This window comes from Pseudomonas halotolerans, from assembly GCF_039581215.1.
GTDB classification, from domain to species: Bacteria; Pseudomonadota; Gammaproteobacteria; order Pseudomonadales; family Pseudomonadaceae; genus Aquipseudomonas; species Aquipseudomonas tehranensis.
The window spans coordinates 111,094-151,952 of record NZ_JBCNTJ010000016.1 but is presented as its reverse complement, the minus strand read 5'-3'; the positions used below and the strand labels follow the sequence as shown (position 1 = coordinate 151,952).

The 40,859-nt window shown below is 61.4% G+C and carries 40 protein-coding genes and 1 tRNA gene (1 of these 41 running past the window's edge); 32 read left to right on the top strand and 9 right to left on the bottom strand.

Annotated features, from left to right (window positions below; translation table 11 throughout):
* Nucleotides 1–76, top strand: a tRNA-Gly gene (locus AAIS01_RS20790).
* A gap of 58 nt (nucleotides 77–134) precedes the next feature.
* On the opposite strand, the gene AAIS01_RS20785 is transcribed toward AAIS01_RS20790, so the two are convergent.
* The gene (locus AAIS01_RS20785; protein WP_343470507.1) at nucleotides 135–1,004 is read right to left on the bottom strand and encodes a response regulator transcription factor; all 870 of its coding nucleotides are present in this window, start codon (nucleotides 1,002–1,004) and stop codon (nucleotides 135–137) included.
* 289 nt (nucleotides 1,005–1,293) lie between these two features.
* On the opposite strand from AAIS01_RS20785, the gene AAIS01_RS20780 reads away from it, so the two are divergent.
* From AAIS01_RS20780 to AAIS01_RS20725, 12 genes are all read left to right on the top strand, one after another.
* Nucleotides 1,294–1,488 (top strand): Flp family type IVb pilin, encoded by a 195-nt coding sequence (locus AAIS01_RS20780; RefSeq protein WP_008070254.1) that lies wholly within the window; start codon nucleotides 1,294–1,296, stop codon nucleotides 1,486–1,488.
* A 157-nt stretch (nucleotides 1,489–1,645) separates the two neighbouring features.
* The gene (locus AAIS01_RS20775; RefSeq protein WP_047228300.1) at nucleotides 1,646–1,840 is read left to right on the top strand and encodes a Flp family type IVb pilin; all 195 of its coding nucleotides are present in this window, start codon (nucleotides 1,646–1,648) and stop codon (nucleotides 1,838–1,840) included.
* A gap of 26 nt (nucleotides 1,841–1,866) precedes the next feature.
* Nucleotides 1,867–2,397 (top strand): A24 family peptidase, encoded by a 531-nt coding sequence (locus tag AAIS01_RS20770; protein WP_047228159.1) that lies wholly within the window; start codon nucleotides 1,867–1,869, stop codon nucleotides 2,395–2,397.
* A 2-nt stretch (nucleotides 2,398–2,399) separates the two neighbouring features.
* Nucleotides 2,400–3,728 carry a DUF8689 domain-containing protein gene (locus tag AAIS01_RS20765; protein ID WP_214913387.1) on the top strand — a complete coding sequence of 443 codons (1,329 nt, stop codon included), beginning with the start codon at nucleotides 2,400–2,402 and terminating at the stop codon, nucleotides 3,726–3,728.
* Nucleotides 3,729–3,743: 15 nt separating this feature from the next.
* Nucleotides 3,744–4,556, top strand: a complete 813-nt coding sequence (cpaB, locus tag AAIS01_RS20760) for a Flp pilus assembly protein CpaB (protein WP_343470506.1) — start codon at nucleotides 3,744–3,746, stop codon at nucleotides 4,554–4,556.
* A 72-nt stretch (nucleotides 4,557–4,628) separates the two neighbouring features.
* Nucleotides 4,629–5,969, top strand: coding sequence for a TadE/TadG family type IV pilus assembly protein (locus AAIS01_RS20755; RefSeq protein WP_343470510.1), 1,341 nt, complete (start codon nucleotides 4,629–4,631; stop codon nucleotides 5,967–5,969).
* Between the two features lie 8 nt (nucleotides 5,970–5,977).
* The gene (locus AAIS01_RS20750; RefSeq protein WP_343470505.1) at nucleotides 5,978–6,457 is read left to right on the top strand and encodes a TadE/TadG family type IV pilus assembly protein; all 480 of its coding nucleotides are present in this window, start codon (nucleotides 5,978–5,980) and stop codon (nucleotides 6,455–6,457) included.
* Nucleotides 6,457–6,951, top strand: coding sequence for a TadE/TadG family type IV pilus assembly protein (locus AAIS01_RS20745; protein WP_343470504.1), 495 nt, complete (start codon nucleotides 6,457–6,459; stop codon nucleotides 6,949–6,951). The genes AAIS01_RS20750 and AAIS01_RS20745 overlap by 1 nt, the downstream gene beginning before the upstream one ends.
* Nucleotides 6,945–8,165, top strand: coding sequence for an AAA family ATPase (locus AAIS01_RS20740; RefSeq protein WP_343470503.1), 1,221 nt, complete (start codon nucleotides 6,945–6,947; stop codon nucleotides 8,163–8,165). Before AAIS01_RS20745 ends, AAIS01_RS20740 begins: the two co-directional genes overlap by 7 nt.
* Nucleotides 8,166–8,168: 3 nt before the next feature.
* Nucleotides 8,169–9,602: a TadA family conjugal transfer-associated ATPase gene (locus AAIS01_RS20735; protein WP_343470502.1), complete on the top strand. Its 1,434-nt coding sequence runs from the start codon at nucleotides 8,169–8,171 to the stop codon at nucleotides 9,600–9,602.
* Nucleotides 9,599–10,585 carry a type II secretion system F family protein gene (locus AAIS01_RS20730; protein ID WP_186657474.1) on the top strand — a complete coding sequence of 329 codons (987 nt, stop codon included), beginning with the start codon at nucleotides 9,599–9,601 and terminating at the stop codon, nucleotides 10,583–10,585. Before AAIS01_RS20735 ends, AAIS01_RS20730 begins: the two co-directional genes overlap by 4 nt.
* 27 nt (nucleotides 10,586–10,612) lie before the next feature.
* Entirely contained in the window at nucleotides 10,613–11,578 is a 966-nt protein-coding gene (locus tag AAIS01_RS20725; RefSeq protein ID WP_343470501.1) for a type II secretion system F family protein, read from the top strand.
* Nucleotides 11,579–12,095: 517 nt separating this feature from the next.
* Here the strand turns inward: AAIS01_RS20725 and AAIS01_RS20720 are convergent.
* The 4 genes from AAIS01_RS20720 to AAIS01_RS20705 form a co-directional block, all read right to left on the bottom strand.
* Complete coding sequence (locus AAIS01_RS20720; RefSeq protein WP_343470500.1) at nucleotides 12,096–12,365, bottom strand: DUF3613 domain-containing protein; 270 nt, start codon at nucleotides 12,363–12,365, stop codon at nucleotides 12,096–12,098.
* A gap of 22 nt (nucleotides 12,366–12,387) precedes the next feature.
* Nucleotides 12,388–13,098, bottom strand: a complete 711-nt coding sequence (locus AAIS01_RS20715; protein WP_343470499.1) for a tetratricopeptide repeat protein — start codon at nucleotides 13,096–13,098, stop codon at nucleotides 12,388–12,390.
* A gap of 56 nt (nucleotides 13,099–13,154) precedes the next feature.
* The gene (locus AAIS01_RS20710; RefSeq protein ID WP_092458696.1) at nucleotides 13,155–14,378 is read right to left on the bottom strand and encodes a type II and III secretion system protein family protein; all 1,224 of its coding nucleotides are present in this window, start codon (nucleotides 14,376–14,378) and stop codon (nucleotides 13,155–13,157) included.
* Nucleotides 14,379–14,787: 409 nt separating this feature from the next.
* Nucleotides 14,788–15,426, bottom strand: coding sequence for a LysE family translocator (locus AAIS01_RS20705; RefSeq protein ID WP_343470497.1), 639 nt, complete (start codon nucleotides 15,424–15,426; stop codon nucleotides 14,788–14,790).
* 162 nt (nucleotides 15,427–15,588) lie between these two features.
* Here AAIS01_RS20705 and AAIS01_RS20700 point away from each other — a divergent pair, with 162 nt between their 5' ends.
* Nucleotides 15,589–16,545, top strand: coding sequence for a LysR family transcriptional regulator (locus AAIS01_RS20700; protein WP_343470496.1), 957 nt, complete (start codon nucleotides 15,589–15,591; stop codon nucleotides 16,543–16,545).
* A 31-nt stretch (nucleotides 16,546–16,576) separates the two neighbouring features.
* Here the strand turns inward: AAIS01_RS20700 and AAIS01_RS20695 are convergent, their stop codons facing one another.
* Nucleotides 16,577–16,984 (bottom strand): PA2817 family protein, encoded by a 408-nt coding sequence (locus tag AAIS01_RS20695; RefSeq protein ID WP_047228173.1) that lies wholly within the window; start codon nucleotides 16,982–16,984, stop codon nucleotides 16,577–16,579.
* Between the two features lie 87 nt (nucleotides 16,985–17,071).
* The gene (locus AAIS01_RS20690) at nucleotides 17,072–19,519 is read right to left on the bottom strand and encodes an acyl-CoA dehydrogenase (protein WP_343470495.1); all 2,448 of its coding nucleotides are present in this window, start codon (nucleotides 19,517–19,519) and stop codon (nucleotides 17,072–17,074) included.
* Nucleotides 19,520–19,885: 366 nt separating this feature from the next.
* Between AAIS01_RS20690 and AAIS01_RS20685 the strand changes: the two genes are divergently transcribed.
* The 4 genes from AAIS01_RS20685 (at nucleotide 19,886) to AAIS01_RS20670 (ending at nucleotide 23,056) form a co-directional block, all read left to right on the top strand.
* Nucleotides 19,886–20,545 (top strand): transglutaminase-like domain-containing protein, encoded by a 660-nt coding sequence (locus AAIS01_RS20685; protein WP_343470494.1) that lies wholly within the window; start codon nucleotides 19,886–19,888, stop codon nucleotides 20,543–20,545.
* A 45-nt stretch (nucleotides 20,546–20,590) separates the two neighbouring features.
* On the top strand, nucleotides 20,591–21,214 hold the full coding sequence (locus AAIS01_RS20680) for a glutathione S-transferase family protein (RefSeq protein WP_343470493.1): 624 nt from the start codon (nucleotides 20,591–20,593) through the stop codon (nucleotides 21,212–21,214).
* A 133-nt stretch (nucleotides 21,215–21,347) separates the two neighbouring features.
* On the top strand, nucleotides 21,348–22,280 hold the full coding sequence (locus AAIS01_RS20675) for an ABC transporter ATP-binding protein (RefSeq protein WP_343470492.1): 933 nt from the start codon (nucleotides 21,348–21,350) through the stop codon (nucleotides 22,278–22,280).
* On the top strand, nucleotides 22,277–23,056 hold the full coding sequence (locus AAIS01_RS20670) for an ABC transporter permease (RefSeq protein ID WP_092400071.1): 780 nt from the start codon (nucleotides 22,277–22,279) through the stop codon (nucleotides 23,054–23,056). The genes AAIS01_RS20675 and AAIS01_RS20670 overlap by 4 nt, the downstream gene beginning before the upstream one ends.
* Before the next feature lie 166 nt (nucleotides 23,057–23,222).
* On the opposite strand, the gene AAIS01_RS20665 is transcribed toward AAIS01_RS20670, so the two are convergent.
* Nucleotides 23,223–23,738 carry a DUF2062 domain-containing protein gene (locus AAIS01_RS20665; RefSeq protein WP_092400069.1) on the bottom strand — a complete coding sequence of 172 codons (516 nt, stop codon included), beginning with the start codon at nucleotides 23,736–23,738 and terminating at the stop codon, nucleotides 23,223–23,225.
* A gap of 145 nt (nucleotides 23,739–23,883) precedes the next feature.
* On the opposite strand from AAIS01_RS20665, the gene AAIS01_RS20660 reads away from it, so the two are divergent.
* The 12 genes from AAIS01_RS20660 (at nucleotide 23,884) to AAIS01_RS20605 (ending at nucleotide 35,365) form a co-directional block, all read left to right on the top strand.
* Nucleotides 23,884–26,130, top strand: a complete 2,247-nt coding sequence (locus tag AAIS01_RS20660) for a DNA internalization-related competence protein ComEC/Rec2 (RefSeq protein ID WP_343470491.1) — start codon at nucleotides 23,884–23,886, stop codon at nucleotides 26,128–26,130.
* Between the two features lie 96 nt (nucleotides 26,131–26,226).
* Nucleotides 26,227–26,862, top strand: a complete 636-nt coding sequence (locus AAIS01_RS20655; RefSeq protein WP_177513903.1) for a MotA/TolQ/ExbB proton channel family protein — start codon at nucleotides 26,227–26,229, stop codon at nucleotides 26,860–26,862.
* Entirely contained in the window at nucleotides 26,859–27,287 is a 429-nt protein-coding gene (locus tag AAIS01_RS20650; RefSeq protein WP_343470490.1) for an ExbD/TolR family protein, read from the top strand. Before AAIS01_RS20655 ends, AAIS01_RS20650 begins: the two co-directional genes overlap by 4 nt.
* A complete protein-coding gene (lpxK, locus tag AAIS01_RS20645; RefSeq protein WP_343470489.1) occupies nucleotides 27,287–28,297 on the top strand; it encodes a tetraacyldisaccharide 4'-kinase in 1,011 nt (336 codons plus the stop codon). The genes AAIS01_RS20650 and lpxK overlap by 1 nt, the downstream gene beginning before the upstream one ends.
* A 22-nt stretch (nucleotides 28,298–28,319) precedes the next feature.
* Nucleotides 28,320–28,505, top strand: coding sequence for a Trm112 family protein (locus tag AAIS01_RS20640; RefSeq protein ID WP_003179363.1), 186 nt, complete (start codon nucleotides 28,320–28,322; stop codon nucleotides 28,503–28,505).
* Nucleotides 28,502–29,266: a 3-deoxy-manno-octulosonate cytidylyltransferase gene (gene kdsB / locus AAIS01_RS20635; protein WP_214913368.1), complete on the top strand. Its 765-nt coding sequence runs from the start codon at nucleotides 28,502–28,504 to the stop codon at nucleotides 29,264–29,266. Before AAIS01_RS20640 ends, kdsB begins: the two co-directional genes overlap by 4 nt.
* Nucleotides 29,266–29,730 (top strand): low molecular weight protein-tyrosine-phosphatase, encoded by a 465-nt coding sequence (locus AAIS01_RS20630; RefSeq protein ID WP_343470488.1) that lies wholly within the window; start codon nucleotides 29,266–29,268, stop codon nucleotides 29,728–29,730. Before kdsB ends, AAIS01_RS20630 begins: the two co-directional genes overlap by 1 nt.
* Nucleotides 29,727–30,746 (top strand): UDP-N-acetylmuramate dehydrogenase, encoded by a 1,020-nt coding sequence (gene murB / locus AAIS01_RS20625; protein ID WP_343470487.1) that lies wholly within the window; start codon nucleotides 29,727–29,729, stop codon nucleotides 30,744–30,746. Before AAIS01_RS20630 ends, murB begins: the two co-directional genes overlap by 4 nt.
* A gap of 254 nt (nucleotides 30,747–31,000) precedes the next feature.
* Nucleotides 31,001–31,471 carry a (2Fe-2S)-binding protein gene (locus AAIS01_RS20620; RefSeq protein WP_047228187.1) on the top strand — a complete coding sequence of 157 codons (471 nt, stop codon included), beginning with the start codon at nucleotides 31,001–31,003 and terminating at the stop codon, nucleotides 31,469–31,471.
* On the top strand, nucleotides 31,468–33,783 hold the full coding sequence (locus AAIS01_RS20615) for a xanthine dehydrogenase family protein molybdopterin-binding subunit (protein WP_343470485.1): 2,316 nt from the start codon (nucleotides 31,468–31,470) through the stop codon (nucleotides 33,781–33,783). The genes AAIS01_RS20620 and AAIS01_RS20615 overlap by 4 nt, the downstream gene beginning before the upstream one ends.
* Complete coding sequence (locus AAIS01_RS20610) at nucleotides 33,783–34,754, top strand: XdhC family protein (RefSeq protein WP_343470484.1); 972 nt, start codon at nucleotides 33,783–33,785, stop codon at nucleotides 34,752–34,754. The genes AAIS01_RS20615 and AAIS01_RS20610 overlap by 1 nt, the downstream gene beginning before the upstream one ends.
* Nucleotides 34,755–34,774: 20 nt before the next feature.
* On the top strand, nucleotides 34,775–35,365 hold the full coding sequence (locus AAIS01_RS20605) for a nucleotidyltransferase family protein (protein WP_343470483.1): 591 nt from the start codon (nucleotides 34,775–34,777) through the stop codon (nucleotides 35,363–35,365).
* 196 nt (nucleotides 35,366–35,561) lie between these two features.
* Here the strand turns inward: AAIS01_RS20605 and rne are convergent, their stop codons facing one another.
* Nucleotides 35,562–38,765 (bottom strand): ribonuclease E, encoded by a 3,204-nt coding sequence (gene rne / locus AAIS01_RS20600; protein WP_343470482.1) that lies wholly within the window; start codon nucleotides 38,763–38,765, stop codon nucleotides 35,562–35,564.
* Between the two features lie 699 nt (nucleotides 38,766–39,464).
* Between rne and rluC the strand changes: the two genes are divergently transcribed.
* Both rluC and AAIS01_RS20590 read left to right on the top strand, forming a co-directional pair.
* Entirely contained in the window at nucleotides 39,465–40,421 is a 957-nt protein-coding gene (gene rluC / locus AAIS01_RS20595; protein ID WP_047228192.1) for a 23S rRNA pseudouridine(955/2504/2580) synthase RluC, read from the top strand.
* Nucleotides 40,411–40,859, top strand: the 5' portion of a protein-coding gene (locus tag AAIS01_RS20590; RefSeq protein WP_343470481.1) for an HAD-IA family hydrolase. The gene runs 214 nt beyond the window's last position; 449 of the gene's 663 nt are visible here — the first part of the coding sequence; the start codon lies at nucleotides 40,411–40,413; the stop codon falls past the right edge of the window. The genes rluC and AAIS01_RS20590 overlap by 11 nt, the downstream gene beginning before the upstream one ends.

Sequence of the window (40,859 nt, the reverse complement as noted above, 5' to 3'; positions counted from 1 at the left end):
GCGGGAATAGCTCAGTTGGTAGAGCACGACCTTGCCAAGGTCGGGGTCGCGAGTTCGAGTCTCGTTTCCCGCTCCAAATTCAAAAAACGCCGCTCATTGAGCGGCGTTTTTTTTCGTCCGTGAAAAAGCGAGCTTCACCCTTCGAGGCTATCCACCAGGCTCTCAAGTGCCTCTGCGCTCTCGTTTTCCGGCGGCTGGGGAGCGGGCGTCATTGTTCGCATCTGCCGCGCCAGGCGGTATTCGCTGGGGGTGCAGTTGGCGTACTGCTTGAAGGCGCGGGCGAAGTAGGAGGGATCCTTGAAACCAGCCTCATAGCCGATGCTGGTAATAGGCATCTGGCTATTGTCGAGCAGTTCCTTGGCAAAACTCATGCGTTTATTCAGTACGTAATCGGTGAAGCCAAGCCCGTTGGCTTCCTTGAACACACGGCTGAAGCGAAACGTGGTCATGCCGCATCGCTTGGCCAGGTCCCGCTGATCGATGCTGTCGCGAAAATGCTGGTCGATGTACAGCATGATATGGCTCAGGGCCTGGTGTTTCTGGTGTCCTGAGGTCAGGCGGATGCTGTCCGGCAGGGTTGGCGCGTGGTCGATCAGCGAGGTCTTGCGCGGGCCACAGGTGTGGCGGCGTAATTCGCATAATTGCACCAGGGCCGTCAGGTAGCGCTTCCTCTCGGTGGCTGACAGGGGCAGTACCATGTATTCCCACACACTGGAGCGCATGGCCCAGACCGCCAGTTCTTCGGAGTGCTGCACGGTGAACATGGTGATGGGCGTGGCAGGGACGGTGCGCTTGATCTCCAGCAGGCGCCGCAGGCCCGGCGTATCCGGGCGATCGAAATGGATGCAGATCATGTCTGCCTGTTCCCCGCCGGGCAGCAGGGCATCTTTTGCCTGAGTGCAGTCGCAAGTGTCCTCGAACTGGCTGACAAGTTCCTGGGTGGACCGATCGTGAGTCAGATCGAACCACAACAGCTTTGGCTTTCTGGTCAGACTCGACATCATTTGCCTACCACTCAGCGTGACGACTGCCCTTAAGCTAGCAGTATTGCCAATGTGCCATCACTTCGCCGAATAATTTTTTATATAAGCCGTTTTTTTAAGCGCCACAGGCTCAGAACCGCAGAGCGCAAATCGTTGCGAGTTGCAATAACAACGCGTGCCTGGCCCCCCGCAAAATAATCCTAGCGATGTGCAAAATCCTCCTAACGGCTATCCCCACCCGCTGACTAGGGTTGCATCAGGCAGTTGCAAATGTACTGCCCCTGAAAACAACCCTGATGAGGTGCGCAAAATGACTCTTCAAACAATCAAGGCTTCGGTGCTGAAGTTCGCCAAAGATGAAGACGGCCTGACCATTGTGGAATACGCCGTGGCCGGTGGGTTGATTACGGTGTTGGTGGCCGCCGCCTTTGTGCTTCTGGGCGGTGCCGTGAATACCAAAATCCGCGCGCTGTGCCAGGCCGTCAACGGCAACGTCGCCTGCTGACAGCGACAACTGCGTGGGGGACACGGCGTCTTTCAAGGAAGCGTCGCTTGCGACTCTTTTGCTGTGAGTACAACGAATCACTCAAATGGACTTGGCGTTGTCCCCGACAACTTAGTTCATGGCGGTACAGCCTTTATTCAAAGGTGAGGTGAAAAAAATGACTCTGCACACAATAAGAACTTCGATCAGCCGGTTCGCCAAAGATGAAGATGGCTTGACCATTGTTGAATACGCCGTCGCTGGAGGTTTGATCACGGTGTTGGTGGCGGCAGCCTTCGTCCTTCTGGGCGGCGCGGTGGACACCAAGATCCGTGCGCTGTGCCAGGCCGTCAACGGCAACGTGGCCTGCTAACGATAACTGCAACAGGGAGACGCGCCATGTCCATGGAATTGCTGGTGTCGACGGTACTGCTGCTGGGACTGCTGGGCGTGGCGGTGGTGAGCGACTTGCTCCGCCACCGCATCCCCAACACGCTGGTCCTGTTGGGCCTGGCCTTGGGCTTGGCCGGTCAGACTTATACAGGCGGGATCAGCGGAACGGGCGATAGCCTGCTGGGCATGCTGGTCTGTTTCGCGCTGTTTTTGCCCATGTATGCGGTGGGTGGCATGGCGGCCGGTGACGTCAAGTTGATGGCCATGGTGGGCAGTTTCCTGCCGGTTCATTACGCATTGTGGGCTGCACTGTTCAGCCTGATTGCCGGTGGCGTATGCGGTTTTCTGATCGTGCTGGCCCGCGGCCAGTTGCTCCAGACCCTGCAGCGTTACTGGCTGATCGTGCGGGCCCAGGCTTACCTGGCGCCTACCGCGGATGAGGTGGCCGGCAAACCTTTTCCTTATTCGATCGCGATCCTGATCGGCACCTTGAACAGCGTCTACTGGCAGCTGATTGCCGATGGCTGGGGAGTCTAGTCATGCACGTCATCAACGATAGTGATGCCTACCCCAGTGAACGGGAAGCGGTGCAACGCCTGGCCCCTCAGCCATGCACGATTCAAGACACCGGCTTGACTGACAGTTTTCTCGGCGAGCTGGTCTGCAAGCATCTGCACGACGCTGGTGTACTGGACATGACGCGGCTGGTGGAGCGCCTGGCGCTGACCGGCGCGGTGCTGGAAGAAGTCCTGGCGTTCCTGCGCAAGGACGGTCGTGTCGAAGTGCTCGGCCAGCTCGGGCAAACGAGCGTACAGGCCTTGCGTTACGGCCTGACCGAACGCGGCCGCAGTGCCGCTCGCGACGCCCTGTCTCGCAGTGGCTATATCGGTGCGGCGCCTTTCCCGGTGAGTACCTATCGGTCCCTGATCAAGATCCAGACCATTCACCATGGGCGTATCACCGCCACCGACATGCAACGAGCCCTGGCCGGCATGGTGCTGTCGCAAGGCATGCTCGATCAGTTGGGGGTGGCACTGAATTCAGGGCGGGCGATCATGATTTACGGCCCCGCGGGCACCGGTAAGACCTATGTCAGCAGCCGTCTTATCCGTCTGTTCGCCGAGGCCATCTGGGTGCCCCATGCCATCGTCATCAATGAGTCGGTGATCGAGATCTACGACCCGCAGGTGCATCAGCGCCTGGATGACAAGAGCCAATCGAACAATCTGATGCTCAATGAAGGCATCGACCGTCGGCTGCTGTGCTGCAAACGCCCGATTGTCATCACGGGCGGCGAGTTGAACATGGAGCAACTGGATGTTCGCTACGACCCCTTTACCCGCCAGTACCAGGCCGCGTTGCAGCTCAAGGCCAGCAACGGCCTGTTCATCATCGATGACATGGGACGCCAGCGCATGGCCCCGGCCGAATTGCTCAATCGCTGGATCGTGCCGATGGAAGAGAAGCGCGACTTCATCAACCTGGGCGGTGGTCGCCATTGCGAGTTGCCGTTCGATCTGGTCCTGGTGTTTTCCACCAACCTCAACCCCCTGGAACTGGCCGACGAAGCCTTTCTGCGCCGCATTGGCTACAAGGTGCAATTCGGTTACCTCAAGCCCGAAGAATACGAGCGCATCTGGCGCCAGGAATGCGAACGCCTGGGCATCCCCCATGACCCGCTGCTGGTGCGCTATGTGCTGCAGCAGCTTTATGCGGGCGAGGGCATGCCGCTGGTGCCTTGCCATCCCCGCGACCTGTTGAACATGGCGCTCGACCGCCAGCGTTACCTGGGCGGTTCCGGGCCCCTGTTGCCGCAAGAGCTGGAATGGGCCTGGCACAACTACTTCGTTCAGCTCGACTTCCTTTGAATCGGAGATACCGACATGAGCTCTCGTACGTTTTCGCTGATTGGCGTTTCCCTGGTCATGGGCCTGGGTGCCGCATGGATGGCTGACTCCTGGCTGAGCGCACGACTTAACGCCAAACCCGATGACCATTTGCGCAGCGTGGTGGTTGCCACCGTGCCAATTGCCTTCGGGCAGATGGTCGAGGCCCAGCAGGTCACCACCGTGCGCATGCCGATGGATACGATCCCGGACGATGCCTTTGATTCCAGCGAACAGGCCGTAGGCAAGATCGCGACGTTCGACATTCTGCGCGGAGACATCGTGCGGGGCGCGCGTCTGAGTGAGCATTTGGGTGGCAGCACCCTGGCGTCGCTGATCGATCCTGACAAACGCGCCATCTCGGTGCGGGTCGATGATGTGGTCGGTGTGGGGGGCTTCCTGTTGCCGGGGAACCGGGTCGACGTGCTGGCGACCAAGACCACCAGCGCCGGCAGTAACAACGCCGTGTCCCGGACCATCCTTGAAAACCTGCGGGTGCTGGCGGTGGATCAGACGGCGGGCACCGACAAGACCCAGCCGGTGGTGGTGCGGGCCGTGACGCTGGAAATGTCGGCCACTGAAGCCGAGGCCCTGGTGACCGCGCAGACCGAGGGCAAGTTGCAGCTGGCCTTGCGTAACCCGCTGAACCTGGAGAAAAAAGCCGTGGTCGTGGCGCCCCCTCCGGCTCCAGTGATGGCGGCGGCGACCGCTGTGGTGCCAAGGCCCGTGGTGCAGCGCAGCGCCAAACCGCAGAGCAGCGGGATCACGGTGATCCGTGGCGTCGAAAGCAGCGTCGTCAACGTTCACTGACACGCGTAGAAAAATGCCTGGTCCTTTGGCCATGGCAATGCCGATCCTCACGCGTCGGCAAACGAGGGCTCGATCATGAATCCCAATATCCGGCAGCCTGTCACTGCGACGCCTCGGCGCCAGGAAGGAGCAGTGAGTGTGTTGATGGTGATCGCGTTAATGGCGATTTCCATGATGGCGGCATTGGCCCTGGATGGCGGACACATGTTGCTCAACAAGACCCGTCTGCAAAATGCCGTGGATGCCGCCGCCTTGAGCGGCGCCAAGACCCTGAGCCAGGTGGCGGGGGGGCTCAACATGGCCAGTACGACTCGGGCCGCCGCCCTGGACACGCTGACACGAAATGCCAACGCTGCGGGCAACGCTGAACTGGCAACCGCCGTCGCCGGCAACCCGGGCGCGTTCGCCGCAGTGGAACTGGCCAGCAGCGTTTATGGCCCGTTTTCCTATCCTGGGCCGACGGATGCCAAATACGTGCGAGTGTCGGTGTCCAGTTATCGGTTGAGCGGTTTCTTCTGGAGTTTCGTTCAAACGATGGGCAGTGCCGGCCTGGGCAATAAAGCCGTGGCGGCGATCGCCACCGCAGGCCCCAGCCCGACGGCTCCGTGTGATCTCGCGCCCTTGATGGTCTGCGGCGATACCAGTCAATACGATCCGGCAGCCGGAAATTTCTGGAGTTATCGCTTTGGCGACCTGACGGTGCTGAAGACGGCCGCGGGCAACACTTCGCCCATTGGGCCGGGCAATTTCCAACTGCTCGATTTCGGCTCCGGCGGCAGCGCGGTGCGCGAAGACCTGGCGGGCGGCGGTTCGATCTGCCGCAGTGTCGGGGACAACGTCCAGACCGCGCCGGGCAACAAAGCCGGGCCGACGTCCCAAGGCTTGAATACGCGATTCGGTATCTATAACGGTCCGGTCAGCGCTTCGGACTATCCACCGGACCTGGTTATCGCATCGAGCAACCCGGCGATGACCTATGACGACGCGCTCTCCCAGGCGCAATACAAAGGACAATCCATCACCTCGAGCAACGGCGATCTTAGCGCTGCTGGCGAGGCAATACTGGACTACAACGACTGGAAAACGGCGGTCGCTGCTTGCGTGGCCGGGGCCGGTAGCGGCTGTGAAAGCAACGGGGTCTTCGAGCGGCGGATGCTCAAGATCGTGATCGGTGACTGCACCGGCAAACTGAGCGGTTCGACCTCGATTCCCGTTTTGGGGTTTGGCTGTTATTTCGTCGTGCAGCCGGTTAATGGCGGTGGTTCGGATTCCATCATTTTTGGCCAGTTCGTCCAGGAATGCGAAGGCGATAACGTGCCCGGCCCCACGCCGGTCAGCGACACCGGCCCGCAGATCATTCAGCTCTACAAAACCTATCTCAACGGCAGCGGCACTCCGAGCACCGACTCGTAGGAGGCGTCATGCGACTTGCCCACTTCAAATCAGTGCAGGCCCAGCAAGGCGTGGCGCTGGTGGAATTCACCCTGGTACTGCCGTTGTTGCTGCTGCTGTTGCTGGCCTTTGGCGAGTTCGGCCGCATGCTCTTTCAATACAACGTGCTGCTACAGGCCAGCCGTGATGCCAATCGATTCGTCGCCAGCCAGGCCTGGAATAGCACCCTGGGCACCATCGCCCTGAACAACACGCTGCAGACCCAGACGAAAAACGTCGCGGTGTATGGCACTCCGAGTCAGGCCGGCGCCGCGGTGGTGGCCGGCTTGACCACGGCTAACGTGGAGGTCGCCGCGGTGGGTGTTGATCATGTGCGTGTGACCATCACCTACACCTTCTGCCCGGTGATTGGCGCAGGCAATTGCGGCGGAACAATTCCCGGTTTCTTCGGCAGTGCCATTGCCTTGGGCATCCCACTGGTGGCGACCACCGTCATGAGGGCGTTGTGATGAACAACAAGCACATGCAAGGCACCTACATCGTGGAATTCGCCTTCGTCGGGCTGCTGGTGTTCATCCTGCTGTTCGGCGTGGTGGAAATGGGCCGGCTGTACTTCACCGCCAATGCCTTGGATGAAGCCGCGCGACGCGGCGCGCGTCTGGCCGCGGTGTGCAATATCAACGATCCGGTGGTATTGCGCCGGGCCATTTTCAATGCCGCGACAGATTCAGGTACCAGTCAACTGATCAGCAGCCTCGCCACTTCGAACCTGGCGCTGACCTATCTGGATGTGAACGGCGCCGTGGTGGCGAACCCCGCCGACACGGTCAGCACCAATGGCTTTCGCGCGATCCGTTACGTGCAGTTGAGCGTGCAGAACTTCGTTTTCAATCTGTTCATTCCCGGGTTTGGCGTGCCCATTACCTTGCCCACGTTCAGGGCGACCTTGCCACGCGAAAGCCTTGGGCGTCATTCCGATTCCGGGGAGATCACACCATGCTGAATACCAGGGAAACGCCACTGTCGACCGTCACCGGCAAAGCCGGGCTGCGGTTACTGATCAGCAGTCGTGACGCTTCGTCCCTGCGCGACTTGCAGTGCGTCTGCCAGCGCATGCCTTGCCTGGAAGTGAGCACGCGCCTGGTGAGCAACGGCCATGTCGATCCGCTCTATGGCCTGGAGCGAATGCCCGATCTGCTGTTGTTGCGGGTCAGTCACTTGTGGCGCGAAGAGCTGGCGGCGTTGCTGCAGCGTCCGGCCCATGAGCGTCCACCGATGCTGGTGTGCGGTCTGATGGGCGAGCAGGAAGGCATGCGTCTGGCGATGCAGGCCGGTGCCCGGGACGTGCTGCCAGAGCCCTTCGCCGAGACGGAACTGGTGGCCGCCCTGAATCGTCTGGTGGCGGAGGTCCGCGTCGGCCACGGCGCGGCAGGCAAGCTGGTTGCCGTCATCAGTGCCAAGGGTGGTTCCGGTGCAACCCTGGTGGCCTGCAACCTGGCCCAGCAACTCAGCGCCCAGGCAGGTACCACCCTGTTGCTGGATATGGACCTGCAATTTGGCAGCGTCACCCATTACCTGGATGTGGCCCAGTCCCATAGCCATCTGCAAGTGCTGCAACAGGTCGAAGACCTGGACAGTATCGCCTTGCGGGGTTTTTGCAGCCATTTCAGTCCGACCCTGCACGTGCTGGGTGGCCGCAGCGGCGAGTTGTGCCTGCCACAGGACGCTCAGCCGGAACAACTCGACGCCCTGTTGCAATTGGCCCGTGCCAGCTATGACTGGGTGGTAGTGGACCTGCCGCGGCAGATCGACCACCTCACCGGCTCCGTGCTGGAGCAGGTCGACCGGGTCTACGTGGTGGTTCAACAAAGTGTCAGCCATCTGCGCGATGCCAGCGCCCTGGTGCGGATCCTTCGCGAGGACCTGGGCGTGCGCGGGGACCAGTTGCAGATAGTGGTCAACCGCTATGACAAGGCGGCCGCGGTCAGCCTCAAGGATGTCGCCGAAGCCCTGCGGTGCACCAACCTGTCGAAATTACCCAACGACTTCAACCTGGTCAGCCAGAGTCAGAACACTGGCGTGCCGTTGGGGCTGCATGCGCCGAGGGCGGCCATCACCGTTGCCCTGCGCGATTTGACCGAAGACCTGGTCGGTCACCAGATGGCCGCAGACAAAGGCCTGCTCAAACGTGCCTTCAACCGTTTTTTCGGGGGGTGACCCATGATCAGCGACTTCCGCAACCGCTTGCGTAAACAGCCCGGTAAACCAACCGTTGCTTTGGCCGGCGACAGCCTGCCGGATCCGACAGACGCATTGATGGCCTGGGAGCATGCCATCCCCGACGTGCTCTACGAAACTCGAAGCCAAGTGACCCCGGTGGAGGCCCAGTGGCGAGAAAAAATCTACCAGCAACTGCTCAAGGTCATGGACCTGTCCTTGCTCGACTCCCTCGAGCAGGCCGAAGCCACGAGACAGATACGCGATATCTGCCAGCGTCTGCTCGATGAGCATTCGGCGCCGGTAAGCTCGGCCAGCCGTCAGTTGATCATCAAGCAGATCACCGACGAAGTGCTCGGGCTGGGGCCTTTGGAACCGTTGCTGGCCGACCATAGCGTGTCCGATATCCTGGTCAACGGTTTCGCCTCGGTCTATGTCGAACGCTTCGGCAAGCTGCAAAGAACCGATGTGCGCTTTCGCGACGACCAGCATTTGCTGAACATCATTGACCGTATCGTTTCCAGCCTGGGGCGGCGCATCGATGAGTCGTCACCCCTGGTGGATGCCCGGCTCAAGGACGGCTCGCGGGTCAACGCAATCATCCCGCCCCTGGCCATCGACGGTCCGAGCATGTCGATCCGGCGCTTCGCGGTGGACCTGCTCAACACCGACAGCCTGATCCAGGTGGGCACCATGACCCCGGCCATTGCCTTGTTGCTCAAGGCGATTGTCCGTGGGCGCTTGAACGTGCTGATTTCCGGTGGCACCGGCAGCGGCAAGACCACCATGCTCAATGTGCTGTCCAGTTTCATCCCTCACAACGAACGTATTGTCACCATTGAGGATTCGGCCGAACTGCAACTGCAGCAACCTCACGTGGTACGCCTGGAAACCCGGCCTTCGAACATCGAGGGGCGCGGCGAGGTGAGCCAGCGGGAATTGGTGCGCAACAGCCTGCGGATGCGTCCGGACCGCATTGTCATCGGCGAAGTGCGTGGCGCCGAAGCGCTGGACATGCTCACCGCCATGAACACCGGCCACGACGGCTCCCTGACCACGATCCACGCCAATACCGCGCGTGATGCCTTGGGGCGAATCGAGAACATGGTGTCGATGACCGGCGCGACGTTTCCGATCAAGGCCATGCGTCAACAAATTGCCTCTGCCATCGATGTGGTGATCCAACTGGAGCGTCAAGAAGACGGCAAACGACGTGTTGTGAGCATGCAGGAGATCAACGGCATGGAAGGGGAGATCATCACCATGACCGAAATCTTCTCTTTTACGCGCCAAGGCATCGGGGAAAACGGCGAGGTGCTGGGGGATTATCGCCCCAGCGGCATGATCCCGGCCTTTCGCGACGTGTTGGCCAGGCGCGGCATCGAGTTGCCGCTGACCCTGTTCCGCCCTGAGTGGATGGAGGCTCGGTCGTCATGAACAACATCCCCAGCGAGTTCATCCTGATTTTTCTTGCCATGGTGTTCATCGCCGTCTTCCTCCTGTCCCAGGGGGTGGTGGTGCCGGTGTTCGGCGAGGCCGGAAAAATGCGCAAGCGCATCCGAGGGCGCCTGCATGTGCTGGAGAAAGCCAACCATCTGCCCAACATGCAGACCGTGTTGCGGCAGAAGTACCTGACGCGCTTGTCGCCCCTGGAAGCTCGGCTTGAACAGTTGCCGTTCATGGCCAACCTGACCCAGCTGATCGAGCAGGCCGGCCACGAGTACCGGGCCTATCGGGTGATGATGCTCGGCCTGGCTCTGGGCGTGGCGGCCGGTGCCGTGGTGCTGATGTTCTGGCCGGTATGGTGGGTGGCGCTGCTGGTGGCCTCTGTGGTCACCTGGTTGCCGGTGCTGAAAATCATGCGCGATCGCAGCAAGCGTTTCGCCGCCTTCGAGGAAGGTTTGCCGGACGCGCTGGACGCCATGTGCCGGGCCTTGCGCGCCGGGCACCCGTTCAACGAAACCCTGCGTCTGGTCGCCGAGGAGCACAAGGGGCCGGTCGCCCAGGAGTTCGGGATGACCTTCGCCGACATCAACTATGGCAACGATGTACGCCGGGCCATGCTCGGCCTGTTGGAGCGCATGCCGAGCATGACGGTGATGATGCTGGTGACCTCCATACTTATCCACCGCGAAACCGGCGGCAATCTGACCGAAGTGCTGGAGCGCCTGAGCCGCTTGATCCGCGGGCGCTTCCGCTTCCAGCGCAAGATCCGCACCTTGTCGGCGGAAGGGCGCATGTCGGCCTGGGTGCTGGTGGCGATCCCCTTCGTGCTGGCGATCGCCATCGTGCTCACCAGCCCCAGCTACATGCCGGTGCTGATCAATGATCCTATAGGGCACAAGCTGATCATGTTCGCGTTCGGCGCCATGTTGTTGGGGATTCTCTGGATACGAAAAATCATCCGGATCCAGGTTTAAGCGCCCTTGCGGCGAGAGGTATCAGTCATGGATTTTCTGCTCGGGTTGTTCAGTCGGTTTGCCGGAAGCGAAGAAATGGCACGGCTGTTGTTCATCGCCGTGATCGGCCTCAGTACGGTACTGGCGGTCGTCGCCATGATCCTGCTGATGCTCGGCCTGCAGGACCCGGTGCAACGGCGTCTGGCGCTGATCAAACGGGGGTATTCCGGGAGTGCGCAAGGGCGGGAGGCGCCAGGTAACCTGCAACTCTTGCTGGAGCGGGTCGGCCAGCGTTTCGCCGCGACTGACCCGGCCCAGGCCAGCGCCACCCTGACCCTGCTCACCCACGCCGGCTACCGTTCCGCGTCGGCGGTGCAGATGTATTGGGCCGTGCGGCTGATGCTGCCGTTGTTGCTGCTTGGCGTTACGTTACTGCTGCTGCCGCTGATCAAGGTGTCCTTGATGGTCGGTTTGCTGGTGGCGACCTTGATGGCGGGTATCGGATGGCTGCTGCCGGCGCTGTACGTCGGCAAGCGCAAGCAGGCACGACAAGCGCGGCTGCGGGCGGCATTTCCCGATGCGCTGGACCTGATGGTGGTGTGCGTCGAGTCAGGCCTGGCCCTGCCCACCACCATAGAGCGGGTGGCGGAAGAGATGTCGGTCAGCCAGGTTGAGCTGGCCGAAGAGCTGGCCTTGGTGAACGCGCAGATCCGCGCGGGTATCACCAGCACCGACGCGCTCAAGCAACTGGCCCTGCGCACCGGCCTGGAGGATATCCAGGGTCTGGTCAGCCTGCTGGCCCAGAGCATTCGCTTCGGTACCAGCGTGGCCGACACCCTGCGTATCTACGCCGATGAGTTCCGTGACCGGCGCACCCAGGCGGCCGAGGAAATGGGGGCCAAAATCGGCACCAAGCTGATCTTTCCGCTGATCTTCTGCCTCTGGCCAAGTTTCTTCCTGGTCGCCATCGGCCCGGCCATGATCGGCGTGTTCAGGGCCTTTGGAAATATGTAGAGGGACATACGGTCCCGGTTGTACAAGCCTGTGGCGAGGGAGCTTGCTCCCGCTCGAGCAGCGTAGCGGCCCCGGTTTGCGGCTGCTGCGCACCCGAGCGGGAGTAAGCTCCCTCGCCACGATAGTGACAGCCTGACAGCCAACACTTAGCCAGGCACACAAGGGTTATCACCTGACAGCCAACACACCGCCGGGCACACAAAGATCGTCACCTGAACGTCCATCCCCAACCGAACACCAACTCCGTGGCGAGGGGATTGATCCTCATTGGGCCGCTTAGCGGTCCTGGAAACCAGGATTTGGCGTGTCATTCATTGGCCGGACCCGCGCGAGACTCAGTTGAATGGGGAGTTGCCGGAGGGCGGCGCAACCCAGCGGGGATAGATCCCTTCGCCACAAACAGGCGCGTTCAGCTTGATGCAAGACAGAGCAAAAGATCGCAGCCTTCGACAAGGCCTACATCGGATCGGATGTAGGTATTGGCGAAGGCTGCGATCTTTTGTTTTTCCACTGTGTTTCAGTTGCTGCTGGTGATTTCCCCACCCGAGTCCTGTTCGAAGAATTCCGGGATCGGGTAATTGAAGCTATTGAGCCAGCGCTGCATGGCCAATTCCCGTTCGGTGGCCGAGGCGGTTTGCAGGTGGGTTGAGGCCACCACCCCGCGAATCTGCAGCTGCATCCAGCTTTCCGTGCCCTGTTGCGCAGCCGAAGAGGGGCCAGGTTCAATGGCCCAGGCGGGGGTGGACAGGCAAGTCATGCACACGATCAACAGTTGTCTGGTTTTCATCTCTTGGACTCCTCGTAAGGCGCTACTTGACCGCATCGGATGAGGCGTCGGCCACATCGCCCAAACGGTTCACGGGGGATGTCGCCCCGGTAGGGGCCGAGCCTCTGATTTTTTCCGCTCGGGCTTGAGCATCCGCCACTTGTTTGGGGCTCAGGTTGGCCATGTTTGCCAGTTCGGCGGCCTGCTTCCAGTTGTCCTGGTAAATCAGCAGCGTCACCATGTTGAAGGCGGCCAGTGAGTCGGACTGTCTGAGCTCCATGGCGGTCATGAACTCGAAGCGGGCTTCAGGGATCCGTCGCTGATTGAGATAGACAACTCCCAGGTCATTGCGGATTTTTCCTTCGGTGGGGGACATTTTCACAGCGCGCTCAAGGTGTTCAGTGGCGCCAGCATGATCCTGTCTGGCGGCAGCCAACTGCCCGAGGCCATGCTCGCCATCAGCGGCCAGGCAAGTGCCGAGCAGGCTCTGGTACAACGGCTCTGCCTCGTTCCGTCCCATCAGGCGCAGCACGCGCGCCTTGCGCAGGCGGACCTGGACCAGATCCTGCGGCAGACCTTCGAGGTTCGCCAAGCTTGCATACAAACGTCCGTCATTGGCCATGTCATCAGCCAGATTCAGCGCCAGTTCCTGATCGGAGCCGGGCTTGGCGCAACTGGTCGGGCGTGAAGCCACGCCGTTGCTGGCGCAGCCGACCAGCAGCACCGTTGCAGCTATCGCGATCACCGCTTTCATTGAATGCCCCCTCGTATCAGGTTGAACACGTGGACGACTGCACTTCAGGCGCCGGCTCATTGGGACAGCCCGTTACGGTTGTCGAACTCGCCGTTTTCAAGGAAGTACATGCGGTAGAAGTTCGGGTCGTAATTGCGCAGCTGTTCGCCCGGCAACGTCGGCAGTTGTGCGTCGGCGGCCAACGGTTGGACCAGATGCGGCGTGACGATCATCAGCAGCTCGCGTTCTTCGCGATTGATGGAATTATCGCGAAAGAACGCACCGAGAATCGGAACATCACCCAGCCCCGGTAATTTGTTCACCTGAGAGGCATTACGCGTGCTGATCAGGCCGCTGATGACAAAGCTTTCGCCATCGGCCAGGGCAATACTGGTATCGGTACGGCGGACGGTGAGCGCCGGAACCAGTGTGCCGGCGATGTTCACCGCGTTGGTGAAATCCAGCTCACTGACTTCCGGTGCGACCTTGAGCATGATGCGGTTGGTTCCGACGACGGTGGGCGTCAAGGTCAGACGGATACCGAATTCCTTGTACTCGATGGACACGTTGTCGCTGCCGGCACTGGGCACCGGGATTGGCACTTCGCCGCCGGCCAGGAAGCTCGCGCTCTGCCCGCTCAGGGCCACCAGGCTCGGCCGCGCCAGGGTGTAGGCAAAGCCACTGCCTTCCAGCGCATTGATCATCAGCAGGGTTTGTCCGGTGGCAAAGGACAGGTTGAACATGTCGTTGTTGACCGGCAACGAAGGCCGCACCACGCCACCGATGGTGGGCAGGGTTCTCGGCGCGCCGAACAGGAAGTTGCCACGGCTGCCGAAAATAGAGGTCGAAGCTTCCTTGAGCTTGGTCCGACTGACTTCGACGAAACGGATGTCGGTTTGCACCTGGGCGAGCAGCATAGGGTCTTCGGAGGGCACGCTCGCTGCGCTGGTCAGTGCCGCAGTGGCTCTGCCTTTGACGAAAATCATGCTCTGGCGCGGGTTTTTTGAGCAGGCCGTCCAGACCATCAGGCTGGTAGCGCCGGGCGCCAGACCTGTAAGAATAAAGGCGTCGCTACCGCTGGGTTGCACGTCGGCAATTTTCGGGTCACCCACCGCCAGTTTCGTCACGGGGGCCAGGATACGCAATTCATTCTGAAGCCCTTGGCCAACCTCGAAGGTCGCTGGCAAATTATCCAACTGAGAACAGTTTGCCGTTGCGGCCTGGGCCGCTTCCAGGCCAAGGCCGATCCAGAACAGGCCATGCATCAATTGCTTTAACGCGGGCGGGGTACGATAGCTCATGAAGTGATCCTCGACAGAGAGGCCGTCCCTAGGCTTAACAAATGCCTCGGATCACTTAAGGGGCCCGGGCTGCCCCCTTGTATTGCACCAGACCATTGAGCGGCGGCGGTGACTGCCTCGTCGCTACAAGCGAGCGAGCGCATCCCACCGGCCTGACTGAATGGCAGGCAGCTTTCGAAAAAACTTTTTGAGCCCCGCGGTACCGGGGTGACGAGCAGGGTGACCGGTGTTGATCGGGTCGCCCTAGGGGTGATTTATTCACCGTCGTGCCCGCTTCTTTTTGAAGGTAGTTCATGCATGGCAAAGCGCCACGCCATAAACAAAAAAAACGACTAAAAAGTGACGGGAGGGGAATTCTCGGTAAAGTCGCCGTCAATAATTTGTCTTTTGTTTGATTTTGAGGGCGTGTTTACAGGGACAGGATCAACCGTCCGGCAAAAAGAATCAGGATCACGCCCATGCTCCGTTCGAACCAATGTCCCATGCGCATAAACACTTCCCGCACTCGATCGCTGGAAAAAAACAACGCGACGAGGACAAACCACAGTGCATTCACCAGGCACATCCACAGCCCGTACAACGCCTGGATCTGCAGCGGTGTGGTGGTGCTGATCAGCGTGGTGAAGATGGCCAGGAAAAACAGCGTGGCTTTCGGGTTGGTGGCGTTGGTCAGAAACCCGATGACAAACGCTTTGAATGGCGTTTGCCCAGCAGTGTCTTGATCGTTGCTGTGTACGCCTTCAAGCGTGGATTTGGGTTGGCTGCGCAGCAGGCTGACCCCCAGGTAAAGAATGTAGGCACCCCCCACCACCTTGGCGACCATCAGTAACCAGGGGAAGGCGTGCATCAGCGCACCCACGCCGAGCAGGGTGTAGATCACATGCACCGAGATGCCGGCGCCTATGCCCAATGCTGTGCAGATCCCGACCCAGCGGCCGAAACGAACGCTTTGGCGGATCGTCACGGCGAAATCAGGGCCGGGTGCGACCACCGCAAGAAAGTGGACGGTGGCCAGGGCCAGGAATTCGCCAAGGTAGCTCGATAGCATTTCAACTCCGAACGGTCAGGGCGAGGTATCGCGGCGATGACCGATAAAAAAGATAAAAGGCTCAGGCGCGGATATTCCATACCCGCATCGGAATGTGGGCGGGATTATAAGTTGTGTCGTAATGGGTGATAATCCGGTGAAATTTCATAGGGCTTTTGCACCATGAGCACAAATCAGTCACTGGCCTTGCTCGCCGAAATGGCCATTTTCGTCAAGGTCGTGGAGACCGGCAGTTTCTCCGAAGCGGCCAGGCAGTCAGGCTTGTCACCGTCGGCTGTCAGCCGAAGCATCTCGCGTCTGGAAAAAGCCTTGGCCACCCGCTTGCTGCAACGCACCACGCGCAAGCTGCGCTTGAGCGATGGCGGGGAGGAAGTGTTCAAGCGTTGTCGGGAGATGGTCGCCGCCGCCCGCTCGGTGATGGAAATCAGCGGCCAGTTCACCCATGAAGCCGAAGGGCGGATCCGGGTCAGCGTGCCCAAGGCGGTAGGGCGTTTTGTCATTCATCCCCACATCCCCGAATTCTTGCGTCGTTACCCCAAGGTCGATGTGGAATTGCTGCTGGAAGATCGGCAGGTCGATCTGATCGACGATCACGTTGACCTGGCTCTGCGGATCACCGACCAGCCGCCGGTCGGGCTGGTGGGCCGTCAGTTGTTGACCATTGACCACCTGCTTTGCGCCACGCCGCGCTACTTGGCCGAACACGGCATCCCCGAGCATCCCCACGACCTGTTGGAGCACAGCTGCATCTACCTGGGAGAAACCCCACACGACGCTCGCTGGAAATTCAGGAAAGGCACCCGGTCCGTCACCGTCGGTGTGCGTGGACGCTATGCCGCCAATCATACGGGCGTGCGGCTGGAGGCTGTCTTGCAGCACATTGGCATCGGCAGCTTGCCGTACTTCACGGCCCGTCATGCGCTGGAGCAAGGTCTGATCGTACAGGTGCTGGCGGATTGGACGTTCCTGGCCTCCTACCAGGGTGGGTTGTGGCTGCTGCATTCGCCAACCCGCTACCTGCCGCCGAAGTTGCGGGTGTTCATTGATTATCTGGTGGAGTGCCTGGAGAAAGAGCCCACCTTGAATGGGGCGGGCCACAAAAAAGGCCCGCCGGATTAACCGTGCGGGCCTTGGCATGAACTGACCGCAATCAGTGCTTGCTGTCCTGATCCGACATCGCCAGCAATTGCTTTTCCTGGTTCCAGTCGAAGGGTTCGTCGTTTTGCTCGGCTTCGAAACGACGCTCTTCCAGAGCCTGATACAAGGCGATTTCTTCGTCGGGCATGTAATGCAGGCAGTCACCGGCGAAGTACCACAGCAGGTCGCGAGGCACCAGGTGGGCGATCTGTGGATAACGCACGATCACCTGGCACATCAGGTCCTGGCCCAGGTACTGGCTTTCGATCGGATCAACGGGCAGTTGCGCGCGCAATTCGTCGAAGCGCTCCAGAAACAGGGCATGGCTTTCTTCGGGAACCTGGTCTGCCTCACCCACGGCGACCAGGATGCTGCGCAAGTGGTCAAGCAAGACAAGGTGATCGGCAACGACGTTGGACACGAGATAAGTCCTCAAGAGCAAAACGGGCGCAGGAGTATAAAGCGCTTGCGCCCGTTTTTACATGGCAGAAGCACAGGGTCGCCAGGATCAGCGGACCTTGTCCTCGGCAAGCGTGAGTTCCTCCTTGTCGAAATCATCCACGTCGATCACTTTACGTCGGGCCGCTTCGGCCTCGCGCAGGGTCTGGGCCTCGCCGGCCTGTAGCACGCCAGCTTCGAGGGCCGCGTCGATGACCTGTTCGCCAGGGGCGGGGTTGAGCTGACCCTGTTTGAGCGCGCCATGCAGTTTCTTGTGCAGCGGATGAGCCGCGGCCAGCAGGTCGCAAGCGTGCTGCAGCGCACCCACCGGATCGTCGACCGATTGCGGGCGATAGCAACCCTGCAGCAGCTCCTCGAGGGTCGGGTCGCCCTTGCCCCGGCCGATCACTGCAGCCACTTCAGCGTCCAGCCTGTCGCTCGGACCTTTGTGGCGGCGGCCGAAGGGGAATACCACCCCGCGCAACAAACCACCCAGCACCCGGTTCGGGAAGTTGTCCAGCAGTTCGTCCAGGGCCCGCTCAGCCTGGCCCAGGCTTTCTTCCATGGCCCAGGTGAACAGCGGTTCCATATGGTCCGGCGAGTCCAGATCGTGGTAACGCTTGAGCGCGGCGGAGGCGAGGTAGAGGTTGCTCAATACATCCCCAAGGCGCGCCGACAAGCGTTCGCGACGTTTGAGTTCGCCGCCCAGCAGCATCATGCTCAGGTCCGCCAGCAGGGCGAATGCCGCTGCCTGCCGGTTGAGCGCGCGGAAATAACCCTGGCTCAAGGCGTTGCCGGGGGCTCTTTCGAAACGCCCCAGGCCCAGGTTCAGCACCAGGGTGCTGGCGGCGTTGCTGATGGCAAAACCGATGTGTTTGAGCAGCAACCCATCGAATTCGATCAGCGCCTGGTCTTTGTCTTCTCGCGTGGCCAAGGCCATTTCCTTGAGCACGAACGGGTGACAGCGAATCGCACCCTGGCCAAAGATCATCAGGTTGCGTGACAGGATGTTCGCGCCCTCGACCGTGATGAAGATCGGTGCACCTTGCCAACTACGCCCCAAGTAGTTGTTTGGCCCCATGATGATGCCCTTGCCGCCATGCACGTCCATGGCGTGGCTGATGCATTCGCGACCGCGCTCGGTCAGGTGGTATTTGAGGATCGCCGACAGGACCGAAGGTTTTTCTCCCAGGTCCACCGCGTTGGCGGTCAGCATGCGGGCGGCGTCCATCATCCAGGCATTGCCACCGATACGGGCCATGGCCTCCTGAATGCCTTCGAAGGCCGACAATGGCACGTTGAACTGCTCGCGTACCTGGCTGTACTGGCCGGTCACCAGGCTGGTGAACTTCGCCGCCCCGGTGCCCACTGCCGGGAGGGAAATCGACCGGCCGACCGACAGGCAGTTCATCAGCATCATCCAGCCCTTGCCGAGCATGGGCTGGCCGCCGATGAGAAAGTCCAGCGGGATGAACACGTCCTTGCCCCAGTTCGGTCCGTTCATGAACGCGGCGCCCAGGGGCAGGTGACGACGGCCGATATTGACGCCAGGGGTGTCGGTGGGAATCAGGGCGAGGCTGATGCCCAGGTCTTCTTCATCGCCCAGCAGGTGATCGGGGTCATAGGCCTTGAAGGCCAGGCCGAGAAGGGTGGCCACCGGTCCCAGGGTGATGTAGCGCTTTTCCCAGTTCAGGCGCAGGCCCAGGGTTTCCTGACCTTCCCATTCGCCCTTGCAGATGATGCCGGTGTCGGGCATCGCCCCGGCGTCGGACCCCGCCAACGGCCCGGTCAGGGCGAAGCAGGGGATATCGTCGCCACGGGCCAGCCGTGGCAGGTAGTGGTTGCGTTGCTCGTCGGTGCCGTAGTGCAGCAGCAGTTCGGCCGGGCCGAGGGAGTTGGGGACCATCACGGTGGAAGCCAGATCGCCGCTACGGGTGGCCAGTTTCATCGCCACCTGGGAGTGGGCATAGGCGGAGAAGCCCTTGCCTCCATATTCCTTGGGGATGATGAGTGCGAAGAACCCGTGCTCCTTGATGTGTGCCCAGGCGGCGGGTGGCAGGTCCATGGCCTGGCCGATCTGCCAGTCGCTGACCATGGCGCAGAGTGCTTCGGTGGGGCCGTCGAGGAAAGCCTGTTCCTCCTCGCTCAGTTGCACCTTGGGGTAGGCCAGCAGCGTATCCCAGTCCGGCCGGCCACTGAACAGTTCACCGTCCCACCACACCGTACCGGCGTCGATGGCGTCGCGCTCGGTTTCTGACATGGGAGGCAGGGTCTTCTGGAACCAGTTGAACATCGGCGCGCTGAAATACTTGCGGCGCAGGTCCGGCAGCAGCAGTGGTGCCGCGACGGCGGCGAGCACGACCCAGAGGATCAGCATCAGCCAACCGGGGGCGGGACTGAAGAGGTTCATGGCCAGCAGGTAGACCGCGATGATTCCCAGCGCGGGCAGTGGGGCGGTGCGCCGATGCGCCAGCCAGGCTTTCCCGACGACCAGAACCAGTATCCACAACAACAGCATATGTAATCCTCCGTGAACCAGGGCAAAACCGACCCTCAGAGCTTAGACGGCATCTGCAAAACCGGCGGTCGGCGCGATGTGATTGATTTCGTGGGAAACCTTGGATGCATTGCGCCAGTCTGGTTGGCAACAGCCGTGGGAAATCGTTCGTTAACAAAGTGAGAAAGCGCCATTGTTTGGCCGGAATGCCGTTATCGCTGGGCGAGGGCTGTGGATAAACTCGTGGCAGGCTCTCCTGTAGGAGCTGCCGAAGGCTGCGATTTCGGTCTTTCGCTCAGGGATTCAATTGTCTGGGGAAAGATCGCAGTCTCGTTGCACTCGACAGCGCCTACCAGACGGTGATGTTTCTCCAGAGGCCTTCCATTTATGCAGCAATACCTGAAACCCGGCCGCTTCATCGACAGTGATCACCCGGCGGTCATTGAGTTCGCCGAAACCCATCGCAGCGCCAGCCTCGATCCGGTCGAGCAGGCAATCAGCCTGTATTACGCGGTGCGCGAGGCCGTGCGCTACAACCCCTACACTTTCAGCCGCGATCCGCAGACCCTGCGTGGCAGTTACGCCCTGGCCCGTGGGGAAAGCTACTGCGTGCCCAAGGCGACCTTGCTGGCCGCCGGCGCCCGTCATTGTGGTATTCCGGCGCGCATCGGTCTGGCGGATGTGCGCAATCACTTGTCCACTGCGCGCCTGCTGGAATTGCTCAAGAGTGATGTGTTCGCCATGCACGGTTATACCGAGCTCTACCTGAACGAGCGCTGGGTCAAGGCCACGCCGGCCTTCAATCAAGGGTTGTGTGAGTTGTTCGATGTGGCACCCCTGGAGTTCGATGGCCTCCAAGACAGCGTTTTTCACCCGTTCAATCGCCAGGGCGCCAAGCTGATGGAGTACGTCACCGATCACGGCCAATTCGCCGATGTGCCCGAAGCGTTCTTCTTCGAGCACCTGGAAAAATGCTACCCGCACCTGTTCGGCGAGCAACTGCCGCCTCTGCTTGGCGACATGCAGGGCGATTTGAGTCGCGGCTGATCCGGCGTATGCTGCTGCGGCATTTATCCATCGGAGCAAGCCGTGATGCTGAAGATCTGGGGTCGGAAAAACTCATCGAATGTGCGCAAGGCGCTGTGGTGCGCCGAAGAACTGGGGCTGGCCTACGAGACCATTGACGCCGGGGGGGCGTTCGGCGTGGTGGACACGCCCGAGTATCGCGCCAAGAACCCCAACGGTCGCGTCCCGATGATCGAGGACGACGGTTTTGTGCTTTGGGAGTCCAACACCATCGTGCGTTATCTGGCGTCTTGCCATGCTCCGGCTTCAGCCTGGTATCCGGCCGATCCCCAGGCGCGGGCCAGGGCTGAAAAATGGATGGACTGGACCACTTCCTCGTTTGCCGATCCGTTTCGTACCGTATTCTGGGGTGTCTTGCGCACCCCCGCCGAGCAGCAGGACTGGGCGGCCATCCATGCGGCGATCGAGGTCTGCGATGGCTTGTTGGCGATGGCAGACCAGACGTTGAGCGAGCAACCCTACCTCTCGGGGGATGAGATCGGCATGGGCGATATTCCCTTGGGCAGTTTCATTTATGCCTGGTTCGAGATGCCCATCGAGCGGGCTGCGCTGCCTCATCTGCAGGCCTGGTACGCCCGGCTGCAGCAGCGTCCGGCGTATCGCAAGGCGGTCATGACCGCGTTGACTTAATACTTACTATCGACACGCTTGACTGTACTTGTGCGGCGACGCCACGCACCATTGCCTTCGTGCGCCGTGGTTGTATTGCTCGCCGTGCGCCCTTATCTAATTGTTTCTTCCCCTTCTTGGTGCGTAATCCGATATGAGTTCCGCTCTGTCCATCCGGCAGCTAACCAAAACCTACGGCAACGGTTTCCAGGCCTTGAGTGGTATCGATCTGGACGTCGCCGAAGGTGATTTTTTCGCCTTGCTCGGCCCCAATGGTGCCGGCAAATCCACCACCATCGGCATTCTTTCCACCCTGGTGAACAAGACCAGCGGCACGGTGAATATCTTCGGTCATGACCTGGACCGTGAGCCCGCCGCGCTCAAGCGCTGCATCGGCGTGGTGCCCCAGGAGTTCAATTTCAACCAGTTCGAAAAGACCTTCGACATCGTCGTGACCCAGGCGGGTTACTACGGTATTCCGCCGAAGATCGCCAATGAGCGCGCCGAAAAGTATCTGACGCAATTGGGGTTGTGGGACAAGCGCGATGTGCCGTCCCGTTCATTGTCCGGCGGCATGAAGCGGCGCCTGATGATTGCCCGGGCCCTGGTTCATGAGCCGCGCCTGCTGATTCTCGACGAGCCGACCGCGGGCGTCGACATCGAACTGCGTCGGTCGATGTGGACCTTTCTGACCGAGCTGAACCAGAAGGGCATCACCATCATCCTCACCACCCATTACCTGGAAGAGGCCGAGCAGCTGTGCCGCAACATCGGCATCATCGACCACGGCACCATTGTCGAGAACACCAGCATGCGACAGTTGCTCAGCCAACTGCATGTGGAGACGTTCCTGCTGGACCTGAAGAACGATCTGAAGATCGCACCGCAACTGATCGGCTATCCGGCCCGTCTGGTGGACCATCACACCCTGGAGGTCCAGGTGGATAAAGCCGTCGGTATTACTGGATTGTTCAGCCAGTTGGCGCTGCAAAACATTGAAGTGCAGAGCTTGCGCAACAAAACCAATCGCCTTGAGGAGTTGTTCGTGTCCCTGGTGGAGAAAAATCTGGCGAAGGTGGCGGTATGAGTTCCGAATTGCGACCCAACCTCATCGCCCTCAACACCATCGTTTATCGCGAAGTCCGCCGCTTCATGCGGATTTGGCCGCAGACCCTGCTGCCACCGGCCATCACCATGGTTTTGTACTTCGTGATTTTCGGCAACCTGATTGGCCGGCAAATCGGCGACATGGGCGGTTTCACGTACATGGACTACATCGTGCCAGGGCTGATCATGATGTCGGTGATCACCAATTCCTACGGCAACGTGGTCTCGAGTTTCTTTGGCAGCAAGTTCCAGCGTTCGATCGAGGAACTGATGGTCTCGCCGGTTTCGCCCCATACGATCCTGATCGGCTACACCCTGGGCGGTGTATTGCGGGGGTTGGCAGTGGGCTTGATCGTGACCTTGCTGTCGCTGTTCTTCACCGATCTGCAGGTGCACCATTTGGGCGTGACGATATTGGTGGTGGTGCTCACCGCCACGATCTTTTCGCTGTTGGGGTTCATCAATGCCGTGTTTGCGCGCAACTTCGATGACATCTCCATCATCCCGACGTTCGTGCTCACGCCACTGACTTACCTGGGCGGAGTGTTCTACTCGATCTCCCTGCTGCCACCGTTCTGGCAGACCGTGTCCCTGGCCAACCCGGTGCTGCACATGGTCAATGCGTTTCGCTACGGCATTCTTGGGGTGTCGGACATCAGGATCAGCATCGCCATCACCTTCATGCTGGTGGCAACCCTGGTGCTCTATGTGGGGTGTGCGCGGTTACTGGTCAGTGGGCGGGGGATGCGTACTTAAGTAAGACCGTGTCGCCTTCTTCGCGAGCAAGCCCGCTCCCACACTGCTCCAAGGCGGTCGCACAATTTATTGTTCACCGCACGTCCTGTGGGAGCGGGCTTGCTCGCGAAGAGGCGAGCAAGAACACCGCAAAAAGGCCTCCATTCAGTGGAGGCCTTTTGGTTTCTCACATCCGGCTTTTCTTGCGCCGTTTCCATTGCCGCGCCACCCACCAGCGCCAATAGATCATGGTCATGAAATAGGCCAGGGCGCCCAGCACCAGACCCGTCACCACCGAACCCAGCAGAAACGGCCGCCACAAGGTAGACAACTGGTTGGTGATCCATTCCCAGGTCAGCTCTTCCGGCAACGTGCGGGCAGGCACATCCATCAACCAGGCCCCGGTCTGGTAAGTGCAGAAAAACACGGCGGGCATGGTGATGGGGTTGGTCAGCCAGACCAGGCTCACCGCAATCGGTATGTTGCCGCGCACCGTGATGGCCAGCGCCGCGGCGAGCAGCATCTGCAAAGGAATCGGCAAAAAGGCAGCGAACAGACCAACGGCCATGGCGCGTGCCACTGAGTGTCGGTTGAGGTGCCAGAGGTTGGGGTCGTGCAGCAAGGAACCGAGAAAACGTAAGGACTTATGTTCCCGAATACTCGCTGGGTCAGGCATGTAACGTTTGAAAAGGCGCCGGGGCATAAGGCTTCTCGGTCGGTTCAAAGCGGTGAGGCCGCAAGTATGTCCGCATTCTACGGCGGACTGATTCAGACTTTGTGACAATTGTTAACGCGCACCGTGCCGCAAACCGGCTATGCCTGAACAGAAGACTCTCAAGGACAGGCTTATGCGCACAGGGATGGTCGCGCTTGCACTCGGGCTGTTGACCCCGGTTTTTTGCCCGGCGCTGCCGCCGCTGTGGCTGATTGCGGTCATGCCTGTGCTGGCGCTGATGGTGTTGCCGTTTCGAACTCATCCGCTGGGTTTCTTCCTGATCGGGCTGGCTTGGGCCTGTCTGTCGGCGCAACTGGCCCTGGACGACCGGTTGTCTGCCGCACTGGACGGAGAAACCCGCTGGGTCGAAGGGCGCGTCGTCGGTTTGCCGCAATATAACGAAGGTGTGGTGCGCTTCGAACTGGCCGATGCCCATTCCCGCCGAACACGGCTGCCGTCGTCGATGCGCCTGGCCTGGTTCGGTGGACCGCCCGTCAGCAGCGGCGAACGATGGCGATTGGCGGTGAAGCTCAAACGCCCAGCCGGACTGCGCAACCCCCATGGCTTCGATTACCAGGCCTGGCTGTTGAGTCGGGGCATCGGCGCGACCGGCACGGTCAAGGACGGTCATTTGCAGCAACCCGCCCAAGGTGCTTGGCGCGACGGCGTGCGTCAGGCGCTGTCGCAAGTCGACGCCCAGGGCCGTTCCGGGGCGCTGGCGGCATTGGTCCTGGGGGATGGCGCCGGGCTGAGTCGTGATGACTGGCAAGTACTGCAGGACACCGGCACGGTCCATCTGCTGGTGATCTCCGGGCAGCACATCGGTCTGCTTGCCGCACTGATGTACCTGCTGGTGGCTGGGGCGGCGCGTTATGGCGTGTGGCCGGCGCGTCTGCCGTGGTTGCCCTGGGCCTGCGCGTTGGCCTTCGTCGCGGCCCTGGGCTACGGTTTGCTCGCTGGCTTCGAAGTACCGGTGCGGCGCGCCTGCGCGATGATCGGCCTGGTGCTGCTGTGGCGTTTGCGTTACCGGCACCCCGACCCCTGGTGGGCGTGGCTGCTGGCTTTCAATGGGGTGCTGGTGTTCGATCCATTGGCCAGCCTGCGGCCGGGGTTCTGGCTGTCGTTCGCTGCGGTGGCGATCCTGATGTTTACTTTCGGCGCACGCTTGGGACCCTGGCGCTGGTGGCAAACCTGGACCCGTGCTCAATGGCTGGTGGCAGTCGGACTCTGTCCGATATTGCTGATATTAGGTTTGCCGATCAGCCTTAGCGGGCCTCTGGTGAACCTGGTGGCGGTGCCTTGGGTCAGCCTGCTGGTGTTGCCGCCAGCGCTGCTCGGTACAGCATTGCTGCCGGTGCCGTTCGTGGGTGAAGGGCTGCTTTGGATCGCCGGCGGGCTGCTCGATCTGCTATTCAAGGGGCTGGCGGTGGTGGCCGGGCGAATACCGGCATGGGTTCCGGCAGCTATCCCCGTATGGGCAGGGTGCATGGCCGCTCTTGGGGCTTTATTACTGCTGTTGCCCAAAGGCGTGCCGCTGCGGGTACTGGGATGGCCCATGTTGCTGCTGGTGGTTTTTCCTCCGCGCGAGGAAGTGCTCCCCGGGCAAGCCGAAATCTGGCAACTGGACGTGGGCCAAGGGTTGGCGGTGCTGGTACGCACCCGTCGCCACGCCTTGCTCTACGACGCGGGGCCGCGCTTCGGCGAGGCCGACGCCGGGGAGCGCGTGGTGCTGCCCACCTTGCGCAAGCTGGGCGTAACCGGGTTGGACCTGATGCTGCTCAGCCATGCCGACGCCGATCACGCCGGAGGCGCCCAAGCGGTGCGCAACGGGTTGCCAACGATTCGGGTGGTCAGTGGAGACCCGGTCGCGTTGCCTGCCACTTTGCAGGCAGAGGCGTGCGACAGTGGCGCGCGCTGGGAGTGGGACGGGGTCAGGTTCGAGCTGTGGCAATGGTCATCCGCCCTTGAAAGCAACCAGCGATCCTGCGTTCTGCTGGTCGAAGCGGGCGGTGAGCGGTTGTTGCTCACCGGAGACATCGATAGCCATGCCGAGCGCGCGTTGCTCGACGGGCCTCTGGCGGTGCCGGTCCAGTGGCTGGCGGCGCCCCATCACGGTAGCCGCAGTTCATCGTCGATGTTGCTGCTGTCACGGCTCAGACCCCATTCGGTGTTGATCTCCCGAGGCCAGGGCAATGCGTTCGGTCATCCTCATCCCCAGGTCATGGCTCGCTATCGCCGCTTGGGCATGGCGATCTACGACAGTGCCGAACAGGGTGCCATTCGTCTGCAACTGGGGGCCTTTGAACCACCGAGCCTGCAGGCAGGCCAACGGCGATACTGGCGCGACCCGCCGTTTGCGGGACCAAGGGCGCAACCTTGACCCGGGTCATCGTCCATGACGGTGTAATCGGCGGGGCGGGTCTGCAAGGTGCGTCTGTATGATAAAGTGGCGCACTTTTTCGAGGGGGCTGTCACTGTGTGGGAATTGGTCAAATCCGGCGGCTGGATGATGTTGCCGATCATTCTGAGTTCCATCGTGGCACTGGGAATCGTTGCCGAACGCCTGTGGACCCTGCGGGCCAGCCGGGTGACCCCGGAGCATCTGCTCGGGCAGGTCTGGGTCTGGATCAAAGACAAGAAACTGAACAAGGATCGGCTCAAGGAACTGCGGGCCAGTTCACCACTGGGTGAAATCCTCGCCGCGGGCTTGGCAAACTCCAAGCATGGTCGCGAGATCATGAAGGAGTGCATCGAAGAAGCCGCCGCCCGGGTCATCCATGAGCTGGAACGCTACATCAATGCCCTGGGCACCATTGCCGCCATGGCCCCGTTGCTGGGCCTGCTCGGCACCGTGCTGGGCATGATCGACATTTTCAGTTCCTTCACCGGCGCAGGCATGACCGCCAATGCCTCGGTGCTGGCAGGGGGGATTTCCAAGGCCTTGATCACCACGGCCGCCGGGTTGATGGTGGGGATTCCTTCGGTGTTTTTCCATCGCTTCCTGCAACGGCGCATCGATGAGCTGGTGGTGGGCATGGAGCAGGAAGCCATCAAGCTGGTCGAGGTGGTGCAAGGCGACCGTGACGTGGACCTGGCCGAGGGCAAGAAGTGAAATTCCGCCGCAAACCACGGGAAACCGTCGAGATCAACCTCGCGTCGCTGATTGACGTGGTGTTCATCCTGCTGCTGTTTTTCGTCGTGACCACTACCTTCACCCGGGAAACCCAACTCAAGGTGGAGCTGCCGGAAGCGGTCAGCGGCTCGCCTGCCGAAGACCAGCAACTCAAGAACCTGGAAGTCACGATCAGTGCCGAAGGGACGTTTTCGGTGAACAATCAGTTGCTGCCCAAGAGCGACCTGGCGAGCCTGATCGATGCGCTGCAAAAGGAGTCCGGCGGCGACACCAGCCTACCGTTGTCCATCAGCGCCGACGGCAAGACCCCTCATCAATCTGTCATCACCGCCATGGACGCGGCCGGCAAGCTCGGCTTCAGCCATCTGCGCATGACCACCGTCGAGGCGGCGCCGACACCCTGATGGCCATGTCTGATCGATTGCTTGCCGCCTGGTACGAAGGTCACCCGGCCCTGACGCTGTTGCGGCCACTGGAGTGGTTGTACCGGCGGGTGGTGATGGGCAAACGCGAGCGTTTTTTGGCGGGCGAGGGCGATGTCTACCAACCGCCCGTGCCGCTGGTGGTGGTGGGCAACATCACAGTGGGCGGTACCGGCAAGACGCCGTTGATCCTGTGGATGATCCAGCATTGCCAGCGCAGTGGCCTGCGGGTCGGCGTGGTGAGCCGGGGTTATGGCGCTAAACCACCCCATCTGCCGTGGCGAGTCGAGGCCGGGCAGGGCGCCGACGTCGCGGGCGACGAGCCTCTGCTGATTGTCCAGCGCACCGGCGTGCCGTTGGTGATCGATCCGGATCGCAGTCGGGCGGTGCGGGCGCTGCTGGAGGCTCAACCGCTGGATCTGATCCTGTCCGACGACGGCATGCAACATTACCGCCTGGCGCGGGATCTGGAGTTGGTGCTGATCGACAACGCCCGGGGCCTGGGCAACCGGCGTTGTCTGCCTGCCGGTCCGCTGCGGGAACCCGTGGAGCGTCTGCAAACGGTCGATGCCGTGCTGTACAACGGCGCCAGCGCCGACCGCGAAGACGGCTATGCCTTCGAGTTGCGTCCCACAGCCCTGGTGAACCTGGCCAGCGGCGAACGGCGGCCACTCGACCATTTTCCGCCCGGCCAGACCCTGCATGCCGTGGCCGGCATCGGCAATCCCGGGCGTTTCTTCAAGACCCTCGAAACGCTACACTGGCGTCCCATACCGCACGGGTTTGCCGACCACGCCCAATACAGCGCTCAAGCGTTGAGTTTCACGCCGTCGCTGCCGGTGGTCATGACGGAAAAGGACGCGGTCAAATGCCGTGCCTTTGCCGCCCCCGACTGGTGGTACCTGGCGGTGGACGCCGCGCCGTCGCCAGCTTTCGCGGACTGGTTCGACACCCAGTTGATGCGCCTGTTGCCGGATCGGCTTTTGCCCTAAAACATCTATCCAGGGAAATATCATGGACACCAAACTGCTCGACATTCTGGCTTGCCCGGTCTGCAAGGGTCCGCTCAAACTCAGCGCCGACAAAACCGAGCTGATCAGCAAAGGCGCCGGCCTGGCCTATCCGATTCGCGATGGCATCCCGGTGATGCTCGAAAGCGAGGCCCGTACCCTGACCACCGACGAGCGCCTGGATAAATGACCGCAGCCTTTACCGTTGTCATTCCGTCGCGCTTTGCCTCGACGCGCCTGCCTGGCAAGCCGTTGCTGTTGATCGCCGGCAAGCCGATGATCCAGCACGTATGGGAACAGGCTTGCAAAAGCAGCGCCCAGCGCGTGGTAGTGGCGACCGACGATGTACGCATCGTGGAGGCCTGCAAGGGCTTTGGCGCCGAAGTGGTGCTGACGCGCGAGGATCACAACTCCGGGACTGATCGTCTGGCCGAAGTCGCCGCCAAGCTGGGCCTGGAACCCGACGCCATCGTGGTCAATGTGCAGGGCGATGAACCGTTGATCCCGCCGAGTGTGATCGATCAGGTTGCAAACAATCTGGCAGCCCATCCCGAAGCGCGCATGGCCACCTTGGCCGAGCCGATCGAGGATGTGCAAACCCTGTTCAACCCCAACGTGGTCAAGGTCGTCAGCGATCTCAATGGCCTGGCGCTGACCTTCAGTCGTGCCACGTTGCCCTGGGCCCGGGATGCATTCGCGCAAAGTCGCGACGCGCTGCCGGACGGCGTGCCGTACCGCCGCCACATCGGTATCTACGCTTACCGCGCCGGTTTCCTCCAGGACTTCGTCGCCTGGGGCCCGTGCTGGCTGGAAAACACCGAGTCCCTGGAGCAATTGCGTGCCCTGTGGCACGGCGTGCGAATCCACGTCGCCGATGCGCTGATTGCTCCGCCGACCGGCGTCGACACCGTGGAAGATCTCGAGCGCGTTCGTCGCCTGCTGGAGGCCTGATGCGGGTTCTGTTTGTCTGCCTCGGCAACATCTGCCGATCACCCACCGCCGAAGGCATCCTGCGGCACAAGCTGCGCGAGGCCGGGCTGGCCGAACAGGTGGAAGTCGCCTCCGCCGGTACCGGTGACTGGCACGTGGGCAAGGCCCCGGACAAGCGCAGCCAGGCTGCGGCCCAGCGCCGCGGTTATGACCTGTCGGCCCAGCGTGCCCGCCAAGTCAGCCGGGCCGATTTCGCCACTTACGACCTGATCCTGGCGATGGACAGCAGCAACCTGCGCAATCTCAAAACCCTGCAACCGAGCAGTGGCAGGGCCGAGCTGGATCTGTTCCTGCGCCGTTACGAGGCTGAACTCGATGACGTGCCGGACCCGTACTACGACGGCGAACAGGGTTTCGAGCAAGTGCTGGACCTGATCGAGCGAGCCACCGACCGCCTGGTGATCGAATTGAAGGGTCGGCTATGACCTTGCAGGTACGGGCCGGCGTCAGCCTCAAGCCGTTCAACAGTTTTGGCGTAGACGTCAGCGCCCGGCTATTTGCCGAAGCTCACAACGATGCCGATGTTCGCGAGGCGCTGGCCTATGCCAGCGCCAATGACGTGCCGTTGCTGGTGATCGGTGGCGGCAGCAACCTGCTGCTGACCGGCGATATCAACGCGCTGGTGGTGCGCATGGCCAGCCAAGGGATTCGTCTGCTCAGCGATGATGGCGAGCGGGTGTTGATCGAAGCCGAAGCAGGGGAACCGTGGCACCCCTTTGTTCAGTACACGCTGGCCCAAGGCTGGTCGGGGCTGGAGAACCTCAGCCTGATCCCCGGTACGGTGGGGGCTGCGCCGATGCAAAACATCGGTGCCTACGGCGTGGAGATCAAGGATGTCTTCGCGGGCCTCACCGCCCTGGATCGCCAGACCGGTGAACAGCGCGATTTCACCCTCGAAGAATGCCGCTTCGCCTACCGCGACAGCCTGTTCAAGCAGCAAGCGGGTCGTTGGCTGATCCTGCGGGTGCGCTTTGCCCTCAGTCGCGTCGCGCCTCTGCACCTGGAGTACGGTCCGGTCCGCCAGCGGTTGACCGAACTGGGCATCGAGCAGGCGACTCCCTCGGATGTCAGCCGGGCCATCTGCAGCATTCGCAGTGAAAAGCTCCCGGACCCGGCCGTGCTGGGCAATGCTGGCAGTTTCTTCAAGAACCCGCTGGTGCCGGCTTCGCATGTCGCGCAACTCAAGCTGCAATACCCGGATCTGGTGGCTTATCCACAACCCGAAGGGCAGATGAAAATCGCCGCCGGTTGGCTGATCGAGCGCGCTGGCTGGAAGGGCTTTCGCGAAGGCGACGCCGGGGTGCATAAGTTGCAGGCGTTGGTGCTGGTCAACTACGGCTGCGCCACCGGTGCGCAACTGCTGGATCTGGCCCAGCGGATCCAGAAAGACATTGCCGAACGTTTTCAGGTCGATCTGGAAATGGAGCCCAATCGGTACTGAGCCGGCTTTCCCCGAGCGCCCTGCACAACTTCGCACAAGGATCATTTGTGCAGGATTGTGCAGGGCGTTTTGCTTAATCCTGGGTTAATTTAGTGGGCTAACGATGCGACCATCGCATTATTGAAGGCCCGGTGCAGACGCCTGCGTGTTTGCACAAGAGAGCCCATTAGCCTGAGTCAGTCTGCGCCAACCGAACCGTTGCCCAAACGGCAGATTGCTCGACCCCATCACTCGATCACTGTGCGGGCGTGCCCATGATTACTCTGAAACTCAATGGAAAAGATCACCAACTGGATGTGACCGAGGACATGCCGCTGCTTTGGGCTATCCGCGATGTGGCCGGTTACAACGGCACCAAATTCGGCTGCGGCATGGGCCTGTGCGGTGCCTGCACCATTCACATCGACGGCGCGCCGGCGCGCAGTTGCATCACCCCGATTGGCTCGGTGAAAGGCCAGAACGTCACTACCATCGATGCGCTTCACGTCGACCCGGTCGGGCAAATTGTCCAGAAGGCCTGGCTCGATACCGCCGTGGCCCAATGCGGCTATTGCCAGGGCGGGCAGATCATGTCCGCGACCGCCTTGCTCAAGACCAATCCCAACCCGAGCGATGAGCAGATCGAAGAGGCCATGGTCGGCAACATCTGCCGCTGCGGCACTTATAACCGGATCAAAACGGCGATCCGCCAGGCTTCCACCCACCTGAAGGAGGCCAAGGCATGAGCCGCTTGCCCAATGATTTTGTGCTGAGCAACATCAGCCGGCGTGGTTTCCTCAAAGGCGCGAGTGCCACTGGGGTGTTGGTGCTGGCCGCCAGTTGGGGCCTGCCGGACGCCTTTGCCGAGGACAAGAAATTCGGCGGTGAGGGCATGCCCAATGGTGTGATCGACGACCCGAAGGTGTACGTGAGCATCGCCGCCGATGGCAGCGTGACGGTGATCTGCAACCGTTCGGAAATGGGTCAGGGCGTGCGCACCAGCCTGACCATGGTGGTGGCCGATGAACTGGACGCTGACTGGGCGCAGGTCAAGGTGCTGCAGGCGCCGGCTGATGAGGTGCGCTTCGGCAACCAGGACACCGACGGTTCGCGCAGCATGCGCCACTGGTACGAGCCAATGCGTCGTTGCGGGGCTGCCGCCCGGACCATGCTGGAACTGGCCGCCGCTGCCCAGTGGAATGTCCCGGCGAGTGAGTGTCGTGCCCAATTGCACAAAGTCGTGCACCAACCTTCCGGTCGGGAACTGGGCTATGGCGCTTTGGCCGCCGCGGCCAGTGCCTTGCCAGTTCCCGCCCGTGACAGCCTGCGCCTCAAGCAACCTTCGGAATTTCGCTACATCGGCAAGGAATCGAGCCGGGCCATCGATGGCGAAGATGTGGTCAACGGTCGTGCCGTGTTCGGTGCCGATGTACATTTCGATGGCATGCTCTATGCCGTCGTAGCTCGCCCGCCCGTCTATGGTGGCAAGGTCAAGAGCGTGGACAGCAGCGCGGCGCTGAAAGTACCGGGCGTGGTCAAGGTGCTGCAGATCGAAGAACGTCCGCTGCCCTCCGAGTTCCAGCCGCTGGGCGGCGTGGCGGTCGTGGCGAAAAACACCTGGGCGGCGATCAAGGGCCGCGAAGCGCTGAAAATCGAGTGGGATGACGGCCCGAATGCCGGTTATGACTCCGTCGCCTATCGCAAGGAACTGGAAGCCGCTGCTCTCAAGCCCGGGAAAGTCTTGCGCAACACTGGCGACCTCGACGACGCGTTGGCCAAGGCCGAATCGACCCTGGAGGCGTCCTATTACCTGCCACACCTGTCTCAGTCGCCGATGGAGCCGATGGTCGCCGTCGCGCGGTTCAAGGATGGCCAGTGCGAAGCCTGGGCACCGAGCCAGGCGCCGCAGGTCACCCGTGAACGTGTCGCCGAACGATTGGGGATCCCTTTCGACAAGGTCACGGTACACATCACGCTGCTGGGTGGCGGTTTCGGGCGCAAGTCCAAGCCCGATTTTGTCCTCGAGGCGGCCGTGTTGGCCAAGGAGTTTCCAGGCCAGGCGGTGCGGGTGCAGTGGACTCGCGAAGATGACATCCATCATTCGTATTTCCACACCGTATCGGCCGAATACCTCAAGGCTGGCCTGAACCAGGACGGGATGCCGTCCGGCTGGCTGCATCGCACCGTAGCCCCGACCATTACCGCACTGTTTGCACCGGGCATGACCCACGAAGCGCCGTTCGAAGTGGGCATGGGCTTGACCAACATGGCCTACGCAATTCCCAACATGCGCCTGGAGAACCCTGAAGCGGTGGCCCATACGAGGGTTGGCTGGTACCGCTCGGTGTCGAACATTCCCCACGGTTTTGCGATTCAGAGTTTCATCGACGAATTGGCCCACAAGGCCGGCCAGGATCCACTGGCGTATCACGTCAAATTGCTTGGCCCGGACCGTAAGATCGATCCCCGCACCTTGAATGAAGAATGGAACTACGGCGAATCCCCCGAGCGTTATCCCATCGATACGGCGCGGATCCGTACCGTGCTGGAAACCGCCGCCAAGGCCGCCGGTTGGGGCCGAAAACTGCCCAAGGGCCGTGGCCTGGGATTGGCGGTGCATTACAGCTTCGTCACCTATGTGGCGGCAGCGCTTGAGGTGGAGGTCAAGGACGATGGTACGTTGATCGTGCACAAGGCCGACATTGCCGTGGACTGCGGCCCGCAGATCAACCCCGAGCGTATCCGTTCACAGTTCGAAGGTGCTTGCGTCATGGGCCTGGGCAATGCGGTGGTGGGGGAGATCAGCTTCAAGGACGGCAAGGTCCAGCAAGACAACTTCCACATGTACGAAGTGGCGCGCATGTCCCTGGCACCCAAGGAGGTCGCGGTGCACTTGGTCACGCCGCCGGGCGAGGTGCCGTTGGGCGGTGTGGGTGAACCGGGTGTGCCGCCGATTGCGCCGGCGCTGTGCAACGCGATTTTCGCCGCCACCGGCAAGCGCATCCGCGAGCTGCCCGTGCGTTATCAGTTGCAGGGCTGGCAGCAGGCCAAAGCCTGATGGACAGCGTTGATCTGAATGTCCTGCGCAGCGTGCTTGAGTGGCGCCGCGCCGGGCAACGGGTGGTGTTGTTCACCGTGGTCCAGACCTGGGGCACGGCACCAAGGCCTCCGGGGGCGATGCTGGCCCTGCGGGAGGACGGCGTGGTGATTGGTTCGGTATCGGGCGGTTGTGTCGAGGATGACCTGATCGCCCGGCTGCATGACGGGCGTATTCCGGCGGACGGTCCGCCGGTGCAGCTCATCACCTACGGCGTGACTCGTGAGGAGGCGGCGCGCTTCGGTCTGCCGTGCGGCGGCACCTTGCGCCTGACCGAAGAACGGGTGGGGGATCCGCAATGGGTCGCGCAACTGCTGGAGCGTTGCGAAGCCCATGAAATTGTCGCCCGTGAACTGACGCTCGCCAGCGGCAGCGTGGCGCTGACAACGGCCAGCAAAACCGACGCCTTGGTGTTCGATGGCCAAGTCCTACGGGCCATCTATGGCCCACGTTGGCGGCTTTTACTGATCGGTGCCGGGCAGCTGTCGCGTTACGTGGCGGAAATGGCCCGGCTGTTGGACTTTGAAGTGCTGATCTGCGATCCGCGCAAAGAGTTTGTCTACGGTTGGGAAGAGCAGCATGGTCGCTTCGTTTCCGGTATGCCCGACGAAGCGGTGTTGAGCATCCAGACCGACGAGCGCACGGCCATTGTCGCTCTGACCCATGATCCACGATTGGACGACATGGCGTTGCTCACGGCCCTGGACTCCAAGGCGTTTTACGTCGGGGCCCTGGGCTCTCGGGTGAACAGCCAGAAGCGCCGGGATAACCTGGCTCAGCTAGGCTTGTCAGCACAGGCTATCGAGCGCTTGCATGGGCCGATCGGATTGCACATCGGCAGCCATACGCCGGCGGAAATTGCCTTGTCGTTGCTGGCCGAAATCGTGGCGATCAAGAATGGCGTCGAGTTGCGTCAGAAAAAGCCGTTGTAATCAGCGGGCGAGGAGGAGGGATGTCTGAATCGATTGGCGTGATCATTCTCGCGGCAGGATCGGGCAGCCGTTTCCGTCAGGTTGCGGGCCCGGGCAAGGATAAGTTGTTGGCCGATTGTACGGGGCGTGACGGCGCTGTCCGGTCAGTCATCGAGCAGGTGCTGGTGAATTTGCCCGCAGCCCTGGAAAAACGCGTGCTGGTGACGAGCAAGGACCGTCCACAGGCTATTCGCATGGCCCAGGCCTACGGTTGCGACTTCGTGGAACTGGACTCGCCTGGCCTGGGTGACAGCATCGCCGCGGGTGTCCAGGCCTGCCCGGACCGTGCTGGCTGGCTGATCGTCCTGGGTGATATGCCGTTCATCCTGCCGTCGAGCATCGAGCAGGTGGTGGCGCAGATCAGCGAGGATGGCATCAGTGTGCCGGTCCTGGCGGGTGAATATGGACATCCGGTTGGATTCGGGCGCTCGCTCGGGCCGAAGTTGATGGCGTTGACCGGAGATCGTGGCGCCAGGACGCTGTTTGCCGGGACGCATGTGGCTGAGGTAACCGTGGATGATCCTGGTGTGCTCTGGGATGTGGACGTACCAGAAGCACTGATCTTCAAATAACAGCTGACGCGGATTCCTGTGGGAGCGGGCTTGCTCGCGAAAGCATTGGGTCAGCTTGCATCAATGTTGACTGTGCTACCGCATTCGCGAGCAAGCCCGCTCCCACAGAATCCCAACACTTATGTGGATAAGTCTGAAGACATAAAAAAGCCCCGCCTGGCGTCAACCAGGCGGGGCTTTTTACTGGGCGATGGAATCAGGCGTGAGGTTTTGGCTCGTGCTCTTTTTCCAGTGCTTCAGTGTGGCGAGGTTCGACTTCTTCAGCGGAGTGCTGAGGTTCGTCGATCACCGGAGCCGCTTCAATGGCAGCGGGTTCATCTGTGGTTTCAGCGACCGGGGCAGGGCTTGCCTCGACGGCTTCGTTCACGGATGTGGGCTCGGCGGCAGGCGCTTGAGCGGCGGCAGCGGCAGCTTGTTCGGCTTCCTTCTGCAGGCGCTCAGCTTCACGCTTGCGACGACGCACTTCACGCGGATCGTTCGGCGCACGACCGTTGGGGGTCAGGGCGCTGGCAGGTGCAGGCGCCTCCACCTCTACCGGGGCTGGGGCTTCGGCAACCACAGGCTGGACCACTGGAGCTGGCTCGACCACTGCCGGTTCGACTGCTTTCACCGTCTCTGCTGCCGGTTCGGCCTCAGCGACTGGGGCGGCTGGCTCGGCGTGCCAGTTGAACGCGGTCTGCTCTTCGCGAACCGGCTCCGGGGCTTTCTCCTCGGCTGCAGGCTCGACCACAGGTTCAGGTTCAGCGGCAACCACAGGTTGCTCGATGACCGGTGCAGGCTCGGAAACTGCTTCTGCCTGAGGCTCGGCTTCGCGAACCGGTGCAACTTCCACTTCTGGTGAAGCAGTCATGACGACCGGGGTAGTGGCTTCGACCACAGGCGCTTCAACCGGCGCGTTTTCCACCACGGCGGTAGCGCGTTCGGCCTGTTCGTGAGCCTCGGCTTCAGCGGGGGCGCTGATCGAGCTGCTGGCAACCGCAGCGGTGACGGCCAGGCCGGCAGCCAGGTCGGCAGCACTTGGCGCTTCGGTGTTCTCGGTGGATTCGGATGCTTCCGAACCTTCGATCACATTGCCGTTGGCGTCGCGTTGACGCTCACGACGGTTACTGCGGCGACGCTGACCGCGGGAGCGGCGGCGTGGACGATCGCCTTCGGCGTTGTCCTGACCGTCTTCCTGCAGTTGCTCTTCGTTGTTCAGCACTTCCTCTTCGCTGGCAGCGGCAGCCTGCTCGGCGCGGGGTTGACGCTCTTCACGTGGCGGACGCGGTGCGCGTTCTTCGCGAGGCTGACGGGCCGGACGCTCTTCAGTGGTGGCGGCAGCAACGGCGGGTGCGGCATCCAGCGGTTCGCGCAGCTCGCGAACACGTTCTTCACGCTCGCCACGTGGCTTGCGATCTTCACGCGGTGCACGCGGTTGGCGCTCTTCGCGCGGCGGACGCGGCGCGCGTTCTTCGCGGGCTACGGCTGGCGCTTCCTCACGGGCTTCGCGAGGCTGGCGTTCTTCACGTGGCTCACGTGGCGCGCGCTCTTCACGCGGTGCGCGTTCTTCGCGTGGTTTGCGCTCTTCGTCACGACGACCGTTGCGGTTGCGGGTCTGCTGACGACCATTGCGACGTTCTTCGTTGCGGGCTGGACGCTCGGTAGTCGCTGGCTTGGTGACAACGGTCGGCGCAGCCGGCTCTTCCTTGGTGGCAAATAGGCTGACCAGGGATTTCACCAGGCCTTTGAACAGGCTGGGTTCAGGTGCGGTGGCAGGTGCCGGTGCCGGCGCGGCTGCTTCGGTCGGAACCGGTGCATTGGCGCGGGCTGGAGCCGTCTTGACCGCGGCTTCCTGGCGAACCAGGGTGCGAGTTGCGGCAGCCGGCTGGACTTCTTCCACTTCGGCAGCGGCAGCAGCGATTTCGTAGCTGGACTGATTGGTGTGGGCTTCCGGGCTGTCGTCACGCAGGCGCTGCACTTCGAAGTGCGGCGTCTCGAGGTGATCGTTCGGCAGGATGACGATACGGGCGCGGGTGCGCAGTTCGATCTTGGTGATCGAGTTGCGTTTTTCGTTGAGCAGGAACGCAGCCACCGGGATCGGCACCTGGGCGCGAACTTCGGCGGTGCGGTCTTTCAGGGCTTCTTCTTCGATCAGGCGCAGGATCGCCAGGGACAGCGACTCGACGTCACGGATGATGCCGGTGCCGTTGCAACGCGGGCAGACGATGCCGCTGCTCTCGCCCAGGGAAGGACGCAGGCGCTGACGGGACATTTCCAGCAGGCCGAAGCGCGAGATGCGACCGACCTGTACGCGAGCACGGTCGGCTTCCAGGCACTCACGGACCTTTTCTTCCACGGCGCGCTGATTCTTGGCCGGGGTCATGTCGATGAAGTCGATGACGATCAGGCCGCCGATGTCGCGCAGGCGCAACTGCCGGGCGATTTCTTCGGCGGCTTCAAGGTTGGTCTGCAGGGCGGTTTCTTCGATGTCGCTGCCTTTGGTGGCGCGCGCCGAGTTGATGTCGATGGACACCAGGGCCTCGGTCGGATCGATGACGATGGAGCCGCCGGACGGCAGTTCGACGACGCGCTGGAACGCGGTCTCGATCTGGCTTTCGATCTGGAAACGGTTGAACAGCGGAACGCTGTCTTCGTAAAGCTTGATCTTGCTGGCGTACTGCGGCATGACCTGGCGGATGAAGGTCAGGGCTTCGTCCTGGGCTTCAACGCTGTCGATCAGCACTTCGCCGATGTCCTGGCGCAGGTAGTCGCGGATCGCACGGATGATGACGTTGCTTTCCTGGTAGATCAGGAACGGCGCGGAGCGATCCAGCGAGGCTTCCTTGATGGCGGTCCACAGTTGCAGCAGGTAATCGAGGTCCCACTGCATTTCTTCGCTGCTGCGGCCAAGGCCGGCGGTGCGAACGATCAGACCCATGTCAGCCGGGGCAACCAGGCCGTTGAGGGCTTCGCGCAGTTCATTGCGCTCTTCGCCTTCGATGCGGCGGGAGATGCCACCGGCGCGAGGGTTGTTCGGCATCAGGACCAGATAACGGCCCGCCAGGCTGATGAAGGTGGTCAGGGCTGCGCCCTTGTTGCCACGTTCTTCTTTTTCGACCTGGACGATGACTTCCTGGCCTTCGCTCAGGACGTCCTTGATGTTGACGCGGCCTTCAGGAGCCTTCTTGAAGTATTCGCGGGAGATTTCTTTGAGGGGCAGGAAGCCGTGGCGCTCGGAGCCGAAATCGACAAAGGCAGCCTCAAGGCTTGGTTCGATGCGAGTAATCCGGCCTTTATAGATGTTGGCCTTCTTCTGCTCGCGTGCACCGGATTCGATATCCAGGTCGTAGAGGCGCTGGCCGTCTACCAGTGCAACACGCAACTCTTCGGGTTGAGTTGCGTTAATCAGCATTCTTTTCATGTAGTACCGTCGGTTTCCGGGCTGCCGGAAACGGCGTTCGGCACACACGACTTCTCACGGTCGGTGTCAGGTGCGTCATGGAAGTGGCCGGGCCATTCCAGTGTCCAGCGAGTTCGACCCAATGATGGCGAAGTCGCGACGGACGCGTCCTGCTTGCTGGCTGTTCAAGCACTCAGTCAGGAGGAGGAATCAACCGGCGCCTGTGGACGAGATGAAGCGTCTAAATATAAGCCTAGTGCTACACAGTCCGACGGTTGTACATCTCCACCCTACACGTATCCCTGATAATCGGGTGCTGCCGCGCGCAGAATCCGCAGCGGGTTGGCATTTACCGTGAGCTCCGAAAGGGGAGGTCACGCATCATGGCTAATTTAGGCGTTGTTTCCGAAGCTCTCGCTCGGGGTCGTCTACCGGTGACTGCACTTTGTGAACTGGCCGTGAATGTGGCGCGCAAGGCGAGTCAAAACTCTGCTTTGCCGCGTATTTCAGGCCTCATGTCACCTGCGCTCGTTACACCTGCAAACTCTGCCGTTAACTAGCAAAAGCCCCGTAGGACGGCCTCTCGTCCTCGTGAATTGCGTTGGTCAGGGCCGGTTTTTGACCGTTAGTCCGCTGTCCAGCCGCTTTTGGCGGCGTTCGCGACTATAGCAGCAATGATTAAGTGCTTCAATTCCATAAAAAATTGTTATCATCGCCGCCATGACGACTACTGCCCCTTCGACCCCTGGCGTTCAACTGCTCGAGGTCTCGCCGGAATATGCCGGCCAACGAATCGATAACTTCCTTCTAGCCCGACTCAAAGGCGTGCCCAAGACCTTGATCTATCGCATTTTGCGCAAGGGTGAAGTGCGGGTGAACAAAGGTCGGATCAAGCCCGAGTACAAGCTTCAGGCGGGCGATATCGTGCGCGTGCCGCCGGTTCGCGTGCCCGAGCGCGATGAGCCTGTGCCCCTGGCCCAAGGCCTGTTGCAGCGCCTGGAGGCCTCGATCGTCTTCGAAGACAAGGCGCTGATTGTGCTCAACAAGCCCGCGGGCATTGCGGTTCACGGCGGCAGCGGCCTGAATTTCGGCGTGATCGAGGCCTTTCGTCAGTTGCGCCCCGACGCCAAGGAGCTGGAGCTGGTCCATCGCCTGGATCGCGACACCTCCGGCCTGTTGATGATCGCCAAGAAGCGCAGCATGTTGCGGCACTTGCATGAGCAATTGCGTGGTGATGGCGTCGACAAACGCTACATGGCGCTGGTGCGAGGGCGTTGGGATACGTCCATCAAGCAAGTCCGTGCGCCGTTGCTCAAGAGCAACCTGCGTTCTGGCGAGCGCATGGTGGAGGTCAACGAAGAAGGCAAGGAAGCCCTGACGGTGTTTAAGGTGCTGCGCCGCTTCGGTGATTTCGCCACCATGGTCGAGGCCAAGCCGGTGACCGGTCGCACCCACCAGATTCGCGTCCACACCCTGCATGCCGGGCATTGCATCGCCGGCGACAGCAAGTACGGTGACGACGATTTCACCCGGGAAATCCGCGATCTGGGTGGCAAGCGCCTGTTTCTCCATGCCTATATGTTGACCGTGCCGTTGCCCGATGGCGGCGAGCTGAAATTGCAGGCCCCGGTGGATGAAATGTGGGCCAAGACCGTGGAGCGGTTGAGTGCATCCTGAATACAAGCTGCTGATCTTCGATTGGGATGGCACTCTGGCGAACTCCATCGGTCGGATCGTGGAGGCAATGCATGCCGCCTCTGATCGTGCGGGTTTTGCCAGGTGTGATGATTTTGCCGTGAAGGGCATCATCGGCCTGGGCTTGCCGGAAGCGATCCGTAGTCTGTACCCGGACATCAGTGACCCTGAGTTGCTGGTTTTTCGCCAGTATTACGCTGATCACTACATTGCGCTGGAGGCTGAGCCTTCGCCGTTGTTTGACGGTGTGGTAGACACGCTTGAAGCCTTGAGGGGCGAGGGGTATCGCCTGGCTGTCGCCACCGGCAAGGCGCGTCGCGGGCTGGATCGGGTGCTGAAATCCCATGGTTGGGACGATTATTTCGATATCACCCGGGCTGCGGACGAAACGGCGAGTAAGCCGCATCCGCTGATGCTCGA

Coding starts and splice junctions, on each gene's coding strand:
- AAIS01_RS20700 (WP_343470496.1), top strand. CDS start 15,589: ATGAGCACAAATCAGTCACTGGCCTTGCTCGCCGAAATGGCCATTTTC.
- AAIS01_RS20630 (WP_343470488.1), top strand. CDS start 29,266: ATGCGGGTTCTGTTTGTCTGCCTCGGCAACATCTGCCGATCACCCACC.
- AAIS01_RS20720 (WP_343470500.1), bottom strand. CDS start 12,365: ATGAAAACCAGACAACTGTTGATCGTGTGCATGACTTGCCTGTCCACC.
- AAIS01_RS20615 (WP_343470485.1), top strand. CDS start 31,468: ATGAGCCGCTTGCCCAATGATTTTGTGCTGAGCAACATCAGCCGGCGT.
- kdsB (WP_214913368.1), top strand. CDS start 28,502: ATGACCGCAGCCTTTACCGTTGTCATTCCGTCGCGCTTTGCCTCGACG.
- AAIS01_RS20690 (WP_343470495.1), bottom strand. CDS start 19,519: ATGCTGTTGTTGTGGATACTGGTTCTGGTCGTCGGGAAAGCCTGGCTG.
- AAIS01_RS20750 (WP_343470505.1), top strand. CDS start 5,978: ATGCGACTTGCCCACTTCAAATCAGTGCAGGCCCAGCAAGGCGTGGCG.
- rluC (WP_047228192.1), top strand. CDS start 39,465: ATGACGACTACTGCCCCTTCGACCCCTGGCGTTCAACTGCTCGAGGTC.
- AAIS01_RS20705 (WP_343470497.1), bottom strand. CDS start 15,426: ATGCTATCGAGCTACCTTGGCGAATTCCTGGCCCTGGCCACCGTCCAC.
- AAIS01_RS20770 (WP_047228159.1), top strand. CDS start 1,867: ATGTCCATGGAATTGCTGGTGTCGACGGTACTGCTGCTGGGACTGCTG.
- AAIS01_RS20675 (WP_343470492.1), top strand. CDS start 21,348: ATGAGTTCCGCTCTGTCCATCCGGCAGCTAACCAAAACCTACGGCAAC.
- murB (WP_343470487.1), top strand. CDS start 29,727: ATGACCTTGCAGGTACGGGCCGGCGTCAGCCTCAAGCCGTTCAACAGT.
- AAIS01_RS20740 (WP_343470503.1), top strand. CDS start 6,945: ATGCTGAATACCAGGGAAACGCCACTGTCGACCGTCACCGGCAAAGCC.
- AAIS01_RS20725 (WP_343470501.1), top strand. CDS start 10,613: ATGGATTTTCTGCTCGGGTTGTTCAGTCGGTTTGCCGGAAGCGAAGAA.
- AAIS01_RS20665 (WP_092400069.1), bottom strand. CDS start 23,738: ATGCCCCGGCGCCTTTTCAAACGTTACATGCCTGACCCAGCGAGTATT.
- AAIS01_RS20745 (WP_343470504.1), top strand. CDS start 6,457: ATGAACAACAAGCACATGCAAGGCACCTACATCGTGGAATTCGCCTTC.
- AAIS01_RS20685 (WP_343470494.1), top strand. CDS start 19,886: ATGCAGCAATACCTGAAACCCGGCCGCTTCATCGACAGTGATCACCCG.
- AAIS01_RS20775 (WP_047228300.1), top strand. CDS start 1,646: ATGACTCTGCACACAATAAGAACTTCGATCAGCCGGTTCGCCAAAGAT.
- AAIS01_RS20735 (WP_343470502.1), top strand. CDS start 8,169: ATGATCAGCGACTTCCGCAACCGCTTGCGTAAACAGCCCGGTAAACCA.
- rne (WP_343470482.1), bottom strand. CDS start 38,765: ATGAAAAGAATGCTGATTAACGCAACTCAACCCGAAGAGTTGCGTGTT.
- lpxK (WP_343470489.1), top strand. CDS start 27,287: ATGGCCATGTCTGATCGATTGCTTGCCGCCTGGTACGAAGGTCACCCG.
- AAIS01_RS20785 (WP_343470507.1), bottom strand. CDS start 1,004: ATGATGTCGAGTCTGACCAGAAAGCCAAAGCTGTTGTGGTTCGATCTG.
- AAIS01_RS20765 (WP_214913387.1), top strand. CDS start 2,400: ATGCACGTCATCAACGATAGTGATGCCTACCCCAGTGAACGGGAAGCG.
- AAIS01_RS20730 (WP_186657474.1), top strand. CDS start 9,599: ATGAACAACATCCCCAGCGAGTTCATCCTGATTTTTCTTGCCATGGTG.
- AAIS01_RS20710 (WP_092458696.1), bottom strand. CDS start 14,378: ATGAGCTATCGTACCCCGCCCGCGTTAAAGCAATTGATGCATGGCCTG.
- AAIS01_RS20660 (WP_343470491.1), top strand. CDS start 23,884: ATGCGCACAGGGATGGTCGCGCTTGCACTCGGGCTGTTGACCCCGGTT.
- AAIS01_RS20680 (WP_343470493.1), top strand. CDS start 20,591: ATGCTGAAGATCTGGGGTCGGAAAAACTCATCGAATGTGCGCAAGGCG.
- AAIS01_RS20605 (WP_343470483.1), top strand. CDS start 34,775: ATGTCTGAATCGATTGGCGTGATCATTCTCGCGGCAGGATCGGGCAGC.
- AAIS01_RS20620 (WP_047228187.1), top strand. CDS start 31,001: ATGATTACTCTGAAACTCAATGGAAAAGATCACCAACTGGATGTGACC.
- cpaB (WP_343470506.1), top strand. CDS start 3,744: ATGAGCTCTCGTACGTTTTCGCTGATTGGCGTTTCCCTGGTCATGGGC.
- AAIS01_RS20610 (WP_343470484.1), top strand. CDS start 33,783: ATGGACAGCGTTGATCTGAATGTCCTGCGCAGCGTGCTTGAGTGGCGC.
- AAIS01_RS20715 (WP_343470499.1), bottom strand. CDS start 13,098: ATGAAAGCGGTGATCGCGATAGCTGCAACGGTGCTGCTGGTCGGCTGC.
- AAIS01_RS20670 (WP_092400071.1), top strand. CDS start 22,277: ATGAGTTCCGAATTGCGACCCAACCTCATCGCCCTCAACACCATCGTT.
- AAIS01_RS20780 (WP_008070254.1), top strand. CDS start 1,294: ATGACTCTTCAAACAATCAAGGCTTCGGTGCTGAAGTTCGCCAAAGAT.
- AAIS01_RS20640 (WP_003179363.1), top strand. CDS start 28,320: ATGGACACCAAACTGCTCGACATTCTGGCTTGCCCGGTCTGCAAGGGT.